Raw genomic sequence first — 45,807 nt, forward strand, 5'->3', positions numbered from 1 at the left:
AACCATAATCTTCTGCAATTTGACTAATTGTTACTAAGGACTTTGATTTCATAATCTTGTCGTAGTAATCAGCCTTTGGACGACTTTCTGCAACTTGTTGTGCCAGCATTAGCTTCTCAGCTCGTTCTTGCTTTACTTGTGTAGCAAGCTTAATAATCGTGTCTGGGTCAGCTAGGACTTCTTCAACTTTTGAATCGGTTAGGTATGCTCCGTGCTTCCTAATAGATGGAAGTACTTCATGAGTTACCCAACGTGTAAATTTTTTGGCTTCTTTTTTCCGGCTCGTACCAATGAATCGATATAATCCAGCCTCACTGATGATATTCGCTTCACCTTGACGCCCTAAGTTGAACTTAGCCCGTTCATCATCGTCCAAACTCTTTAATGAAACAGATACATTGGTGAGCCCAAGTGCATTTGATACATCAGCTGCTACAAACCAAATTTCATTATTAAGTTCAATAGTGCGTACATTCATTTGTTCAAAATTAAAAATTTTTACTTCATCCATTTTGTTATGCCTCCTAATAAATAATCCAGTTATCACCGGAATAACCTACATAATTAAAAATTTTATTTAATCGATTAAATGCAGCTCGGCCGTGTGTATTTCCATTAATCAATGCTGAAAACGCCTGATCAGAAATTCCTACATACTCAACTAGTCGTTTTCGTCCATCACTTGCTCGACCATATCCATTGCGTTTTAAAAAATTATTGAACTTATCAATGTTATCCAGCAATGTATCCTTTGCTTCTTCAGTTGCCATAAAATCACCACCTTTCTTAATGTAATTTTTGTTACAATTTAGTTTGTGAATGTCGCAACTTTACCCTACAAATTCTGAAAGGAGGTTTGCGATAATGGACAAAACTCAAAAGATTCATGATATGGCAATAGGGTTCGCAACAGCTTTATCAATAAATGAAATTAGAGAAAGCAAAGAGAAAGACCGACTCTACGATCCAAATGAAGGTGTTGCTAACTTTGCTGAAGCCTATGACCACGCTCTTGAATTTTATTCAAGTTCATATAAAGACTAATTTTTTAATTTAGTTTGACGTTGTCGTTCATCTAAATCATCACTTACAGCTTCTAATATTAAAAAAGCTTCTGAGTAATTGATTTCACTTGAACTCAACGTTTTTTTTATTTCATTAGATACACCATCTAATTTTTCATTTAGTCCATAACGGCGCCATTTATTCATCTGCTTATCTCCTAACTTAATGTAATTTTTCAGGTAATTGTTGCATTAAGATACACAACTAGTTATAATTTGGATATAAGTTGAAAAGAAATGCGAAGTGTTTTGCACCTCTACACTTAAAAGTCGGTTGGAGTGGATACCAAGCGGCTTTTTATTTTGTGCTCGTTATCGTCCTATATCCACAAATGGGGCGGCTAGGAGGTGCACTATTTTGCAAATCTTTTTCAACTTATTAGACGTATTGCAACAACTACTTACTAGTTTTATGTCTGCATTTATTGCCGTTATTGGTACTGCCTGTGGCGCTGGTTTAATTGCTGTTGTAAAGCGTTCCAAGAATCATAAACACTAATTATGGTTCTAAGGCTCTACTTTTGTAGGGCTTTTTATTTTGTTTCCAACAAATCAACTTCTGGTATATCTAGAAGCTGACTCAGCATTTTAGGTGCTACCGCTTTCGCAACTTCCTCACTATTGTCTGTGAGCTTGGCCCATGCACGAACTTCACGACTTCTTGCGTTTACACTACGTTGTCTGCTAATAGCTAACTTCTCACGGGTAAGTTGTTGATCAACTGTTTCAGGGATAAAAAACGAATGTTGTTCCTGTTCTTTGATGTAGGCTTCCATGGCGTTAAATTGTTTCATGTACTTATAGCGGAACATCGTATATCGTTTCCCTTTGAAGTATCCCATTAGCATCGTCCAGCCATCACGATTTAGAACATACATTCTGTACGATTGATGGTTTTGCTCATGGATATACGTACTTTCTTGGAACATTTCGAGGGTGGCCGACTTCTCGGCAGACCCCAAATCTTCAATAATGTTATCAATTGCTTCTAAGACATTCTTATGATTTTTGCCCGAAGCGATTGCGACCTGCAAAGATGTTGTTGTAACTTCTCCATTTTGAAGTTCAACTAATTGTGATGTATCAATTTGATTCATCTTCTAACTCCTAACTTAATGTAATTTTTCAGGTAATTGTTGCATTATTTTTACAATGATTGTAAAATATAGACATACTAAAGAGCACAAATAAACCCTGTTATATTAACGTTCCTCGCCAAAGTTACATTAAATATTACATGTTTTTTTGTTGCAACTATTACCTGATGAATTAATAATAACAACAGTTGTAAAAATAGTCAACAATAAATTACAATCATTGTTATTTTTGATTTGTCATTGAAAAGGAAAATGACAATGACATTGTTTGAAAGAACAAGAGAGACCGCTAAAGAACGCGGATACAATCTACAAACTACCGCTAAAAAAGCGGGGTTATCAGAGAACGCAATTTATAACTGGAAAACAAAAACACCTAGTCCAGTTTCAGTAAAAGCTGTAGCTAGCGTTTTAAATGTGTCCGTAGATTACCTATTAGGTGAAACAGACGAAAAAAATCCTCACTCCAATAAGAATGTGGAAAAGGAGAAAATTGATATATTTGAGGTGTCAGACGACGAACGAAATGAATTAATCTCAGCAAACGGACATTCTATATCTGATGAGGACTGGGATATTATTAAGGCCATTTTATCAAGATACCCACGTCAAAAGGACTAAATCTATGAACAATATTATTGATGATATTTTTAAACTAATTCATTCTTTAAATTGGGAAATAGAACAAGCCCCACTAAGTAGTCTTCCATCACTAGTTGACCCTATTCGTAAAGTTTTAATATACAACCCTGAAAGTATTACGATATTTCACTTAGTTGAAGAATACTACCACATTAAACTTGAACATTCTGGTCGTCTGCTTTGGACTGATAATGATGAGCGTAACCCGCATGAACATGAAGCTTGGAATGAAGCACTATCTTGGTTAAAAAGATACTGGGATATGAACGAAGGTGGCGACAACTATTTAAAGTTCATGGAGTATTTTGGTGTGCCCTACTCACTTGAAACAAGTGTCATAGAGGAGTTCTGCCCAGCAAATCAAAATATCAATTACGTTTAACATACTACGTGCAAACATGAACCACGTTAAAAGCTTGATTATAAAAGGAGTTAGGAAATCATGTCTAAAATAATCAAGGATGAAACGTTGCCTTATAAATTGGAAGACGCACAAAAAATTCTGAACAAGGCCGATATTACATTCAAAACATTTGCAAATAATCGGACACTTGGAGAAACATCCTTTCAATTAAAAGCTAAAGTTTCTTACAAGTTAAAAGCTGATAAGGATTCAACGATTGTAACGATTATTGGGAAAAACTCTGGAATTGGCCCAATACAAAAGAATGCTGTGCAAAAGCAAATAGATGCATTTGAAACTGCCCTACATAGTTCTGTAGATGATTTTGAAAAAGATAGAAAGCAATCAGTTGGTTCATCAAGCATTGCAGACGAATTAACTAAGTTATCTGGTTTAAAAGAATCTGGGATTCTCACAGAAGACGAATTCAACCAACAAAAAGCTAAGCTATTGAATAATTAAGACTGGGCTTGCTGAAAGGTCAGCAACCTCAATATTTAGTAGTTTAAATTGGCTCAGTAGATCTACGTAGCCAACAATAAAGGGTGTCGGTTTAATTGACATCCTAGCAAGACTTTCAAGATGACCTCGTGGTCCGTTAGGTCATCTAAAGGGTTTAGCTCAATTCTGCGCTAAACTAACTAATAGGTCTGCGCAATATTGCGCCACCCCCGCATAATAAGGGGGGGCGCAAATCACTACCTCCCTACCTTCTGACTTACTCAAATGGTCATACATAATTCGATGGGGGTCGATATTATGAAAGGCTTCAATTATGAGTATCAAGAAACAAGAAAACGGCACCTACCAAGTAAGAGTGCAATTCACTGACTCACTTGGCAGACGCCGTAATAAAAAGAAAACTGTTGCATCCCTAACCCTGGCAAAAAGAGCCGAGCGGGAAATATTAAACGAGGTTGATGCTGGCACATTCAACAAGGTTCAAAAGAAAATCACCATGAACGAATTAATAGATAAGTTCATGCTTGATTATAGCCGAGGTAAACGTGAAGTTACAATCATTAGGCACAAAATATTTATAGAAAATAGTGTGCTAACTGATGAATGGTTTGATAATGTTCAAGTTTCAAAAATAAGTAGACCAATCATTCAAGCATGGTTAGATTGGATAGCCTCAAAGCATTCTGCCTACAAGGCTGAGTCCGTATTTCTGAAAAAAATTTTAGATTTTGCTGTTTCCTATGATTTTATTGATGTTAATCCGTTTTCAAATGTTCGTTACCCCACTCCGATTGATAAACCAGACCGATCTTATAGAGTAGACTCATACGAATATGACGAACTCTTAGCCTTTATAGACGCCGTCAAATCAAAATATGAAGAGAACAGTCTTAAATATCGTAAATATGCATACCTTCGCCTACTTGCCTTTACAGGTATGAGAATGAGCGAAGCTAGAGCTTTGCTATGGTCGGATATAGAATTTACTGATACCGGTGCAAATATTAGTGTCACCAAGACTCTTAGTCGGCCAATTGAGTCCAAAGTTATCATTAACGAACCTAAGACTAAGGCTGGTAAAAGAATTGTGATAGTTGATAAAAAAACAGCTCAAACGCTTAAGCAATGGCATAACATTCAGCAACAAGCATTTATGAAGGCTGGTGTGCGCTCTGACATTGTTTTTACTAATAGACGATTAAATAACTATATAGCATCAAATCAGCCTAGAAAGTGGCTCTTAGCAGCTATCAAGGGTACTAATATTCCGCAGATAAACATTCACGGATTGAGGCACACTTATGTCACTCTAGCAGTCCAAGCTGGAATGGATATTAAGACATTACAGGCACAGGTCGGACACAACGACATAAACACAACTCTTAACGTCTATGCTACCGTCACAAAAGATATGCGAGCAAAGACAGCAGACATATTCACATCCCTAGTTAATTTCTAAAAGACGGGACTCACTTGGGACTCATTAAAATAATTCTGTATGACGCTCTGTGAGTTTCAATGAGTCCCTTAGTGAGTCCTTTTTGAACAAAACGAGTTATCCACAAGCTACAAACGTTGATATAAAGGCGTTTGTGTACATAAAAGATGTGTTCATTTGTAAAACGGACCTTTTAAAAATTTAATGTAAGCTGTCAAATATTAATTACTACGTGCCTGCCGCTTTTTGATTTGGCTGACCAAGGATTGTGGATTATCAACCCCTAAAATTAAATACTTATATTTTCCCTGTGCTAATTGAATTTGCAAGGGCTGTTCTTGCCCCTTAATGTTGAAATAAATACGGACACCTTTTTTCATAAACAAGCCCGTCAATTTTTTAAAGAATCTAAGTCCAGCTAACCGCCAAACCCAGCCTTTATTCATATCATCAAACCCAGTTTTGACTGCTTGTATATCCGCAAGCGGAATTATCATCTTACCTTGAAAACCTAGAATTTTATTGATACCCGTTGGCTCTATTTCAAGCTGCTTTGCAGTTACCGTCACAATATTACTAATCATCACACTACCTCCGCTTGGCTTGCTTATAAAATCTCAATATAACCTTAGTTTAGCACGAATTGTTTGCAAGCCTATGGCGAAAATTATTATTGAAATAGTATTTTTTATTTACAATTAGTGAAATTTGCTTATCGGATGCATTTTCTTAAATATCAAATGTTTATTAAAAATTAACCGACAAATATGATTAACATCTATCAAAATTCGAGTTATTCTATCGTATTTGTTTTAAAAAACCGATAACTTCTGCCCAAATTTTCTAACTAGTTTAACTCCAAAACCACTAAACCCCCGTTAATCGGATTTACGCCAATCAACGGGGGTTTAGCTCACATACGTTATTATTCAATTACTTAAGCTTTATTTGCTGAACCAAAGACATCAATGCGCTCTTCAATGGCTGCTTGAATTGCATCGACACCTGGCTTCAATAGCTTACGTGGATCATAATTCTTACCCTTCAAATCTTCATCAGAAAGGATATAAGCCCGCAAAGCATCATGGAAGGCCCACTGAGCTTCAGAATTAACATTGACCTTAGCGACACCCAAACGGATTGCCTCACGGATTTGGTCGTCTGGTACTCCAGAACCACCATGTAAGACGAAAGGCAACTTATGGTTAGTTGCATCACCTAATTCCTTTAGGTGGTCAAGTGACAAGCCCTGCCAGTTTTCAGGGTAACGACCGTGCACATTACCAATCCCAGCAGCCAAGAGGTCCACCCCTAAGTCAGCCATTTGCTTGGTTTGCTCAACGTCCGCAATTTCACCCATGCCGACGATACCATCTTCCTCACCACCGATTGAACCAATTTCCGCCTCTAAGGTTACATCATTCCAATGGGCTGCTGGTACTAGCTTTTGTGTCTTTGCCAAATTCTCAGCAAAATCAAGTGCTGAACCATCATACATAATTGAAGTAAAACCATCATGAATCGCACTTAATGCGGTATCAAAATCACCGTGGTCCAAATGCAAGGCAACGGGAACCGTAATCCCCATTGCTTCATCTAAATCCTTAACAAGGTTGGCTACAACCTTAGTACCACCCATATACTTAATTGCCCCAACTGAAGCAGCTAACATAATTGGTGCTTGCTTAGCTTGCGCAGCCCGTAAAATTGCCTGCGTCCATTCAAGGTTATTAATATTAAATGCACCCAAAGCATAGTGACCATCAACGGCCTTTTTTAACATCTCAGTTGGATTAACAATTGTCATTTTCTCTTATCCTCTTAATTTCGTTTATTTTTCCCAATCAGAAAGTTGCATCGTCGCCTCTTCGGCCCTTAATTTGTAATTGAAGCGTTCATTAACGGCAGCAACTGCTGTTTGCGCATCTAAGTCCTCAGAAGCAGCTAGATTAGCCACTAACTTCAAAAAGGCTGGCAAGTCGCGATCCCAAGTCAAACGCTCATCATAGCCGTATTGAATCCACACCGTTTTAAAATCGTCATCTTGCCATTCGGCTGCTCCATGATAAGGACGGTCATCAATTAAAATACCACCCTTCCCCCGAGCAACATCCTTAGTATGAGCCATGATAACTTTTTTATAAAAAGGACTAGCTGGTCCATTACCAAAGTGCTCGGTTAGCCAAGCTAACTTATCTGACCAAGCACTCTCATTATTCCAAGGTGCCGTCGTTAAAATATAGAGTTCGGCACTTTCTGCCAAAGTATTCACTGCTGCTACTGCACCCTTAATTGGTGCAAGCGAACGAAAAATGCCTGGAATTTGATCCGGCTTAGCTACTCCGAAATCCTTGGCTAATGCGCTGGCCCGATCCAAAACTGGTAAGGTATCAACCAGTGTATTATCCATATCTAAAAATACATTTAATTTCTTCGTCATTATATCCCTCACCCTTTAACATAGACCAATTTGAAAAGTCATAAACTAAAACGTTAAATCTGCATTCATTATGCCTTTTTAATCAGCCGGATTTAAAAATTAATTTCTAAAAATTAACTATATTCAGTATTCTACTGTAATCCACGAGCAAAATGTGCACAAAACACCTGCAAAAACGGTAACTTTCGAAACATATATATAATAATCACAAACTCTTTCACAACTATACCATTTAAAATGAAATAAGTTTTCATCCCGTAGATTTAACAAAAAAAGCAATCTGGCTGTTATACCAAATTACTTTACCTTAATTATTTGATTTAATTTTGCCACTTGCGATATGTCAGTGGGGTCATGCCCATTTCACGTTTAAAAATCCGGGCAAAATAGCGCGGGTCAGCAAAACCGGACTGAACTGCAATTTCACTAATCTTTAAGTTATGTTTATTTAACAATAAACCCTTAGCAAACTTAATTCGTGCTTGCAAAATATACTGCGTCGGCGCCATCCCTAAATAATCGTGAAAAAGGCGACGCAAATATTGTGGTGATATAAATAAGCTGTCTGATAGTTCCGAAATTTGAATGTCTTTTTCAATGTGTTCATTAATGTAAGCAATCACTGGTGTAATATAACGGTCGTAATCATCACCTGCTGATAACTTGGTTGTTACTTGCTGATAAAGGCCTAACTTAATAAAAAATTCATAGGCTAAATTTGAAATTTGGTAACTATCGCCCCGTCCTTCTTGGACCATGTAAAAAATTCGATTAATGATAACGGCTTGTCTACGCCCTTGTTCGACGTCCAAAAAGATTTGTGTCTGATCACCTAAATAATCAGCTAATTGATTTACAATCGGTCCATGAAAGGTTGCAAAATTTATCCGCCATTCTTGATCAAACGAGACCGACTGATAACGGTGCGGTACTCCTGGTGCAATTAGAATCGCCATACCGGGTCGTAACTCAAAGCGCTGTTCACCTACAAAAAATTCACCCACACCACTTTCGGTTTGCAACCAATGATAGTAAGGGAAACCTTTTTGGCGCGCAACTGAATCTTGATGCCAGTTTTTTCCCATATCTCGAGGCATAACTGGCAAATTTCCACTTTCAATATTGTAAAAGGCACCCATTCGCCCAGTGACCCCCTTTTTAATTATCTATTTCTAAATGGTAGCAAAATTTATCTATAAAATAAAGTAAGCGGTTAACTAAGCAATAAACCACAGCTATTTATATGACAAGCCAACTTAGCTTATTATCTTTTTGGCAAAATAAAAAGCAACCCAAACGGATTGCTTCTTATTTTGTTCTTAACGACGCTTCTCTGGGATACGAGCAGCCTTACCATGTAGGGCACGCAAGTAGTACAACTTAGCGCGACGAACACGACCGTAACGAACAACTTCAATCTTATCAACACGTGGTGAATGGATTGGGAATGTACGCTCAACACCAACACCGTTTGAAACCTTACGAACAGTGTAAGTAGCTTGGATTCCAGTTCCCTTACGCTTAATTACAACACCTTCGAATAGTTGCACACGTTCGCGTGAACCTTCGACGATCCGAGCATAAACGCGGACAGTATCACCGGCACGGAATTCAGGAATGTCCGTACGTAGTTGTGAGGCAGTTAGCTTTTCTAGCAAAGCATTTTGACGCATAATTAATCTCCTCTGGTAATCTTACACCAGCTGGCCAGCGGATTGCCTTTATATTTTGGGTTTTTAAACACCAGAGTTAAATTTACCATAATTCATAGTGTTAGACAAGAATTAAATTAACAGTAAACAATTATTTTTATTTAATTAATCAACGGACTCTTCTTCTTCAACTTCATGGAGTAACTCCCGCTCTTCCTTCGTGAAAGAATAGTCCTTCAACAGGTCAGGCCGGCGTAAGTAAGTCCGCCGTAGCGCCTCTTTTTTGCGCCAGCGCGCAATCTTACCATGATGACCGCTCATCAAAACCTCAGGCACGGGCATTCCTTGAAAATCAGCTGGTCGCGTATACTGTGGATACTCTAATAGCCCCGTTGAAAAGGAATCATCAACCGCTGACATATCATCCCCCAAGGCATCCTCTAACAGGCGTACGGTAGCGTCAATCACTACCATCGCTCCCAATTCACCCCCAGTCAAAACGAAGTCACCTAATGAGATTTCATCAGTAACCAGCGTTCGAATCCGTTCATCATAACCCTCATAATGACCAGCAATAAAGGTTAAATGTTCCTCTTGTGCTAATTCTTCGGCCATTGCTTGATTAAAGGTCTTACCAGCTGGGTCTAAAAGAATTACCCGGCCAAAATCACCTGCCTCAGCTTTAACATGGTCCATTGCTGAAAAGATTGGTTGTGGCGTTAATAACATCCCCTGACCACCACCGTAAACAACGTCATCGACATTATTATGCCGATCACTAGTAAATTGGCGAAAATCAACCACGTTAAAATCAACCAGGCCCCGTTCAATTGTTTTACCAATAATTGATTCGCGCATGGGGGCAAACATATTTGGGAAAATACTTAAGACATCTATTCGCATGCTATTCAAGCCCCTCTAGCAGGTTAATCTGCGCTGTCCCACTGTCTAAATCAATCGCCGTGACTACATCTGCAATGTAAGGCAAGTAGAGGTCATCCTTGCCAGCCCGCTTAACAACCCAGACATCATTGGCTGGTAACTCCAAGATTTCACTAACCTCACCAATTTTTTCATCAGTTGCGTTATCAATTACCTGTAAACCAATAATTTCGTGATAGTAGTACTCATTATCAGCCAAGTCACTTAGGGTCTCACCATCAACTAATAGGTCGCGTCCCTTATATTGCTCAACGAGATTAATGTTTTGTAAATCCTTAAATGACAATAAAATAAACTGCTTGTGAGCCCGCACCGTTTGAATCGTTACTTCAACTGGCACCTTACCATCAATTACCAAGGTCTGTCCCTTAACAAAACGCTCCTCTGGGAAGTCTGTCGTTGCAATTACCCGAACTTCACCCCGAATACCATGGGTGTTCACGATTGTACCAACTTTATATAAGGCCATTATTTCCTCCGCCTAAATCATTTTTATACTTTCAGTCTCTTCAATTATCCGAACATCAAAATTGTTTGTCAATGGTTTAATTAGTTAATTAATATAACGGAGAGTTATGTACAAAGATGGATTTTTTTGTTAAAGTAATTAAGGCCTTTTACAACGTAGTAGGTCTAGATTTTAAGAAGGGGCTGGGCGTCAAGCCTAGCAAAATCGGTGTTATCATGGAAATATCACATCAAGTAAACGTTGAGGAAAATTCGCAACCGGTCTTTTTTGACCTCTTTAAACCCGCTTGGTACGTTGAGCAAATGTCGGGTTGGACAACGGTTAGTTATATTTTACTAGCCTTTGGCATTGGCTTTTTACTTGCTCAGACCATTGCTGCACCCATTACACCAATCGCAATCTGGACGCTTCTAGCTGCTGTCCTTGGTTTTACGACCACACTGGCGATTACAAATGCCCGCCCATTAAACGGGGTTTTTGGTTTAATTTCAGCTATTATCTATATCGTTGTTGCGCTTGAAGCTAAAAATCCGGCTGATGCAATTTTGCAAGGAGTCTACATTATTTTGTTGGATATTCCCGTATTGGTTATGCCGGGTTGGGCTAAAAATGTAAATGCTCGGGTTCGTAAAATCTCAGAAGTTAACGAGCGTCAAGAACGCTTCTCAGCCCGCTTTTGGTATATTACTTTTACCCTCGTATTCATTTTAGCCTGGGTAGCGCTATACTTCTTTGAAATTAAGATTACCCATTCACCGCGGCCAATGATTGATTCAGGTACCGCCGCCATTGGAATTGTTGGTGCCCTCTTAACTACGCTCCGCTTTTCAGATAGCTACTATTTTTGGATTGCGCAAGGTTTGGCACAAGTTGTCCTCTGGGGAATTACCGCAGGTCAAGGCGATGCTTCACTGGTTCTATTCTTTACCTATATGATGTATCTTGCTAACGATGGGATTGCAATCTTTGCATCACCTTGGTTCAAACGTAATTTACGAGCATAATTAAAAACTTATCACAACTATATAGGGGCCTTTAATCGACAGCTTTTTGCTTACCGATTAAAGGCCCCTTTTCTAATGCCAGAACACGGATATGGCTGACATTAAAAAACCTGCTCCAGCAAAGGCCAAGAGCAGGCGATTATTAAGGTTATTGTAGCCGTAAATTCAAATTATAACTATAATGACCAGCCGTCAAAAGATACTCGGTTGCGACACTTGGGCTCCACGAATCGTCACCACCGATTCCCATATGGAAACCATCTAGGTTCAACCACATTCCCGCTTCTGCTTTCAACTCAGTCCGATGACGAGCCTGCCGTAATTGGGCTTGACTATAAGGGCTCAAATTAAAGTTAAAGGCCTGGCCGGTAACTTGTAAGTTACCATAATTCAGTGCATAAACTTGGGTCCGTAAACCACTATCACTAGGGAAAATATAAGGTGTATTAGCGCCACTGATTGGTAAGCGATACTGACCAAGGGTTGCAGTTCCCTGCCGGTCGGCGTAATTTTCATCTGGTCCTAAGCCCAGATAAGCAAAATCAGTACCAGTTGGCTTTAATTCAAGGCTTAAGCCAATCCGTGCCGGCGCTGGCAGATCCAAGCTCCGCCAAACGTCTACCTGCAAATCTACACGGCCATCGGCAGTAATGACAAAGTGTTTCTGTGAAAGAAAGGCTTCATCATAACTGACCTGGCTCGTAATCGTTACCGCTTGGTCGCTGGTGACCAAATCAAAGGCTAGTAACTTGCTCGTTAAATCATAATAGCCGGCTTGCTTCCAACGTTCATACCAAGCGTTTGGATCAATATGTTCAACCTCTGAAACCCCAATATCATTGTCCAGCGGTGCGCGACTAAATTGATCAGTTAACCCACTTAATAACTGCTCAACACCAGCTGCATTCTGCCAGTGAATGAGTTGACCATTTGTTTCATCAAATTTCAAGGTTTGACCGGCTACCTGAATGGCTAGCTCATGGTCAGCCCGTTCGATTATAAAATCACCTGGCTTAACCGGACTTGCTACAGCACCCAGTAATGGCCGGTTTAAAATAAATTGGTCATGTGCTAATTCAAAACCAACCGGTAGATTAGGTCGCGCCTCGGTTATGTTAACCCGCACATTTAATACCGTGAACTTACGCAAATCACGTGTAAATTCAGGTAACTCAAACCGTAAATCCGCTCCAGCTAACAAATCCAAGGTTTGGGTCTGTGTAAAGAGTACTTGCGCATCCGCTTGGGCTTGGTTGCTAAATTGAACTAATTCAAGCGTGATTGATTCATGGTCCGCTGTACGGAATAAATAATCATTATGCACAGTTAAGGCTTGGGCCCGCCCCAAAACATCCTTTTCTAAGTTGAAGATAAAGTATTGTTGCCAATATTTAACTTCGGCCAGTGCTGGTTTAGCTTTTCGATCTGGGAAAAGCAAGCCATCTAGTGAGAACTGCCGATCATTTGGTTGGTCACCAAAATCGCCACCATAGGCAAAATCACCGTCTTTAGCCAAGCCTTGGTCAACCCAGTCCCAGATAAAACCGCCCTGTAACTTGGGGAATTTATGGAAAGCCTGCCAATATTTATCAAAGCCGCCCAAAGAGTTTCCCATATCATGTGCATATTCACAAAGAATGATTGGTCGATTCTCATTTGGTAAGCTTTGTAGCGTAAATAATGAATTGGGTGCGGTTGGTGCTGAGTCAAACATCCGGGCATACATTGGTACCAGGATATCAGTTGCCGACATTATCAAACCACTACCTTCATATTGCACTGGTCGGGTTGGGTCAAAACTCTTCAACCAAGCATACATCGCTTGGTGATTACGCCCATAGCCAGATTCATTACCCAATGACCAGATAATAATTGAGGGATGATTACGGTCACGCAAAACCATCCGCGTTAGGCGCTCCATCATTTGTGGTAACCAGGCTGGGTCATCAGTTAGCCGATTAACTGGTGTCATACCATGCGTTTCAATATTCGCTTCGTCAACCAAGTAAATCCCATATTCATCACACAAATCATACCAACGTGGATCATTGGGATAGTGGCTTAAGCGAACGGCATTAAAATTATTAGCCTTTAATTGCTGAATATCAGATCGCATTGTTGCTTCATCAACCACATAACCATGGTCTGGTGTAAATTCATGCTTATTGACACCACGAATCAATACAGGCTTATCATTAATTTGCAATAAGCCATCTTGCACCTCAACGCGGCGAATTCCAACGCGCTTTTCTTCAACCTGAACAACCTCACCCGCCAAATTCTTTAGCGTTAAAATCACACGATATAAATGTGGAATTTCATCTGACCACAAAATTGGGTCTGCTAATGTAAATTTAGCTGTAAAACCCTTCTGCTGGTCTAATAAAACATCACCGTCATATAATGCTAATTCAAGTTGTGCCTGCTTCTCAGCGCCATTTACCTGACTATCAACCTTAATCTCAGCATGATCAAAGTCCGCATCAAGGTCGGTTACAATCTGATAATCAGTTAAATGTATGGCATTAAGGTGCAAAACTTCAACTGAGCGGAAAATCCCCGATAATCGCCACATATCTTGGTCTTCCAAATATGTGCCCTTTGACCAGCGGAATACAACCACCTTCAAAAGATTATCTGCTTTAGCCAGCGTTGAAATATCAAACTCAGCCGCTAAACGACTATCTTCGGAATACCCTAGATACTCACCGTTTAACCATGCATGAAAGGCTGAGCCAACGGCGCCAAAACTCAAATGAATGTTACCACTAGCTAACCAAGCTGGATCAAGCGTAAAAGTTTTACTATAAGCACCAATTGGTGTATCAACTGGCACCAATGGCGGGTTAACTGGAATCGGATAAGCCACATTAGTATAAATTGGGACATCGGTAGCATCTTGATGTTCCAATTGCCAGTTACTTGGTACTGGGATGGTTATACTTGCTTGTGGGCTAGCTAGCCATTCATCTGGTAACAAGCCTACATTACTGAAATGTTCAAATCCCCATTGACCATCTAAGGACTGCTTACCAGCAAAGTCCATAGGGGTATGCATTGGCAAACGATTGATTGATGTAACACCTAACGTTTCCCAATCCTTACGTGCCAAAATCTCCTTAAAGTTTTGCATGCTTCTTTCTCACTTCCGTTCTGTCACTTCTTCATCCGTAAGCGCTCTAACGACTCGACATGGTGTGCCAAAGGCCACTACATTCGCTGGAATATCTTTTGTTACAAGACTGCCGGCGCCAATTACTGAATTTTCACCAATTGTAATCCCAGGCAAAACAGTTACTCCCGCACCAAGCCAAACATTGTCACCGATATGAATTGGTAAGTTATATTGTAGGCCTTGGCGCCGTAAGCTTGCTGCCAAGGGATGAGTTCCAGTATCCAAAGTTACATTTGGACCAAACATTACATGATTGCCAACATAAATTTCGGTGTCATCAACTAAAGTCAAATTAAAGTTAGCAAAAACTGCCTGACCAAAATGGACAAACTTGCCACCCCAATTAGCATGCAATGGCGGTAAAATCGTCGAACCTGCACCAAATTCAGCAAACATACTTTGCAAGAGTGCCGTTTGCTCCACTGAATCAGTAGCTGACACTTGATTAAAACGTTCCAATAATCGGACTGCTTGATTTTGCACCTGCATAATCGCCGGATCATCCGGATGATATAGCGTTCCATCGACAATCTTTTTCATTAGTTCCACCTAACCCTTTTGATTAACAAAGGTAATAAAGCGTTCAAAGCCAGCCAAGCCGGTAGGATTATCCTTATAAACACCCGCATCCTCAAGGACCCGTTCAAAAACCGCTCCCACAGCAGCTTGCACTTTTGTATGCACGTTTGCTTCCGTAAAATCAGCCTCTTGCTTTAATTCATCCGCCCAGGCTTGATGACTTGGTGCAACATTTGCCGGTTGATCTAGCAAGTAAGCTTCAACCTCGGCAAGCTCCGTTTTTAGCCGTGCTGGCAAAACTGCCAAGCCCATAACCTCAATCAAGCCAATATTTTCCTTTTTAATGTGATGCAAGGGTGCATGGGGATGAAAAATTCCGTCTGGGTATTGTGCGGAAACATTATTATCTCGTAATACCAAATCAACTTCATAGCTCTTATCCTGATGTCGCACAATTGGGGTAATTGTGTGATGGTCAATGCCCTCAGCGTCACGACCCGTAATACTTAGTGCTTGGTCATCATATTTACGCCAAGCATTAAGGATTTTTGCGCTTGCTGCCACTAATTGCGCCTGATTTGTACTTTTTAAACGCAAAACAGACATTGGCCAAGCCAGAATGCCGGCTTCAATTTCTGGAAAACCAGTTAACACAACTTGCTTACGTAAACCGACCTTAGCCATTGGAAAATCATGTCGTCCAGCCTGAAAATGATCATGACTTAAAATTGAACCGCCTACAATTGGCAAATCGGCATTAGAGCCAATCATGTAGTGTGGAAATTGATCAACGAAATTCAAAAGTTTTACAAAGGTCTGCTCTGAGATTTCCATTGGCTTGTGCTTAACATTCATGACAATCGAATGCTCTGGATAATAAGCGTATGGTGAGTACTGAAGGCCATACGCTTCCCCATTCAATTCAAGCCTAACAATCCGATGGTTACTGCGGGCCGGTTGACTGCCACCACCATAAAGGCCCTCATTTTCTACGCAAAGGGCGCAGGCTGGATAACCACTATTTTTGATTAATTTAGCCGCTGCAATTGCTTTGGGGTCCTTTTCTGGCTTAGATAAATTAATTGTAATTTCTAAGTTACCGTACTTACTCGAATAGTCAAACGCAATATTTTTAGCAATCGCTTGGGTCTTCACCTGGTCAACCTCTTTGGCTAGGTTGAAGAAATACTGAGTTGCCATACTAGGTGCTTCTTGATATTTAGCCCAAAAGGTTTCGTTAAGTTGACTAGGCAATGGTGTGATAAAATTCATCAACGCAGCTTCAAAAAATTCATCGTCACCGTCTGCAATCTGGTTGTTTGCCTGCGCGGTCGCTAACAATACATCGCGCGCAACAAGCGAATCACGAATAACCGCTTGTAGCGCTTGCCAATCCCGCACGCCAACAAAATGGGCCAGTTGGTTTCGATAGTAGATTTGGTCTGCTGCTTTAATCACTGCATTTTTGATTGCAATTTGCACAAATGTTTCAATCGCTTCATAAATTGTCATGTATTTCTCTTCCTCAAAGCTTCTTTAGGTGTAATTGAATTGCCGCATAATTTTCAGCCGCTTTTGTCAGGCGGAGTCCAACGTTCATTAATACTTTACCACTATAAACCACACCATTCACTTGATACTCTTGGGTTGGCTTTAAGCCTCGCAACTTCAAATATAGATAAGGAGCATTCCCCAACATATCGTTTGCGACCACCGTAACCAAGCTCTCACTTTGATCTTTGGCGACAATCTGCCAAGCAGCGAAACGCCCACTAAATGGGTCTAGCAAACGATAGTAGTTTCCTTGATAAATTAAAGCTTGTTTGGCACGATAGCTTTTACTATAAAGTTGGGCTTCTTGCCGTTCTGCAGCTGATATCTGCGTTGTATCCAGTTCATAGCCAAATGAACCAGCCATGGCCACCAATGCCCGTGTCTTTAAGGGTGTAATCCGTCCATTATCATGATTTGGACTAGCTGAAACATGTGATCCCATGGTTGCAAGTGGATAGAAGAAACTGGTTCCATATTGAATCCGTAGTCGGTCGATAGGATCTGTGTTATCAGAGGTCCATATTTGTGGATAGTAGGCCAAAACACCTAGGTCAAATCTTGAGCCACCAGATGAACATCCCTCCCACAAAATTTCTGGGTAGCGTTTGGTCAATCGATCTAGTAAATCATATAATCCTAAGATATAGCGATGTTGTAATTCAGCTGGCCGTTGGTCAGTGTCTTGTGAATACCAGTCAGTAATTGGTCGATTCATATCCCACTTAACGTAAGTAATATTAGCTGAATCTAAAACTGTGCTAATTGCTTCAAAAAGGTAATCTCGTACCGCTACCTTCGTTAAATCCAAATTTAATTGGTTGCGTCCCATCACTGGTTGGCGGTTTGGATACTTAAAGACCCAATCGGGATGAGCTCGATATAAATCACTGTCCTCATTCGTCATCTCTGGTTCAATCCACAGTCCAAAACCCAAATCTAATTGATTTACCTTATCCGCTAAATCATGTAAGGACATCCCCAACTTAGCCTCATTAACCACCCAATCACCCAAAGCATGTTGGTCATCTGAGCGTGCCCCAAACCAACCATCATCTAAAACAAACGTTTCCGCCCCCATCTCCTTGGCACCCTTAGCAATTTCAAGAAGTTTTGCCCCATTAAAGTCAAAGTAAGTTGCTTCCCAATTATTAATCAAAATTGGTCGAGGACTATGCACATGCTGACTTGGGTTTAAGTTATTTAACACTAAATCATGGAAATTATTTGATAACTGCCCTAGTCCCCTTGCTGAATAACTCATCACGGCCTCTGGTGCGGTGAATCGTTTGCCAGCTTCTAGGACCCAACTAAAATTATCATCACCCAGCCCTAAAGTTACCCGTGTTTGATTAACCGTCGCCTGTTGCAGAGTCGCTGTGAAATTACCCGAATACACCAGATTAAATCCATAACTATCGCCAGTGGTTTCAGTTGCTGTTTGACTCGCAACGATGAAGCCAGGATTTTCACGGGAACTTGAATTACCATCATTTGATGCTAATTTAATCACATTATGGTGAATTGCTTGTCGTTCTAACTGGCGTTCATAAGCCCAACGGCCTGGAAAATGAATTAAATCATAGTTACCACTGATAAAGTCCAAAGCCAGCGACTGAATTCGTTCAATTTTAATCGGACTAGCCCCTTGATTTTCAACCACTACAGCCCGCGTCAAAATATCTTGTTGAGCAAAAATTCCATAATAGAGGGTTACTTGCACTGAGCTAGGTAAATCCACTAGGATAATCTTTAACGTTTCAACATCCTCATCTGCTTTGGCAAAAAAGCTAGGCAGCGCCTCCAGCTGATACTTTCCTTTTAACACCTCATAACCTTGATAGGTTAGATTCAAAACTTTACTACCATCGGCATGTTCAACCACCAAAGCTGGGCTTCGTAAATCACCAGTTCCATAAGTTGGAAACTCTTGTGGCAGAATGTCTAAAGAATATGGCGTCTCACTATGCTCACCATAAGGATATGGCGAAAAAGGCCGATTGGTATTCTCCAATAAGTAAGATAAATCAACCGCTTCAATTTGTTGCCCGTAATAGAGGTGCAAAAGATTACCATGCTTACCAACCTTCATTTGATAAGTTGTATTAGCCGTTTGCAAAGTAAACAGTTGGTTTTTTTCATCTATAATAATTGCCATTAGTTCCTCCAGCTTTTATAAGTTGTCTAAAAAAAATAAATGCGAGCGAGTTTATTCCTCGCTCGCATTTTTAATTTACTATTAGCCTAAACGCTTTTCCAAATCAGCAACAATTTCACGGTGACGTTGTTCCGTCAACTTAACCTTAGTTAAGAAGAGCACCAACGAGATTATGATCAAAATTGCTGGAATTGCATAAACATAGATTTTAAACATACCAACGTGGTAATTGGCACCAGCGATATACTTGGCACCAGTCATACCGGCAGAAATTGCAACGAATGAGTAAATACCATTTTGGAAGGCACCAGCAACCTTATCGAGCAAAGGCCGCATAGCTAAGGTAACAGACTCAGAACGTACGCCATTCTTCCACTGACCATATTCAACTGAATCAGTAATGGTCATCAAAACTGACAAGAAGACCAATTGATATGGGCAAGTCATAAAGATGACCCCTAAGATAACTGTAATTTCACTATTTCCAAAGAAGAATAGTAATAGTCCAATCAACATTGAAATGATAGCCCCAGTAAATACACGCCGACGACCAAAGCTTTGTGACAACTTAGGGAACAATGGAACTAGCAAAATTGAACCAATAAAGCCAATCCAACCAACTGCCGAGAACAACAGTTGATTACCCAAAACGAAGGTAAAGAGCAACGGTAGCGTTCCATTGACCGCCCCGTAAGCCAGGGCAAACAAGATATAAGCTAATGATAGCCACATCAATTGGTCATTAGTAACCAAAGCCTTAAAGACATCGACAAACTTTGTCTTTTCTGCCTTTTGGCGAAGTGAAGAATCTTGCTCCTTAGTACCAAAGGCGGCAATCAAGGCGGTTCCACCTTGAACAATCGCCACAATCACACCGAAGATAAACCAACCAGATGATCCTTCTGAATATGAACCGGTCATCATTGCTGTAAAGAAATAAACGATTGGGAAAACCAAGATTGAAGTTCCTTGGGCACCAATTGCTGAACCAAAACGAGCAAAAGTTCCCAACGTTTCACGTTCTTCATTTTTAGCCGACAAAGCGGGAATCATTGACCAAAGGGCAATGTCCTTAAACGAATAAAAAGCATCCAAAATAATAAATGAAATAATAAAGACAATTGTAAATAACGTTGTATTTGAACTAGTTGTCAGACCACCAAAGCCTGAGAACATTACCATGACCATAATTGATGACATAATACCACCAACGATCAACCAAGGTTTAAACTTACCATTCTTGGTTTGCGTATTATCAATAATACTTCCAATAATTGGATCAAAAACAATTTCAACCAAACGAATAACCAGCACTAATGATGTAACTAAGGCAATCATTTCATCCTTATGTGCACTACCCTGGAACATATTTGCCGCCAAGTAAACCGCAAAATATGAATTAATCGCTGCATAGTAAACATCATGTCCAAGCGCACCCAACATATAAGAGATCCGCTGTCCCATTAAATGATTCTCTCGCACGAGATTATCCTCCTAAAATTGAGCGTATTTGCAAAGCCTAATTCGCCCGGAATTTATATTAAATCTAAATGTAAGCGCTGTCAACAACTTCGTTTTTATTTATGTTTTTAATATATTATAAATACTTAAATACATTTAATTACTCGAACAAAGTGTTCACATCTTAACAAAAGACCATGATTTAATTTATCAACAAGTTGGCCTCTATTTATCACTTAGACTTTTATCGTTAATTCAAAAAAAGCAGCCTGCACATGCAAGCTGCTTTAATTAATTTTGGTTTTAAATCCATTCTAAAATACCCGGCAGTTTAATCCACCTATTAGTTTGTCTTTAGTGACTAGCAAAAGCTTGTAATAGAATTAAAATTGCCCAGAGAGCCAGTGAAAATAGAGCAGAACGGCTACGTTCCAATAAATAAGTTGATATTGCTGCGCCAAATACTAGCACTAAGCCTGCAAAATTTATCCACTGACTATTATTCACCCAAGATAAAAGAATTAAAATAATCCCCAATATGGATGTAAGGTTTGTTAATTGTTTTTGCCTACGTTTCATTTCTCACTCACTTCATCAATCTAAATTATGACCATGATACCACAAAGTAACCGAGGCGCGTTGGCCCATTTCAACTTCCCGATTCAGCCAAGCAATTGATTAAGTAAAACATTATCAGTCCGAACGGAAAGTTTGTCTAATAAATTTTTAAGCCTAAACTAATTCACGATACCGAAAACAGGTTTGTACATGGTCATTAATGATGCCAATTGCTTGTAAATAAGCATATATCGTTGTCGAGCCAATAAATTTCATACCACGTTTTTTCATATCCTTACTAATTTCGTCTGATAAAGCGTTACTAGCTGGCACGTCAGAAATATTAGCAATATGATGTTGCACAACCTGTCCAGCTGTAAAGGACCAGATATATTGATCAAAGGAACCAAATTCTGCTTGAATCTGCTGAACCTTTTGTGCGTTTACAATGGCAGCTCGAATTTTAAGACGGTTACGAATAATGCCACTATCTGCTAGCAAAGCTTGATACTTTTCTTCATCAAATGCAGCGACACGCTCAATAATTAAACCTTCATAGGCACGATAAAAATTATCACTTTTATTAAGAATGGTTGCCCAAGATAAACCAGCTTGATTCATATCTAAAATTAGTTTAGCGAATAATGCCTGGTCATCATGCAATGGTACACCCCATGATTCATCATGGTACCGCATCATTGCTGGGCTACTTTCTCCCCACTCACAACGTTCTACCATCTTAAAAGCTCCTTTATCACTATAGTTTTCAGTATTCTACCACTTTATCTGCTTACTTAGTACGGTCACTTTTACAAAAAATCAATTAAAATATAACAATCTTTTAAGCTTTGTCATCTAAAGTACCTAAGTTCCCAAATACGATTAAGATTAGTTTATAATAAAGATGTATTAATTTTTCAAGGTAGTTGCTAGCTATTAACAGGTAAAATTGTAAAAGTAATTATATTAGGTTATGTAATTTTATGAAAATTTTTAAATACATTGCGCGCATCGCACTACTGATTGCATTATTCGCTGGTCTTTTTGAGGCAAACAATTTATACATGCGAGCCCAAAATGATGAACTATTACTAGGCCTCTTGGTTGGTGGCCTGTCTGTCGGCTTGATTTCCTATAGTTGCTACTTTTTGTACAAAAAACATCTAAACAATCGTAAAAATAACTAAGCACGCTAAATGTGCTATGGAGGGCTAATCTTTATGAAAGCTAATCGACTTGTAAGTGCAATTGCCTATCTATCGGTCCTTATCGCACCGGTTTTGGTCGCCTTAATCATCTGGGTCATTGCTGATAAACCAGACGTTCGTGCCAATGCTAAAAAAGCATTTTGGATTCAAATCCCCCCCTTTCTTTTCATCATTTTGATTTTAATCCTAATTGGGGTAATTGGTTTAGCTACTAACAGTGCCCAAATCACCGGATTAACAACCTTAATCTTTTTTGCAATTTTTGCTTTAATTTCCGTAATCTTGTACATCTATAGTATTGTTTTAGGTATCAAACAACTATTAAACGCCGAATAACTTATAAAAAACACCCACTGGCTAAGTTAGCTAGTGGGTGTTTTTTGTATCTTATCCTTAAAAGCCCTCTATCCAAGAACTTTGATTTAACCTGTTGAACCAAGGTAATTCTCGGTGTACAAACTATTTCAAAAAATATTAAAAAACCATTAAGCAAATTGTTTAATGGTTTAATTAACGAAATTATTTTTTAAGCTTGTTGACCAGGCATGTTTGAGTATGGTTGAGCATGTAGCATCCAACTAACACCGTACTTATCAGTAAAGTGGCCCATTTTGCCACCCCAGAATTGGTCAGCCCATTCCATATCAATATTCACCAAACCGGCTGCGGTGATTGTTTGCCAGAAAGCATCCGCTTTTGCCAATTCAGCAGCATCTTCAGAATTTAAATCTAACAAAATTGATAGTGCATCATAATTAAGGGCTTCAACACCCTTAAAATTATCAGCAGCCATAATGGTCGTACCTAACACATCAAATTGACCATGCATCGTCATCTCAGCGGCCTGTGCTGGATCAACTCCAAACTGCTCTGCTTGAGCTTCACCAACTGGCATCCGTACAATGTTTGTGGCACCTAAAGCCTGCTCATAATAAGCCAAAGCTTCCTTGGTATTAGCCATCATCAAATATGGGTGTACTACTGTCATCTTCTGCTTCCTCTTTCTTAAAACAAGTAATATGCTCGTTGAGCGTCCTAATTTTACCGCAGAAAATGACCTGTGCCTAGCTAAATTCAATACAAAATCATATTTGCCAATCATCTAATGAATCAAGCATATAGGTTGCCTGCTCAGCAACGGGTAAACTGGCCATTTCACTAGGTTTAGTTACGCCAGTATATACCAATAAGGTATCCATACCAGCGTTCAACCCAGCTTTAATATCAGTATTATAGTTATCGCCAACCATAATTACTTCATCGGCGGTCTTACCTACCCGTGCTAAAGCAAGATTAATAATCGTTGTTGATGGCTTACCAATAATCACTGGCTGCTTTTGCACTGCTGTTGCAATAAAACTGACAAAAGCGCCCGCACCGGGTGTCATCCCCAATTCATTTGGCAAATTAGTATCAACATTGGTTGCAATAAAAACCGCCCCAGCTTGAATTGCAAAGGTTGCTTGCATCAATTTTTCATAATCAACTTGCCGATCTAATGCGACTACCACGGCGTCAGCTGGTGCTTTTTCAACCAAGGTAAAACCAGCGGTTGTCAGAGCTGATTTTAACCCGCTTTCGCCAATTACCAAAACGGTTGTGATATTTGCTTGGTCTTTTAGATAATCGGCCGTCGCCATTGCTGATGTATACACCTGTTCTGGTTCAGTTGGAATCGCATGATTTTCGGTCAAATTTTTTGCAACTTCACTAGCGGTCTTAGTCGAATTATTGGTTACAAAGCGGTAATCAATGCCGGCATTCTTTAAGCGTTCAATAAAACGTTTACCACTCGGATATTGTTGTCGCCCTTTATAAATCGTCCCATCAAGGTCAATAAAATACCCTTTATACTTACTCATGTTGCTTGATTTCTCCTGTTTTACGCTCACGTACCTGGAAACGACGGTGTCCATTACTTCCTTTGGTTTCCACCCGTTGCTTATGGTTCTTGTCATGCTTTGGTTTCGGATTTACAGGATGCTTCTTTTCCGCAACCGCTGCTGTTTTCGCTTGTAAGTTAGCGTTTTTCGATTTTTTTTGTCGATTATGCGTTTTTTTACTATGCTCACGATGATGGCTGACTTCCTCAAGCTCTTCAACCAAATGTGGCTCTAGGTTTTGTAAAACGAAGTAAGGTGCACCAAAATTAATTTCTTCAAACAAGTAATCCTGTAAGGTATTAATTTGCTGACTTCTGGGAACACCCTCAGTACCTGCGGCATAAAACCCGCGCAGACGTAATTGATTTGCAGCAATGTCCCCAACCAAGTAATCATACTTTTCAAGGAATGTGCTAAAACGGGTCGCCATCTTTTGACTGTCATAGGCGTCCCGGTAATTTTTTACCAGACGGTAAGCCCGGTCATTGATTTGAATCTCATCACCTTGCGCACTTTGCACAATTACATTGGCCGCTGCTCGTTCTAAAACTTGTGCCTCGGTCAATTCTTTCATTCGCTCACGATCCATTCAAACATGAACTCCTTTCATAAACTACAACTGGGGGAATTTTTGCGCTAAGTAGTCACCAAAGTCCTCACGGAAGACGGTGTCATAAAGCAACTCATTTTCACCCGCAATTTCTAAAGTGGGGAAATACGGAATAAACAAATAGTGATCCAACGACCCCACTTGATACTTAGCCTGTAAGTCTAAAGCTTCACCGTTTACTAACAACTCACCAGTTTTACTTTGTGTTAGGCCATCCCAGATAATCTCGCCCCAAGTATCACCACGAAAGCCCATTCCCCGGATTTTAGCTGCCCGCATAAACATTCGGTTCTTATTAACTTCGCGGTAAAGACGTAACAAATTTTCACCAGTTAAGGTGACCCGATTAGCATGTACTGCATGTGGTAATAACTGGTGTAAGTCAAAAGCATTCACTGGACCAGCCGGTAAATCATTTAAAAATAAACCGGTTGATAACATTGCAACCTTTGTATTTGTCTTTAACTCAAGCGCTTTAAGCCCTAAGTCGACTAACCGGTTAGCTGCATTTGAATCCTTAGCATAAGTAGTCGGTAATAACGCAATTTTTTGTTTTTGTAGTAACTTCTTACCGGTTTCATAAGCCTTTGCAATTTCAACATCATCAGTTGGTAAAGCAGGTAAGTCAGCCGTACTTTGCACACTAGCCTGCTTAGCAATAATTTTGCCTGCTTCAAGCGTCAATGAAATTTTGCCAACATGTTGTCCATATTTACCAGCTGCAGCTAAGAGCGAGTGATTACGTTCCTCACCTTCCGGCAGTAAGTGATGCGTATGAGCACCGATAATTAGATCAAGTTGACTAAAATTATCCGCTAAAAACCGATCAGTTGGTAACCCTAAGTGTGATAGTAAAATAATACAGTCAACTTTGGGCGTTAATTCAGCTAACAAGGGCTTTAAAGCTTCACTTGCCGCTTGGGGATCCCAGCCAAGAAGCGGAAAAGTCAAGATAAATGGTGCCGTAAAGGCAATTATACCTAGTTTGGTCTTTGCTTTAGTTTCGATAATCTGATATTGGCTGGCCCATTTTGGTGTCGTCGCAGTTTGCCGATCTTTAACGTTTGCCAATAAAACTTTAAAATTAGCGCGCTCATACATCTCATCCATGACAGCATGCGGAAAGCCCAGCATCTCATTATTTCCCACCGTCACCGCATCATAACCAACCTCATTTAGTAAATCAACATTAGCTTGACCCATTGTAGCTTCAGTTAATGGGTGAACCCGGTCCATGAAATCACCAATGTCAAAAGTTAAAACTGTATGATTTTCACGTACTAATTGTCGCTTCTGATTTTCTAGATACCGACGAATCTTAGGCCAATTTTCAAAATGCGAATGAAAATCATTAGTATGTAAAATTGTTATCTCTTCTGTCATTGCTAGCTCCTTTTCGCAAAATCATCATGCTTCGCTCTGATAATTGCTTCCAGCTCAGCTAAATTCAATGGACTGCCCCACTCTGGTCGTTCATTAGTAAATAAATAATCTAAATCCGCACTATCAACCCCAACATTGATATTCTCTGGAATATTAACCATAGAATGATGAATGTGACCATGTAAATTAATCGAATTTTTGGTCTGACCAAAGATTAGTGGGTAGTGGGTCAAAAAGAATTGATGTCCGTTAGCCTTTAAAATCAAACCAACATCATGAAAAACAAACTTATCTTTACCATTAGGTAACTTATAATTAAGTTTTGCCAAAAATTTCAAAAAATTACGCGTATCATGATTTCCCTTAACTAATTGAATCTGACCATGTAAGCTTTGTAAAATTTCCAAGACCATTTGATAACCGGTTGTCACTGGCTTGATCTTGTTTAAAAACGCGACATCTCCTAAATGGTAAACCACATCATCATCGGTAATTCGTGCATTCCAAGCAGCAATTATGCCTGCATGTAAATCAGCAATTGTATCATAGGGTCTTGGCGAAAAATTTTTACTTTGTAACAAGACTTCATGATAAAAATGTGTATCCGCTGTAAAATATTCCATACTACTCCCCCTACCTGTTTACAAATGCCCACTGGTTAAGGTTTTAAGCCATTGATAAAAATCATCAAAATTTGTTGGAAACTGATTAAGGCCCCAACTACGTTGCATTTCTACTACATCTTGATACTTGATCCGCAAACCCCATTCTTCATTGGTTTCAGCAACTACCCCTTGATAATTTGGTTGCCAATCACCAACTAGCTCAACCAAACGATTTGTTATGCCTTCCCATTGGAAGGCTACTGGTCGAACAAATTGCTTATATTTATCAAGGCCCGTTGCTAATTGATTTGAATCAAAGTTCACAGCTGGATCGGCTAAATCTAAAGGCGTCAAATGTTTTTGTCGATCAATTCCTAATATAAATGCGGTCTGTGCTGTTTTTTTACCATAGAAATAATCAAAACCGCTTATTAGATTACCGCGGTAAAATTCAAAATACTCGACTGTCATATTAACGCTCGATTACGATTAATTCAGTTGGAATTCCAGCAGTCAAGTTCTCACTGCCATCCGCTGTCAAAATGATGTCATCTTCAATTCGTACCCCACCAACATTAGCTAGGTAGATACCAGGCTCAATCGTCAATAGCATTCCCTCTGCTAAGATGTCTGCTTCACTAGACCGTGCTGAAATTACTGGGCCTTCATGAATATCAAGTCCGATTCCATGACCAGTTGCATGATTAAAGGCCTCACCATAACCAGCCTCCGTGATTACCTGCCGTGCTACGGCATCCAAATCCTTAGCCAACATACCTGGCTTAGCCGCCGCAATGGTTGCATCTAGGGCTTGCTTTGTAACCGTATAAATCTCCTTAGCTTCAGGTGCTAGTTCACCAAAAGCTAAAGTCCGGGTGATATCTGATGTATACCCATCAACATAATAACCAAAGTCAATTGTGACTAAATCGCCCTTTTCAATTACCTTATCTGTTGACGTACCATGTGGCAAGGCACTACGGTAACCAGATGCAACGATTGTATCAAAGGATGGCTTTTCGGCACCCTTGCTCTTAATGATTTGATCCAATAGATTTGCAACTTCCCGTTCAGTCATACCAACATGCAAGGCTGGCAATAACTCATTAAAGGCCGCCACTGAAACGTCTGCTGCTTTGCGTAACTTTGCAAGCTCAGCTGTTTCTTTAACTTCCCGAATCATCTCCAACAAAGCTGGGATTGGAGCAATATCTTCGCCATCAAAAGTTTCATCAATTACATCAAAATCACGATAGCTAATTGTATCTTCAAAGCCTAACCGGGCAATACCGAAGCGCTTAGCCGCAACCATCGCAACCCCAAAATAATCACGGGTAATTAATAGTTCAACCCCAGCTGGTAAATTATCACGGTAGGCTTCTTCATACCGTCCATCCGTGATCAATGCTGCTTTATCTGCACCAACTAAGACAACGCCATCGCCATTCCCGCCTTCAAAGCCGGTCAGGTATTTCATATTAGTGCCATCTGTTACTAATAAGCCATCAATCTCAAGCTTATCAAAAGTCTGCCTTACTAAATCTAAACGTGATGTCATATTATTTACCTCATTTTTCTTTACCTATGATTATAACAATTATTCCCCATAAAGACTTGCAAAGTTTAATCTAGCAACTAAAGCCTAACTTTAGATACCAAAAGTACCACCATGCACCTCAGTTACATTGGTTGTGACAATGAAGGCCGTTTCATCAATATCGTGAATCAGTCTTAATAGATGTGCGTAACTACTATTATCAACCATCACCATTAACATTTCACGGTTATTATCAGTATAACCACCTTGTACGTTGAATACCGTTAAGCTATGCGCCTCATTTAATAACATCGTCCGAATTTCTGGTAATTTATCATTACTCATAATTGTAACTTGATGTTTTAAATCGAGGCCTGTTTCAATATAACGCATAACCAAAGACGTAATTACCAAAGAAAACGCTGCTAGGAAGAAAGCATTTGTACCGGCAACCAATAAGTTAAATGCAGTCACAATTAAATCAATGGCCAATAGTGATTTAGCAGGATTAATCCGCCAATATTTCTTTAAAATCATTGGTGGTACCGTTGTACCACCACTCGATGCTTCAAACCGATACAAAATTGCAACTCCCGTCGCAAAGACCGCCCCGCCAATAATTACAGCTAAAACCGGGTCTTCAACTAACTTAAAACTGGGTGTAATAAAGAGCAGCAACGGTAGCATGAAACTACCAAAGATAATATTGCGCACAGTTCTACGATTCAAAAAAATTGCTGCAATAATAATCATGAAAATATTAATTACCAAAACAGTTAAGGCTCGACTAATGCCAAAAGTTGCGTCTAACAAAATTGCGATTCCAGTGGCTCCACCCGCTGCAACCTCAATTGGTGCGTAAAAAAAGTTAATGGCAATGGCAATTAATTCCAAAGCCACAATGATTGCTAATAGTTGAAACCAAAGTTGTTTGCTAAGTCTTTTTTTCATATTATCTCCCGCTAATTAGTAATTATCCTCTACTAAAACTTTATCATAGAGTCACCTAGCTACCTAATTTCAACTTTACAAGCTCTTATTTCAAAAAAAACAGTCTTGCTTTACTAGCCAGACTGTTTTTCACATTTTAATTTAATTACTTTTTATGCTGCATGTAGAAATAAATTGGTAGACCAAGTAAGGTCAAGCCCAGGCCAATCATTGCTAAGCTAAATTGACTAATCAAGGTCATGACAACGATGAAAACCCCACCAAGAATCGCAATTAACGGAATCCATGGGTACAAAGGCACCTTATATGGTCGCGCCAACTCAGGTTCCGTGTGACGTAGACGAATTACCGCAATAAAGACCAAGATGTAAAATAGCCAAATTACGAAAATTAGCATATCAGTTAATTGATCAAAACCACCTTGGAACATCAACAAAATTGATAGTGCCAATTGGAACAAACCAGCAATATATGGAATTTGGAAGCGATTTAACTTAACAAAGTACTTAGAGAAAGGCAAGCTGTTCTCCATTGCCATTGCATAAGGCAACCGCATACCAGTCATTGTGTAACCATTCAAAGTTCCATAGATTGAAACCAAAATTCCAATCGTAACCAGCTTACCACCAAGGTCACCGAAAATAATATTCGCTGCATCCATTGGTGTATTCTCATTACCAGCAATCGCATGGATTGGTAGCGTGTGTAGGAAAACAAAATTCACAAGCAAATAAATTACCATGATGCCAATCAACCCACCAGCGATTGCCCGTGGCAAGTCACGCGAAGGGTTCTTCATCTCACCAGCAATATTTCCAACGTGAATCCAGCCATCATAGGCATACATTGTTGCCAATAAACCAGCTCCCATAGCTGTAGCAAAGCCACCGGTACCAGCGCCAGCATGAACTGGTAAGATACTAACAGCAACCCCACCGGGCTGTAATAAACCAAAAATAATTATCAAAGCCAATGGAATCAGCTTACAAAACAAAGTGATTGCTTGGAACTGTCCAGCAACCTTTGACCCCAAAAAGTTAATCCCCGTAACTGACAATAAGGCAATTACGCCGACTGGTACAACTGCATTCATCCCCAAATGGAACAGATTAACTACCTGCGTACCAAAGATAATCCCTTTAGCCGCAATACTAGCCGGGAAATAGATAATTACCTGCGCCCAACCTAGCAAATAACTTGGTAATTTACCATAAGCCCGCTCGATGTAGACTAGCATTCCACCTGTTTCGGGTAATGCTGCCGCTAACTCAGCCCCAGTCAAGCCAGCCGCAATACTGATTAAACCACCAAAAAGCCAAGCGAACATTGCCATACTTGTTGACCCAGTTCCCTGAGCCACCGCTGATGCTTTAAAGAATACACCAGCCCCGATTACTGTTCCCATCACCGTTGAAATTGCGGGAATCAAGGTCATCGTCCGCTTTAATTGATTAGGATTTTTTCCTACTTCTTCACTCATAACCTTACCTTTTATTCAAAATTTTTATATTATTGTATGCTTTAATTTAGGCATATCAATTGCTCACAAATCTACACAAAAGATAATTTTAGCATTTTTTTTAATTAGGTGCAAAAGGCACTCCAACAAACTCAGGTTACATGCTCAATTAAAAATAATTTATTAAATAAAAAAGTCGATTAAACTACTTAATAGTTTAATCGACTTAATTAGTCATTGTAAGTAACTACATTACTTAGCAATAATCTCTTTGTACTCGTCGCGTGAAACGACTGATACTTGACGGCGGTCACGGCCCAAACGACCGAACTTTACCACACCATCAGTCAAAGCGTACAATGTATCATCGTTTCCACGGCCAACATTTACACCAGGGTAAATATGTGTTCCGCGTTGACGGTAAATGATTGATCCAGCCTTAATATCTTGTCCATCAGCACGCTTTGTACCAAGACGACGACCTGCTGAGTCACGACCGTTAGATGATGAACCACCACCCTTGTGGTGTGAAAGCATCGTCAAGTTAGTCAAATTCAATTGCATGATTTTATCCTCCTATTCCGATGTCTTAGGCAATCGTGTCAATGACAACCTTTGTATATGGTTGACGGTGACCTTGCTTAGCATGTGAGTGCTTCTTTGGCTTGTACTTGAAAGTAACAACCTTCTTTTCCTTACCATGCTTCTCAACAGTTCCTGAAACTGAAGCACCGTCAACGAATGGTGTACCGATCTTGCCGTCAACAAAGACAACCTTATCGAAAACAACCTTTTCGCCTTCAGCAGCATCCAACTTCTCAACGTAAATAGCTTCACCAGCAGCAACCTTGTATTGCTTACCACCAGTCTCAATGATTGCATATTCTGCCATGAGTCTGTAGACCTCCTAAATATTATATAAAACTTAGACTCACCGTGTCCGCGTAGCTATCACTAGCTAACTTAATACAGGCAACGGGTGGTTGCAGTTTGTGAAAATCCACAAACACAACTCGATAATTATAACCTTTCTCTCAACTAATTTCAACTGCTAACACGAATATTTTTTTTACAAATCACCTAAGCTCAACCTTACATTTATCTATATTAATTCAGCCAAAACCATTCATTTTGTAGCAATCGTCCCCTCTCTAAGCCGGATAATGTTAAAATATATGTATAAATTCACCCATGTCCTACAGACAATTTGCTAAAGTGAGGAGCTTAAAAATGAATGATGATATTTTAGTTGTAACTTCGGAAAATATTGCTGGTTATAAAGTTACTAAAACGCTTGGTGAAGTTTTTGGTTTAACAAGTCGCTCACGTAATTTAGGTTCTGATATTGGACAAGGTCTAAAATCGCTTGTCGGTGGCGAAGTTAAAGGCTACACAAAATTGCAACAATCTGCTCGTGATGAAGCCTTAGCGCGACTTCGTGATGAAGCACGTAATAAGGGTGCTAATGCTGTCATTATGTTCCGCTTTGATACAACTTCCACCCAAGTTGGTGATTCAGTTACCGCATATGGTACAGCTGTTTACATCGAAGCCCTTTAAAATCTTAGCTGTTGGTCGTACTCAGGCCAACAGCCTTTTTATTAGGTTACCTTTTCATGCTGCTAGTTCCTCTACTCTGATTGTAGAAACACTAAATTCTACAAAATTAAATATATACAAGCATTTAGATCCGCCTAAAGCTTAAACAGAAACAAAATAAAAACCCCGTAAAGCCTTTATACAAGGTCTTCACGAGGATAATCAAATGTACCTGGTGGGACTCGAACCCACAACCGCTCGGGTAGAAACCGAGTGCACTATCCAGTTGTGCTACAGGTACAAGGTTGTGATTACAAAACCACATCCTATTTTACTGTTTTATTTTAAGTTTGGCAAATTAATTATGCACTTATTCAGCTGTTACTAACATTTGGCGAATTGTTTGATCAAGTTCTTCACTAGTTAAATGTAACTCAACTAAGCCCAACTTCAAAAATGACCGCCAAGCATGAGCAAAATCGCTTTGGCGTTTTTGATGATAACTATTCCACAACATCGTTTTAATTCCAACAAACTGATGGGCTAAATTTCTTTGTGGGAAATGCGCGAACTTCGCCAAATCAGCATCTTCCAAGACCATTAAATGTGTCCATTGCTGTTTATGGCTAATCATCAAAAAAGATAACAAGGCCGTTGCATATAAGTCGATTATTGCTGGTTGGGTCATTTGGTTTAAGGCCGAATGCTCATTGTTTAAATTAATTGTCTTGCTAGCTAAAATCAACTCACTTAAAGCAACATCCAGATTTAAGTAATCATTTAGTAGTAAGTCTTTTGGGCCAATTGGTCGCTCCCACTGTCCACTAGCTTGCCGAAAAGCTGGGCGGACAGCTCGCAAATATTCAACAAAATCTAACTTCATCCTTCTTTTATTCCTCGGGGTTGTAAAATTTGAACTTCAACTTCCGGTCGAATTGGTGTTATCGGGTCAGCAATCAGGCTAGCCGTCTGATTACCAAAAATCAAGCCATCGCTCTTAATTGCAATATATTGTCGCTCAACTAGGTACCAAGCACCAATAAAATCATAATCCAAAAGCACGTCCAACCATGACACAGCATCTTTACCATCGACTACTTGGAATTGCCAGCGTTGTCCACCAGCAACGGTTGGGTCCGGTACATAAAAAATACGAATCTCGACATTATTATCCAAGACCATCCCCGCACCGTCTTTGATTCCTTGCAAAAAGAAGTTACTTTCAGCAGATAAAATAAAGAGTCGGTCTAACATACCAGCTGGCATATCCAATTGCACCAAAGGATACAAGAAAGTATCCTGGGTTTCTAGAATATTATAGTCAACCGTATAGTCAAATTCTCGTTCTAGATAGCGAGCAAATTGGGTCAATAACTCTGTAAAAACGCGGATTTTTGCCGCCGTCGTTTGTTTACGATAGCGCGCCACTAACAAATCAGTTAGTGCATCGGCATTGAAAAGCAACCGTTTAGCACTAGGCTGCCAATAAAACAGCCGTAGGCCACTGTTAACTTCAACAAAGTAGGCACCATCGACATTTTGTTGATTGGCTACAACGAATTGGAAAGCCGCTGGCAAATTAATTTCGGCCGGAATCAACGTTAATTCTTCCCGGTCCTCTGGTGTAAAAATTTCATAGCTATTCAGGCCAGCAAATGACATTAACCGATCTAAAGCAATCATATACATATCAGCTGATGAATATTGCCGTGGAACTTTTACCCATTCGTTAGTTAAAGGCCCCTTGCTAAGCTCTTGTAATAAAGGATGAATTCGCTCAGCCGCTTTAGTCTGCGCTAATTCACGTAAATCATCCGTCATTTTCACCGTCTGCTTAATATCGTCAGTTAATAGGTCAGTATAAGCAACTACCCGTTCTTCCAATAACTTAGACATATTACACCTCCGTAACTGGCGCGCTTACAGCCGACGTTGTTTTACCAACGAGAGCAGTTAAGTAGTCTTCATATAATGTGCCTAAAGCTGCTTTGAAGTTTGCAAAATCACCAAATTCATCGTTAATTGCTTTTTGCTCATAAATTAAAATTGTATCCGCTTTAGAGTAATTCAAAATTTGTGCATTATTCTTCTCAATTAATTCCGGGGCTTCAAGAGCTTTAGCATCTGCCGCATCTAATTGACTTAATTGCTCTTCAATTTGGCGACGTTCATCTGAATTACCCCGGCCACCAAATAGGCCAGCCCGTTGCTCATCAATCGTATTCAATTGACTCATAAGTTGTAGGCGCTTTGCATCCCGCTGCGGTTGTTCATTAATAACCGCTTGAAGCGCTGCATTTGCTTGGGTCGTTTCTTCGATAATACGTGTATGATACCTTTCATCATGTGCACTAAGGGCAACGGCTTGAACCAACATTTCAAACTCATGATCATCAAAAATAAAACTGATTGTTAAAGGATCTAGTAAGCCGAAATAACGTCGATCCCACCAATTACCAAAGTATAATTGGAAAACACCAGTCTTAGCTTCCTCGTAGAAGAAGAATGGAAAACGTTGGGCTAAGTATTGCACTAACTGCTTACCCAAATGGTGGCTTAATTCATCCTGTAAGTCGTCAACCAGGTGGGCTAGTTCGCGATTCGAATCAGCCTGCCGTACTTTACGCATAGTTTCGTTATAACGCTTACTATCAAGTAACTCATAGACTAAACGATCATCATTATCATTAATTGCTGCTTGAATTTGGCTTAGATAAGTAAGCTTACTTTGAATTTTACTGCCCAATACCTTTTCACCATCAGGCAATTCTGTTGTCAAATATGGTGTTTTATCCATGGTCTGTCCCCTTAATCTTGTCTATCCTTATTCTATATCGCCAACTAGGATTAGCAAATAACTTTGTTTAATTCAATGGCGAGCATTATTTTTACTTAAGATTCACAAAAAAAACGCTAGAATTTTCAACCCTAAGGTTAAAGATAGCTAACGTTTATCATCTTTTTATTTAGTACTGCTCTAAGTAGGTATCTAGCTCCCACTGAGAAACTTCTCGCCGATATGCTTGATACTCAAGATGCTTTGCGTCAACAAAGGTCCGCAATAAAGCATTACCCAGGGCATCCTTAATCACCACATCACTTTCAAGGGCATCAATTGCGTCTAGCAGGGTATCTGGCAAATCAGTAATTCCCGCCCGTTTACGTTCACTTTCATCCATAAGGTAGATATTTTGATCAACCGCATGATTTGGGGTCATCTCATGTTTAATACCATCTAGGCCAGCTGCTAAAACGGCTGCAAAGGCCAAATAAGGATTAGCAGTTGGGTCAACCGAACGTAGCTCTAACCGAGTTGAATTACCGCGAGCAGCTGGCACGCGAATCATTGGAGAACGATTTGACCCAGACCAGGCAACGTAGACAGGTGCCTCAAAACCTGGCGTTAGTCGCTTATAAGAATTGACGGTTGGGTTGGTAATCGCTGTAAAGTTTGCCCCGTGCGCTAACAAGCCACCCATAAACGAGTAAGCTGCCGCTGAAAGTTGCATCTCATCATCAACATCGTAAAATGCATTTCCTTCTTTGGTGAAGAGTGACATATTCATATGCATACCGTTTCCATTAATCCCTGAAATTGGCTTAGGCAAGAAAGTTGCATAAAGACCATGCTCACGAGCAATTGTCTTCACGATTAACTTGAAAGTCTGGATATTATCGGCCGCCTCAAGGGCGCTAGCATATTTAAAATCAACTTCGTGTTGACCCGGCGCTACTTCATGGTGCGCTGCCTCAACTTCAAAGCCCATCCGTTCCATTTCTAGGACAATTTGGCGCCGTGTATTCTCACCCATGTCCAATGGTGCTAAGTCAAAGTAACTTCCCTTATCATTCAACTTTGTAGTTGGATTACCATCCTCATCAAGCTTAAACAAGAAAAATTCAGGCTCAGTTCCGATATTAAAAGCTTCAAAACCAGTCGCATTCATCTCTTTAAGAACACGCTTCAAGTTTCCGCGTGGATCACCAGCAAATGGCTTGCGCTCAGCAGTATAAATATCAGCAATTAGTCGTGCAACTTTTCCGCCACGCTCATCCGTTGCCCAAGGGAAAATCATAAATGTATTCAAATCTGGATATAGGTACATATCTGATTCTTCAATTCGCACAAAGCCTTCAATTGAAGAGCCATCAAACATCAAGTTGTTTGCAAGCACCTTTTCTAGTTGTGAAACTGGTACTTCGACATTTTTGATTGTGCCAAATACGTCTGAGAACTGCAAACGTAAAAATTCAACGTTTTCTTCTTTAATCAACGCGCGAATATCGTCTTTACTGTATACCTTATGTGCCATTAGAACTCCTTTAGCTATTAAACTCTACTGCCTAAATGAATTATGATTATTAAATCGCCCGATTCGCATTAGCTCGTCAGCAAAAGCCCGTCGCATTGCGGCATCGCCATTTTGTCGTTCGGTTGCAGCTTTCTTTTGGTCCATCTCATGAATATCAGCAATTGAATATCCAAGGTCCAGATAGTCCGCAATTTCAAAGAGCCGATCAACATCTTTTAGCGAATACCGTCGTTGTTTACCATTACCCCTTTGCGGAGTAATTAACTTTTGCTGATCATAATAACGAATTTGTCGATCTGACAAACCGGTCAGCTCACGTACAACGCCAATTGGTAATACTGCCATTTCACGCCGTAATTCCCTTTCAACCATACGCTGCGACCTCCTTACAGTTATAATAGCTTAAATTACATGCATCGTCAGAACTAATGTCATGTTTTCTTACACGAATCTTGCTAATTCATCAATAATTTGGTCTAATTCGCTTGGGTGTTCAACCAAATCATACCAGTGGATATCCGTAAATTGATTATTAAACCAAGTTAATTGTCGTTTGGCATAACGCCGTGATGCTAATTTTAATTGCTCACTAGCTTGCGCTAAGCTACTCTCCCCACGTAAATATGGGAATAATTCTTTATAGCCAATCGCCATTTTCGCTGTGCTGCTAGCCGGTAATTTTTCAACCAATTGTGCTTCCGCCAATAAACCGTTTTCTAGCATCAAATCAACCCGCTGATTAATTCGGTCATATAATTTTTGCCGGCCAGTATTTAAACCAATAATAAAGGCATTATATTGACGTTTTGCTACTGGTTGTAACGCAGAAAATGCCTGACCACTATGTTGTGAAATTAATAAAGCTCGGACTAATCGTCGAATTTGACCTGGTAGGATTCGTGCTTCACTAACTGGATCAACAGTAGCTAAGACCGCCCGAATACCGCTTTCACCTTCTTGCTGGACTTTTTTTGTCCACGTTGCAACCTCTGCTTCAGGTAAATCAATATCCAAATTTGCCAGTGGCCGGTCGCCCAAAAGTGCTTGAATATAAAATCCAGTTCCACCCACAATAATTGGCAATTTATTTTTGGCGGTAATTTCTTTAATTGCGGTTTGCGCTAAGGTTACAAATTTAGCTGCCGAAAAAGTTTCAGTTGGATCTGCGATGTCAATCAGATGATGCGGTGCAATGCTTTGTTCAGCACTAGTTGCTTTAGCAGTACCGACTGACAAGCCACGATAAATTTGCATTGAATCGCCTGAAATAATTTCACCATTATATTTTTGCGCTAATTCAAGCGATAGTGCAGTTTTGCCAACCGCAGTTGGCCCAAGAATTACAATAATTTTAGGCAGTTCATTTTTTTCAAGCATATCAACCTCATATTCAATAATTATTTTATTTTTCATCACAAATTCGATATATTAAAATTCCCTAAATATGATAAACTTATCTTAACAACATATTAAGGGAGGGACTTCACTATGAAGAAGTTCGGTTTGGGTATTTTAACAGGTATTGCTGGTACAGTTGCAACTGTTGCAACAGCTGCTTTTACATTTCACAAAGTAGCAATTAAGCCAATCGAAGAAGAAGAGGCCAAGTTTGAAGCTACCAGCCGAAACAGCGCCCGTAAAGCCGCTCAATCACATGGAGTGCGCTATTAATCATTATTTTAGCTATTAAATAGAGCCTTCGCAATGATTTGCAGGTTATTACAAAAAGCGCCTATTGGTGATGTTTATTCATCACTAATAGGCGCTTTTATTAATTTATGGCTTTGTCTTACCAGTCCAGTTGATAAACCCACCCTTTAGGGTATAAACATCTGTGTAACCGGCTTTGTGTAGTTGCCGTAAAACACCGGCCAATTGTAGCCCACGTTCATCATAAAGAAAAAGGGGCTTATCTTTACGCAAAGCATCTAAAGAACTTTTAATCAAACCAGCTTGAATGTTGCGCGCACCCATAATGTGTTTAGTGCTAAATGCACTTGGCTCGCGTAAATCAATAATTTGCTGATTTGTCATCTTTGCATCAAAATTGATTGCCTCTAGTTGCGTTGAATAACGACTCACTGTTGAACGATTATAATATAGCATTCCTAGTGTATAAAGTGCCCAGACTGCAACAATAATTATTAATGTGGTAATAAGCATAAAATTTGTTCCCTTCACTTAGTCAAGTTACTTTACCAATTTAATCTTACTTTGCCCAGCGAAACCGCTATCTTTTTTAGATTTCTTAAAAAAGTGACCGCCTTGTTGATACAAAAAAATAAGGTAACCCTTTCATTCTTAACCGAATAAAGTTGGTTACCTTATCTATTTGCTTTATTGGTAAATAAATTGAATCCCTGATGGATTTGCAATTACTCGGTTAGATACACCAGAATTACCAGCATAGTTCATCTCAGAAATAGTAATTGAACCATCTGAGTTAACTGAATCAACGACAGCCACGTGGCCATAGCCAGAAGCCCCATCAAGTCCAGGTGCAAACACAGCTACTGTTCCAGCAGCAGGTGTCCAACTAACACTATGTCCTGCAGCTTGGGCTGAAGCCCCCCATGCAGAAGCATTACCCCAGTTGTTACCAACCCAGCTAAGTGCACTCTTAACATAGTAAGTACATTGACCAGCTGGATATGAGTTATAACCTGAGTTAGCACTCGTAGTAGTATTTGTGCTTGGTGCTGCAACAGTAGTGTTTGTGTCAGCAGTTGTTGCGGTATTTACTTGATAAGTAGGTGCATTTTGTGCTGGTGCGCTTGATTGGGCAGCGGCATCAACACTAGCAGCTGCTGCCTGTGAAGCAGCAATTGATGCAGCGGCTTCTGATGCAGCGGCAGCAGATGACACAGCGGCCTCAGAGGCAGCAATTGAAGCTGCAACAGCTTCTGACTGTGCGATTGCTGCTGATTGAGCAGCGGCTTCTGATGCAGCTTCTGATGCGGCAATGTCAGCAGCCGTTGCTTCTGATGAAGCAACAACCTCAGGCGCCTCACTAACTGCTGTAGGTGCAGCAACTGTATTTTGATTTGCCGTTAGATTTAGCCCTGCCCCAGCAATAATCAAATCAGCATTGTTTAACCCATTAAGTTGTGCAATTTGTGCTACAGTCATACCAGTAGCTTGTGCAATTACAGAAACAGTATCCCCACTATTGATTGTGTAAGTGCCCCCTGCATTTGCAAGTGTTTGTTGTACTTGTGACACTGTATTTGCCTGCCAAGTACTTGTAGAATCGGCGGAAGCATCAGTAGTCTGCATCATGGGAATTGCTGCAGCTGCTGCCATAACTGTTGCAGCGACCAACCCTTTATTTGTATTTTTTGCTAGAAATGTATCTTTATTCATTTTTTTAATATTCCCATCAATAATTTATATTTTTCTTTAAAGCATTAAGCAAAATTTATTATACGATATTTTCATGACAAGTTCTTTACAAAATTTTAACAATAAAAGTGTTGCTTTTTCAAAAAAAATAAGAATAACCGCATATTCCCCACTGATTGGTAATATGCGGTTATTCTTATTTTTCACTAAATTTCCAAATATTAGCAATTTTCAATTGATTTAATAAGTCATCCAATGGCAATCCACTGGCCAAAACATATCCGGCCTGCGGTCCAGTAGACGAATCTATTCCAAACATACTAATACGCCATTCAGGTTTAATTTGCCAATGCCGATATAAAGCAGTCAACTGCTCATGCGTAAAAGGCATTAATACAACTGGTGCAATTGGCTTAACTTCAACTAATGCTTGACCAGTTAGCGCCCGTAAATGTTGCTCTGGAACTGAGATATTGGTGGCCAATTCATATAATTTCATCGTTTCCGTAATTCCTGCCGCTAAGTCACGCACATAAAGGAATCCACTATCACTATATAAAAATGAAACGGAATAAGCACCAACATAGGCAAGTGCATCACCTAAACGGCGTGCAATTGTTTGAACTTCAGTCTGAAAGTCACTAGTTAGCTTATCCAAGGTCCATGCCCTTCTAAGACCATATTCATCGAGTTCAGTTTGCCGAATTGGGTAAAAAACATAGTCACCGTTTTGCCCTCTCACCGCAGTGATTGCAAATTCTCGTACATTTTCTAACCAAGTCTGGACAATTAGCGTGCTACCATCAATTAAGCTTGCAACATTTCCCAAATCCCACTCGCCGTGTAAAACAACTGTTTTTTCATGATGTTGATGTTTAAAAATTGGCTTGATTACCACTGGAAAGCCCAACTTTTTGGCCGCTGTTTCAACCTCATCTAAAGTTGAAACCATCGTATAGGGTAAGATGTTCATTGATTGACTTTCAAATAACGCCCGCGACATTGCATGATCATCTGTCAAATCCAGCATCTCTTTGCCTTGAGGCAATTTTTCAACTGCTAACTCATCAATCAACTGACTTGGTAACCATGCTGAGGCATATGTCACCATGTTAGAAATCGCCGAAAATTCGGCATTTACCTGCTGCCAATTGTCAGCTTGGATCACAAATTTATAGTCAGCGTAATTAAGGATTGGTGCTTTGGCATTTACGGAAAGTGCGGCAGTCTGATACCCCATCTTCTGTGCAGCAAGGATTAAGTCACTACTTGCCATATTTTCCCCATAGATTCCAATTGTTGCGCCGGGTAGTATTGGTTCCTGCATATTCACAATCCTTTCTACTTATTTATATCGTACTTATATAGTTGATACTTCTTTATTATAGCAATTACTTTTTGAGCATAGTCGGGATCTGTTGCATAACCACCAGTATAGAGCGCTTTTGCTGCGTCTTCATAATTAGTCGCATTGATTACTCCTTGATAGCGTTGTGGATTATCAGTTGTGCCTAAAACCAATAATTTCGCATGTGATTCCATTGATTCTTGCCAAGAATCATATCGACGGAAGCTGCCATCAATAGTAATCCAATGGTCATCAGTATATTCGGATGTTTTCAAGGTAACTGCTGGTTGTCCTGCAGCAGCCTTAACACCAAAGAAATTATAATAGGTCGATGATAATGTCGAGTGCCCCCAATTTGATTCTAACGCTGCTTGCGCAATTGAAATTGAAGCTCGTACCCCATAAACTTTTTCTAGCTTTTGAGCTTCTGGTCGAATTCGATTAATAAATTCCGCCTTAGTTAATTTATCAAAGGGCTCATTTGCTAATTCAATTGCCGCTTCTCGCTTAACTTCTTGTTGTAAATTGTTTACGTACATAACCAAAGCAAAAAGTAATAATAAGGCAAGCAATACTCGTCCCCAAAGGACTTTACCGCGTCGAACAAATAAATTTACCGGTCGTAATTTGTAAAGATATTTACCCTTTATTCGTTTTTTTCGGCGCTTAGCCATTACCACACCTCCAAAATCTAAAGCTCTTCCATTTTAGCACGTTCAATTTAAATATTGATATTAACATTTATAAATTAAAAGTATCTCAATGAGTACTTGTATTTTTATTTTCTATCAATAATAATGAAAGAATATCAACTAACGGAGGGGGAAAAGTTATGTCCCATACAATCTTAGCGCTCAGTAAGCTAAACTCAGCTGAACGAGATTCATTATATCAACAAGGGTTTAAAATCCTCGATCCAGAAGCACTTACGAGTGCCGACTATGCAAATATTGAAATCATCTATGGTTGGGATGCTAAAATAGGACCCGCTATTCTAGCAACACCCAATAACCAATTAAAGTGGATACAATCATTTTCAGCCGGAGTAGATTACTTCCCCTTAGCTAAGCTTAAGGAAGCAAAGATTACCTTAACAAATGCCAGTGGTCTAAAAGCGCACCCAATCGCTCAAACAATTTTAGGTTACATCCTTCATTTTGCCCGTGGCCTAAACTATTATGTTAATCAGCATAACTGGCAAACAGATTTAGATCAGTATACAATTGCTGAACTACCAACTGTAATCTTTGGCACCGGGCAAATTGGTCGAGAACTTGCTCGCCAGCTTAAAGCGCTTGGCGGTACTGTCTATGGTATTAATTCAACCGGTCACCCAGTCACTAACTTTGATCGAACTTTTAGCCTAGATGACTATAAGGAAGCTCTTGAGCTTTCAAAAGTTATTATCAATGTTTTACCAGCTACTGATAAAACTCACCACTTCTTTAATGAAGCCTTTTTCAAAGCTGCAGCAGGTAGCTTTCTTTACGTTAATGCCGGCCGTGGTGTAACTACTGATAGTCAGGCACTAATCGCGGCAATTGATAAGAATCTGATTCAATATGCAGCTTTAGATGTCACAGAAGAAGAACCACTTAATCAGAATTCTGATCTATGGCGACACCCAAACATCCTTCTAACTCAACATACCAGCTGGGTTGAACATGCAGGACAGGGGCCAGCTAGCAATCTATTTAGTATTTTTAGCCAAAATATACCCGCATTCTTAAATAATCAAACATTACCTGTAAATGTGGTTGATTTAAATCGCGGCTATTAAAACTTAATTACTTTCTAAGGCAGCCAAATATTGGTTGCCTTTTTTAATAATCAAAATAAGGCCGTACTTGCTCTTTTAGGCTAACATCCTTTGAAAATTCAGCCGCTGCATATGCCAACATCAATGCTTTTTGTTTCTGAACGTGCTGCTTTAGCTCTTTAGCACATTTAGCCTTTAAAATTTGAATATCAACCATCAAATGGTAGGTATCATTTTGAGCTAAACGTTCGATAGCTTTCTCTAACTCCTTGTCAGCCGCCTCATATCTTTTAAAATTATATTGTAATTGTGCTAACCGAAAATGAATTGTTGCCACTATTTCCCGGCTAGCATCACGTTGCTTTTTTGGTAAATGATTACACTTCCTTGTAGCTTCTTTAAGAAAGTGCTCTGCCCTATCCTCATGCCCTAATTTAAAATATAAACAAGCCATCTCTGCTTGAATTTCTACCAATAGCAATATGCTATTAGGTAATAGATAAGTCTTAGCTAATTGTAGTGCTTCGATTGCCTCGTTATCTCTGCGAAAGGCCATTTGCATCCTAGCACAAAGCAAATGATACTCAGCGACCGCAGCTGGTAATAATGCGTTACGCATACGCTGATTTGATAAAATAGTTGCCGCTTTATGCCATTGCCGTTTATTTAAAGCTTCACGAACCGCTTTTAATGGCTTAAGCTCCGTATAATTGCCATGAGTTACATCGGTAATCGAAATTTGTAGTCGCTCACATATTTTAAGTAGGATTGTCATACTCGTTATGTGATTCGTACTTTCTAAACGTGAGATTAATGACTGGTGACAAATCTCATCTGCTACCATCCGTTGCGATAAGCCGAGCTTAATTCGCTGCCCTTTTATAAATTTACCATCTACAATCAAAATACTATACCTCCTCTTTAAAAATCAGTTTAGCATTTGTGATTTTATAAACAAGTCACAGCCTTAACATTTTAAAGCCGTCCATATTATCGTAATAAGACCGTCAACATAAAAAAGGAGCACAGTCAATCTGTGCTCCTACTTAAATTTAAATTTAGCCATAAAAAAAGAGCTTTCGCTCAAAGTACGGGGACAGAGGGATTCGAACCCTCGCGCCAGTTTCCCGACCTACACCCTTAGCAGGGGCGCCTCTTCAGCCTCTTGAGTATGTCCCCATGTCAAAGATTTCTCTTCAACTATAGGACTGAGAGGACTCGAACCTCCGACCTCACCGTTATCAGCGGTGCGCTCTAACCAGCTGAGCTACAATCCTATAACAAGCGAATGACGGGAATCGAACCCGCATTCCCAGCTTGGAAGGCTGGAGCACTAGCCATTGTACTACATTCGCATTTTATTAAATTATATGGCGATTGCCAATGGCGCGGGACGGAATCGAACCGCCGACACATGCAGCTTCAATGCATTGCTCTACCGACTGAGCTACCGAGCCATAAACGGTCACAACGGGGTTCGAACCCGTGATCTCCTGCGTGACAGGCAGGCGTCCTAACCAACTAGACCATGCGACCAATCAATTGCGGGTGTAGGATTTGAACCTACGACCTTCGGGTTATGGGCCCGACGAGCTACCAGACTGCTCCAACCCGCGATAATAAAAAGGAGATAGAGGGATTCGAACCCCCGCGCCGGTTTCCCGACCTGACGGTTTTCAAGACCGTTCCCTTCAGCCAGACTTGGGTATATCTCCATGAAGTATCAAGTCCAATGGACCTTGTTGGACTCGAACCAACGACCGGACGGTTATGAGCCGTCTGCTCTAACCAACTGAGCTAAAGGTCCTGAGTCAAATCGCGGCGGGGGGAATCGAACCCTCGACCTCTCGGGTATGAACCGAACGCTCTAGCCAGCTGAGCTACACCGCGAAAAAATACTCCAAAGACGTTAAACGTCAATCGGGACGACAGGATTCGAACCTGCGACCCCCTGGTCCCAAACCAGGTGCTCTACCAAGCTGAGCTACGTCCCGAACAATTTAACTATGTGTAATTGTATTTCTACGCTTACAATGCACCTAGCAGGATTCGAACCTGCAACCTTCTGATTCGTAGTCAGACACTCTATCCAGTTGCGCTATAGGTGCAGTAAAAATGCTGGCTACCGGGATCGAACCGGTACGATGTCTCCATCGCAGGATTTTAAGTCCTGTGCGTCTGCCTATTCCGCCAAGCCAGCAAAGCGAACGACGGGAATCGAACCCGCGACCCCTACCATGGCAAGGTAGTGTTCTACCGCTGAACTACGTTCGCATGATGCCGACTAAAGGATTCGAACCTTCGACCCCCGCTTTACAAGAGCGATGCTCTACCAACTGAGCTAAGTCGGCGACATGTTTATATATACTGGATTGGCAAGCAGACACATGCCATGGGTTGTCAGGGGCTCGAACCCTGGACCAGCGGATTAAAAGTCCGATGCTCTACCAACTGAGCTAACAACCCGATGGACGTTACAGGGATCGAACCTGTGACCCCCTGCTTGTAAGGCAGGTGCTCTCCCAGCTGAGCTAAACGTCCAAGATATGCATCGCGATGTCCTATCCTCGCAGGAGGCGATCCTCCAACTACTTTTGGCGCTACTGAGCTTAACTTCTGTGTTCGGTATGGGAACAGGTGTATCCTCAGTGCCATCATCACGACACGTGCTATTAAATTAGCATTACGAGATTAATTATCTCAAAACTGAATCCATTTGTCAAGTTTTTAAACCGATATTACACTGCACTTCAACTTGGTTAAGTCCTCGAACCATTAGTACTAGTCCGCTCCATGCGTCGCCGCACTTCCACTTCTAGCCTATCTACCTCATCA

Annotated in this window: 52 protein-coding genes, 17 tRNA genes, 1 rRNA gene and 1 other annotated feature; of the genes, 12 read left to right on the forward strand and 58 right to left on the reverse strand. The window is 40.1% G+C overall.

Annotation, left to right across the window (positions count from 1 at the left end; translation table 11 throughout):
- Both TT13_RS08800 and TT13_RS08805 read right to left on the reverse strand, forming a co-directional pair.
- On the reverse strand, positions 1–511 hold a 511-nt coding region (locus TT13_RS08800; protein ID WP_027699642.1), incomplete at its 3' end, for a BRO-N domain-containing protein.
- 13 nt (positions 512–524) lie between these two features.
- Positions 525–770: a hypothetical protein gene (locus TT13_RS08805; RefSeq protein WP_052348609.1), complete on the reverse strand. Its 246-nt coding sequence runs from the start codon at positions 768–770 to the stop codon at positions 525–527.
- A gap of 94 nt (positions 771–864) precedes the next feature.
- On the opposite strand from TT13_RS08805, the gene TT13_RS08810 reads away from it, so the two are divergent.
- A complete protein-coding gene (locus TT13_RS08810; RefSeq protein ID WP_027699643.1) occupies positions 865–1,044 on the forward strand; it encodes a hypothetical protein in 180 nt (59 codons plus the stop codon).
- Here TT13_RS08810 and TT13_RS11335 read toward each other — a convergent pair.
- A complete protein-coding gene (locus TT13_RS11335; protein ID WP_190279653.1) occupies positions 1,041–1,211 on the reverse strand; it encodes a hypothetical protein in 171 nt (56 codons plus the stop codon). The genes TT13_RS08810 and TT13_RS11335 overlap by 4 nt on opposite strands.
- Positions 1,212–1,422: 211 nt before the next feature.
- Between TT13_RS11335 and TT13_RS11340 the strand changes: the two genes are divergently transcribed.
- Positions 1,423–1,563 carry a hypothetical protein gene (locus tag TT13_RS11340; protein WP_190279654.1) on the forward strand — a complete coding sequence of 47 codons (141 nt, stop codon included), beginning with the start codon at positions 1,423–1,425 and terminating at the stop codon, positions 1,561–1,563.
- Positions 1,564–1,597: 34 nt separating this feature from the next.
- Here the strand turns inward: TT13_RS11340 and TT13_RS08815 are convergent, their stop codons facing one another.
- Positions 1,598–2,161 carry a Rha family transcriptional regulator gene (locus TT13_RS08815; RefSeq protein ID WP_052348610.1) on the reverse strand — a complete coding sequence of 188 codons (564 nt, stop codon included), beginning with the start codon at positions 2,159–2,161 and terminating at the stop codon, positions 1,598–1,600.
- A gap of 258 nt (positions 2,162–2,419) precedes the next feature.
- Between TT13_RS08815 and TT13_RS08820 the strand changes: the two genes are divergently transcribed.
- The 4 genes from TT13_RS08820 to TT13_RS08835 all read left to right on the forward strand — a co-directional run bounded on the left by TT13_RS08820 (position 2,420) and on the right by TT13_RS08835 (position 5,127).
- The gene (locus TT13_RS08820) at positions 2,420–2,782 is read left to right on the forward strand and encodes a helix-turn-helix domain-containing protein (RefSeq protein ID WP_027699644.1); all 363 of its coding nucleotides are present in this window, start codon (positions 2,420–2,422) and stop codon (positions 2,780–2,782) included.
- 4 nt (positions 2,783–2,786) lie between these two features.
- Positions 2,787–3,185 carry a hypothetical protein gene (locus tag TT13_RS08825; RefSeq protein WP_027699645.1) on the forward strand — a complete coding sequence of 133 codons (399 nt, stop codon included), beginning with the start codon at positions 2,787–2,789 and terminating at the stop codon, positions 3,183–3,185.
- Positions 3,186–3,245: 60 nt separating this feature from the next.
- Positions 3,246–3,668, forward strand: a complete 423-nt coding sequence (locus TT13_RS08830; protein WP_052348611.1) for an SHOCT domain-containing protein — start codon at positions 3,246–3,248, stop codon at positions 3,666–3,668.
- Positions 3,669–3,981: 313 nt separating this feature from the next.
- A complete protein-coding gene (locus TT13_RS08835; protein WP_052348612.1) occupies positions 3,982–5,127 on the forward strand; it encodes a tyrosine-type recombinase/integrase in 1,146 nt (381 codons plus the stop codon).
- 200 nt (positions 5,128–5,327) lie between these two features.
- On the opposite strand, the gene TT13_RS08840 is transcribed toward TT13_RS08835, so the two are convergent.
- From TT13_RS08840 to rimM, 7 genes are all read right to left on the reverse strand, one after another.
- Positions 5,328–5,690, reverse strand: coding sequence for a PH domain-containing protein (locus TT13_RS08840; protein ID WP_027699646.1), 363 nt, complete (start codon positions 5,688–5,690; stop codon positions 5,328–5,330).
- 353 nt (positions 5,691–6,043) lie between these two features.
- Complete coding sequence (gene fba, locus TT13_RS08845) at positions 6,044–6,913, reverse strand: class II fructose-1,6-bisphosphate aldolase (protein ID WP_027699647.1); 870 nt, start codon at positions 6,911–6,913, stop codon at positions 6,044–6,046.
- Positions 6,914–6,937: 24 nt separating this feature from the next.
- On the reverse strand, positions 6,938–7,546 hold the full coding sequence (locus TT13_RS08850) for a 5' nucleotidase, NT5C type (RefSeq protein ID WP_027699648.1): 609 nt from the start codon (positions 7,544–7,546) through the stop codon (positions 6,938–6,940).
- 320 nt (positions 7,547–7,866) lie between these two features.
- Entirely contained in the window at positions 7,867–8,685 is an 819-nt protein-coding gene (locus tag TT13_RS08855) for an AraC family transcriptional regulator (RefSeq protein WP_027699649.1), read from the reverse strand.
- A 180-nt stretch (positions 8,686–8,865) separates the two neighbouring features.
- Positions 8,866–9,219 carry a 50S ribosomal protein L19 gene (gene rplS, locus TT13_RS08860; protein WP_027699650.1) on the reverse strand — a complete coding sequence of 118 codons (354 nt, stop codon included), beginning with the start codon at positions 9,217–9,219 and terminating at the stop codon, positions 8,866–8,868.
- A gap of 144 nt (positions 9,220–9,363) precedes the next feature.
- The gene (trmD, locus tag TT13_RS08865) at positions 9,364–10,101 is read right to left on the reverse strand and encodes a tRNA (guanosine(37)-N1)-methyltransferase TrmD (RefSeq protein ID WP_027699651.1); all 738 of its coding nucleotides are present in this window, start codon (positions 10,099–10,101) and stop codon (positions 9,364–9,366) included.
- A 1-nt stretch (position 10,102) separates the two neighbouring features.
- The gene (gene rimM / locus TT13_RS08870; RefSeq protein WP_027699652.1) at positions 10,103–10,609 is read right to left on the reverse strand and encodes a ribosome maturation factor RimM; all 507 of its coding nucleotides are present in this window, start codon (positions 10,607–10,609) and stop codon (positions 10,103–10,105) included.
- A 215-nt stretch (positions 10,610–10,824) separates the two neighbouring features.
- On the opposite strand from rimM, the gene pnuC reads away from it, so the two are divergent.
- Positions 10,825–11,613, forward strand: coding sequence for a nicotinamide riboside transporter PnuC (pnuC, locus tag TT13_RS08875; protein WP_045477095.1), 789 nt, complete (start codon positions 10,825–10,827; stop codon positions 11,611–11,613).
- Between the two features lie 148 nt (positions 11,614–11,761).
- Here pnuC and TT13_RS08880 read toward each other — a convergent pair whose 3' ends face one another.
- From TT13_RS08880 to TT13_RS08910, 7 genes are all read right to left on the reverse strand, one after another.
- Positions 11,762–14,746: a beta-galactosidase gene (locus tag TT13_RS08880; protein ID WP_027699654.1), complete on the reverse strand. Its 2,985-nt coding sequence runs from the start codon at positions 14,744–14,746 to the stop codon at positions 11,762–11,764.
- 9 nt (positions 14,747–14,755) lie between these two features.
- Positions 14,756–15,328 (reverse strand): sugar O-acetyltransferase, encoded by a 573-nt coding sequence (locus tag TT13_RS08885; protein WP_045477076.1) that lies wholly within the window; start codon positions 15,326–15,328, stop codon positions 14,756–14,758.
- Between the two features lie 9 nt (positions 15,329–15,337).
- Positions 15,338–16,819: a UDP-glucose--hexose-1-phosphate uridylyltransferase gene (gene galT, locus TT13_RS08890; RefSeq protein WP_027699656.1), complete on the reverse strand. Its 1,482-nt coding sequence runs from the start codon at positions 16,817–16,819 to the stop codon at positions 15,338–15,340.
- A 13-nt stretch (positions 16,820–16,832) separates the two neighbouring features.
- Positions 16,833–19,016 carry an alpha-galactosidase gene (locus tag TT13_RS08895; protein ID WP_027699657.1) on the reverse strand — a complete coding sequence of 728 codons (2,184 nt, stop codon included), beginning with the start codon at positions 19,014–19,016 and terminating at the stop codon, positions 16,833–16,835.
- An 81-nt stretch (positions 19,017–19,097) separates the two neighbouring features.
- Positions 19,098–20,480 carry a glycoside-pentoside-hexuronide (GPH):cation symporter gene (locus TT13_RS08900; RefSeq protein ID WP_027699658.1) on the reverse strand — a complete coding sequence of 461 codons (1,383 nt, stop codon included), beginning with the start codon at positions 20,478–20,480 and terminating at the stop codon, positions 19,098–19,100.
- A 351-nt stretch (positions 20,481–20,831) separates the two neighbouring features.
- The gene (locus tag TT13_RS08905; protein ID WP_027699659.1) at positions 20,832–21,056 is read right to left on the reverse strand and encodes a hypothetical protein; all 225 of its coding nucleotides are present in this window, start codon (positions 21,054–21,056) and stop codon (positions 20,832–20,834) included.
- Positions 21,057–21,209: 153 nt separating this feature from the next.
- Entirely contained in the window at positions 21,210–21,773 is a 564-nt protein-coding gene (locus tag TT13_RS08910; protein ID WP_027699660.1) for a DNA-3-methyladenine glycosylase I, read from the reverse strand.
- Between the two features lie 245 nt (positions 21,774–22,018).
- On the opposite strand from TT13_RS08910, the gene TT13_RS11345 reads away from it, so the two are divergent.
- Both TT13_RS11345 and TT13_RS08915 read left to right on the forward strand, forming a co-directional pair.
- A complete protein-coding gene (locus tag TT13_RS11345; RefSeq protein WP_190279655.1) occupies positions 22,019–22,222 on the forward strand; it encodes a hypothetical protein in 204 nt (67 codons plus the stop codon).
- A gap of 33 nt (positions 22,223–22,255) precedes the next feature.
- A complete protein-coding gene (locus TT13_RS08915; RefSeq protein ID WP_027699661.1) occupies positions 22,256–22,579 on the forward strand; it encodes a magnetosome magnetite crystal formation protein family in 324 nt (107 codons plus the stop codon).
- A 190-nt stretch (positions 22,580–22,769) separates the two neighbouring features.
- Here TT13_RS08915 and TT13_RS08920 read toward each other — a convergent pair whose 3' ends face one another.
- From TT13_RS08920 to rplU, 11 genes are all read right to left on the reverse strand, one after another.
- Positions 22,770–23,231, reverse strand: a complete 462-nt coding sequence (locus tag TT13_RS08920) for a VOC family protein (protein WP_027699662.1) — start codon at positions 23,229–23,231, stop codon at positions 22,770–22,772.
- 97 nt (positions 23,232–23,328) lie between these two features.
- Positions 23,329–24,105, reverse strand: coding sequence for a TIGR01457 family HAD-type hydrolase (locus TT13_RS08925; protein WP_027699663.1), 777 nt, complete (start codon positions 24,103–24,105; stop codon positions 23,329–23,331).
- Positions 24,098–24,715 carry a YutD family protein gene (locus TT13_RS08930; RefSeq protein ID WP_027699664.1) on the reverse strand — a complete coding sequence of 206 codons (618 nt, stop codon included), beginning with the start codon at positions 24,713–24,715 and terminating at the stop codon, positions 24,098–24,100. Before TT13_RS08930 ends, TT13_RS08925 begins: the two co-directional genes overlap by 8 nt.
- A gap of 24 nt (positions 24,716–24,739) precedes the next feature.
- Entirely contained in the window at positions 24,740–26,119 is a 1,380-nt protein-coding gene (locus TT13_RS08935; protein ID WP_027699665.1) for a bifunctional metallophosphatase/5'-nucleotidase, read from the reverse strand.
- Positions 26,120–26,121: 2 nt separating this feature from the next.
- Positions 26,122–26,742, reverse strand: coding sequence for a metallophosphoesterase family protein (locus tag TT13_RS08940; RefSeq protein WP_027699666.1), 621 nt, complete (start codon positions 26,740–26,742; stop codon positions 26,122–26,124).
- Between the two features lie 18 nt (positions 26,743–26,760).
- Positions 26,761–27,195 carry a hypothetical protein gene (locus TT13_RS08945; RefSeq protein ID WP_027699667.1) on the reverse strand — a complete coding sequence of 145 codons (435 nt, stop codon included), beginning with the start codon at positions 27,193–27,195 and terminating at the stop codon, positions 26,761–26,763.
- A gap of 1 nt (position 27,196) precedes the next feature.
- A complete protein-coding gene (locus TT13_RS08950; protein ID WP_027699668.1) occupies positions 27,197–28,282 on the reverse strand; it encodes a M24 family metallopeptidase in 1,086 nt (361 codons plus the stop codon).
- 90 nt (positions 28,283–28,372) lie between these two features.
- Entirely contained in the window at positions 28,373–29,212 is an 840-nt protein-coding gene (locus TT13_RS08955; RefSeq protein WP_027699669.1) for a YitT family protein, read from the reverse strand.
- A gap of 145 nt (positions 29,213–29,357) precedes the next feature.
- Positions 29,358–30,692: an APC family permease gene (locus TT13_RS08960; RefSeq protein ID WP_027699670.1), complete on the reverse strand. Its 1,335-nt coding sequence runs from the start codon at positions 30,690–30,692 to the stop codon at positions 29,358–29,360.
- A gap of 231 nt (positions 30,693–30,923) precedes the next feature.
- On the reverse strand, positions 30,924–31,235 hold the full coding sequence (gene rpmA / locus TT13_RS08965) for a 50S ribosomal protein L27 (protein ID WP_027699671.1): 312 nt from the start codon (positions 31,233–31,235) through the stop codon (positions 30,924–30,926).
- A gap of 25 nt (positions 31,236–31,260) precedes the next feature.
- Complete coding sequence (gene rplU, locus TT13_RS08970) at positions 31,261–31,563, reverse strand: 50S ribosomal protein L21 (protein WP_027699672.1); 303 nt, start codon at positions 31,561–31,563, stop codon at positions 31,261–31,263.
- Between the two features lie 25 nt (positions 31,564–31,588).
- Positions 31,589–31,666: a sequence feature (ribosomal protein L21 leader region), on the reverse strand.
- Positions 31,667–31,901: 235 nt separating this feature from the next.
- On the opposite strand from rplU, the gene TT13_RS08975 reads away from it, so the two are divergent.
- The gene (locus TT13_RS08975) at positions 31,902–32,231 is read left to right on the forward strand and encodes a heavy metal-binding domain-containing protein (protein WP_145912372.1); all 330 of its coding nucleotides are present in this window, start codon (positions 31,902–31,904) and stop codon (positions 32,229–32,231) included.
- A 206-nt stretch (positions 32,232–32,437) separates the two neighbouring features.
- Here TT13_RS08975 and TT13_RS08980 read toward each other — a convergent pair.
- The 7 genes from TT13_RS08980 to miaA form a co-directional block, all read right to left on the reverse strand.
- Positions 32,438–32,511 (reverse strand) — tRNA-Arg (locus tag TT13_RS08980).
- 69 nt (positions 32,512–32,580) lie between these two features.
- Positions 32,581–33,093, reverse strand: coding sequence for a hypothetical protein (locus tag TT13_RS08985; RefSeq protein WP_027699674.1), 513 nt, complete (start codon positions 33,091–33,093; stop codon positions 32,581–32,583).
- Positions 33,090–34,106 (reverse strand): hypothetical protein, encoded by a 1,017-nt coding sequence (locus TT13_RS08990; protein ID WP_027699675.1) that lies wholly within the window; start codon positions 34,104–34,106, stop codon positions 33,090–33,092. The genes TT13_RS08985 and TT13_RS08990 overlap by 4 nt, the downstream gene beginning before the upstream one ends.
- A 1-nt stretch (position 34,107) precedes the next feature.
- Positions 34,108–35,007, reverse strand: coding sequence for a hypothetical protein (locus tag TT13_RS08995; protein WP_045477082.1), 900 nt, complete (start codon positions 35,005–35,007; stop codon positions 34,108–34,110).
- A 169-nt stretch (positions 35,008–35,176) separates the two neighbouring features.
- Positions 35,177–36,523, reverse strand: coding sequence for a type I glutamate--ammonia ligase (gene glnA, locus TT13_RS09000; RefSeq protein WP_027699677.1), 1,347 nt, complete (start codon positions 36,521–36,523; stop codon positions 35,177–35,179).
- Between the two features lie 24 nt (positions 36,524–36,547).
- The gene (locus TT13_RS09005) at positions 36,548–36,895 is read right to left on the reverse strand and encodes a MerR family transcriptional regulator (protein WP_027699678.1); all 348 of its coding nucleotides are present in this window, start codon (positions 36,893–36,895) and stop codon (positions 36,548–36,550) included.
- A gap of 69 nt (positions 36,896–36,964) precedes the next feature.
- Entirely contained in the window at positions 36,965–37,882 is a 918-nt protein-coding gene (gene miaA, locus TT13_RS09010) for a tRNA (adenosine(37)-N6)-dimethylallyltransferase MiaA (RefSeq protein WP_027699679.1), read from the reverse strand.
- A 129-nt stretch (positions 37,883–38,011) separates the two neighbouring features.
- Between miaA and TT13_RS09015 the strand changes: the two genes are divergently transcribed.
- A complete protein-coding gene (locus tag TT13_RS09015) occupies positions 38,012–38,194 on the forward strand; it encodes a DUF3042 family protein (protein WP_027699680.1) in 183 nt (60 codons plus the stop codon).
- A gap of 105 nt (positions 38,195–38,299) precedes the next feature.
- Here TT13_RS09015 and TT13_RS09020 read toward each other — a convergent pair whose 3' ends face one another.
- The 4 genes from TT13_RS09020 to TT13_RS09035 form a co-directional block, all read right to left on the reverse strand.
- The gene (locus TT13_RS09020; protein WP_045477084.1) at positions 38,300–38,686 is read right to left on the reverse strand and encodes a rhodanese-like domain-containing protein; all 387 of its coding nucleotides are present in this window, start codon (positions 38,684–38,686) and stop codon (positions 38,300–38,302) included.
- 174 nt (positions 38,687–38,860) lie between these two features.
- Positions 38,861–39,886, reverse strand: a complete 1,026-nt coding sequence (locus tag TT13_RS09025; protein WP_052348613.1) for a COG3942 and LysM peptidoglycan-binding domain-containing protein — start codon at positions 39,884–39,886, stop codon at positions 38,861–38,863.
- A gap of 175 nt (positions 39,887–40,061) precedes the next feature.
- Positions 40,062–41,192: an ATP-grasp domain-containing protein gene (locus TT13_RS09030; RefSeq protein ID WP_027699683.1), complete on the reverse strand. Its 1,131-nt coding sequence runs from the start codon at positions 41,190–41,192 to the stop codon at positions 40,062–40,064.
- 14 nt (positions 41,193–41,206) lie between these two features.
- Positions 41,207–41,887 carry a glycoside hydrolase family 73 protein gene (locus TT13_RS09035; RefSeq protein WP_045477085.1) on the reverse strand — a complete coding sequence of 227 codons (681 nt, stop codon included), beginning with the start codon at positions 41,885–41,887 and terminating at the stop codon, positions 41,207–41,209.
- A 158-nt stretch (positions 41,888–42,045) separates the two neighbouring features.
- On the opposite strand from TT13_RS09035, the gene TT13_RS09040 reads away from it, so the two are divergent.
- Positions 42,046–42,993, forward strand: coding sequence for an NAD(P)-dependent oxidoreductase (locus TT13_RS09040; protein WP_027699685.1), 948 nt, complete (start codon positions 42,046–42,048; stop codon positions 42,991–42,993).
- Positions 42,994–43,036: 43 nt separating this feature from the next.
- Here TT13_RS09040 and TT13_RS09045 read toward each other — a convergent pair whose 3' ends face one another.
- The 18 genes from TT13_RS09045 to rrf all read right to left on the reverse strand — a co-directional run bounded on the left by TT13_RS09045 (position 43,037) and on the right by rrf (position 45,637).
- Complete coding sequence (locus TT13_RS09045; RefSeq protein ID WP_027699686.1) at positions 43,037–43,876, reverse strand: helix-turn-helix domain-containing protein; 840 nt, start codon at positions 43,874–43,876, stop codon at positions 43,037–43,039.
- A 187-nt stretch (positions 43,877–44,063) separates the two neighbouring features.
- Positions 44,064–44,151 (reverse strand) — tRNA-Ser (locus TT13_RS09050).
- 24 nt (positions 44,152–44,175) lie between these two features.
- Positions 44,176–44,249, reverse strand: a tRNA-Ile gene (locus TT13_RS09055).
- A 6-nt stretch (positions 44,250–44,255) separates the two neighbouring features.
- Positions 44,256–44,327: transfer RNA gene (locus TT13_RS09060), tRNA-Gly, on the reverse strand.
- A gap of 29 nt (positions 44,328–44,356) precedes the next feature.
- A tRNA-Phe gene (locus TT13_RS09065) sits at positions 44,357–44,429 on the reverse strand.
- 5 nt (positions 44,430–44,434) lie between these two features.
- A tRNA-Asp gene (locus tag TT13_RS09070) sits at positions 44,435–44,508 on the reverse strand.
- A gap of 6 nt (positions 44,509–44,514) precedes the next feature.
- Positions 44,515–44,588: transfer RNA gene (locus TT13_RS09075), tRNA-Met, on the reverse strand.
- A gap of 9 nt (positions 44,589–44,597) precedes the next feature.
- Positions 44,598–44,687, reverse strand: a tRNA-Ser gene (locus TT13_RS09080).
- A gap of 18 nt (positions 44,688–44,705) precedes the next feature.
- Positions 44,706–44,779 (reverse strand) — tRNA-Ile (locus TT13_RS09085).
- A 9-nt stretch (positions 44,780–44,788) separates the two neighbouring features.
- Positions 44,789–44,862: transfer RNA gene (locus TT13_RS09090), tRNA-Met, on the reverse strand.
- Between the two features lie 30 nt (positions 44,863–44,892).
- A tRNA-Pro gene (locus tag TT13_RS09095) sits at positions 44,893–44,966 on the reverse strand.
- A 40-nt stretch (positions 44,967–45,006) separates the two neighbouring features.
- Positions 45,007–45,080, reverse strand: a tRNA-Arg gene (locus tag TT13_RS09100).
- Between the two features lie 8 nt (positions 45,081–45,088).
- Positions 45,089–45,172 (reverse strand) — tRNA-Leu (locus tag TT13_RS09105).
- 2 nt (positions 45,173–45,174) lie between these two features.
- Positions 45,175–45,246: transfer RNA gene (locus TT13_RS09110), tRNA-Gly, on the reverse strand.
- A gap of 4 nt (positions 45,247–45,250) precedes the next feature.
- Positions 45,251–45,323: transfer RNA gene (locus TT13_RS09115), tRNA-Thr, on the reverse strand.
- Between the two features lie 42 nt (positions 45,324–45,365).
- Positions 45,366–45,438, reverse strand: a tRNA-Lys gene (locus TT13_RS09120).
- A 2-nt stretch (positions 45,439–45,440) separates the two neighbouring features.
- Positions 45,441–45,513, reverse strand: a tRNA-Val gene (locus tag TT13_RS09125).
- 7 nt (positions 45,514–45,520) lie between these two features.
- Positions 45,521–45,637 (reverse strand): 5S ribosomal RNA (gene rrf, locus TT13_RS09130).
- Between the last annotated feature and the right edge of the window lie 170 nt (positions 45,638–45,807).

Origin of the sequence: Weissella oryzae SG25 (assembly GCF_000691805.2) — a bacterium.
In the GTDB taxonomy this organism is placed as follows: domain Bacteria; phylum Bacillota; class Bacilli; order Lactobacillales; family Lactobacillaceae; genus Weissella; species Weissella oryzae.

Bases quoted from the DNA above. Each gene is read 5' to 3' on its own strand.
- TT13_RS08945 (WP_027699667.1), bottom strand. From the start codon at position 27,195: ATGACAGTCGAGTATTTTGAATTTTACCGCGGTAATCTAATAAGCGGT.
- TT13_RS08985 (WP_027699674.1), bottom strand. From the start codon at position 33,093: ATGAAGTTAGATTTTGTTGAATATTTGCGAGCTGTCCGCCCAGCTTTT.
- TT13_RS08910 (WP_027699660.1), bottom strand. From the start codon at position 21,773: ATGGTAGAACGTTGTGAGTGGGGAGAAAGTAGCCCAGCAATGATGCGG.
- rplU (WP_027699672.1), bottom strand. From the start codon at position 31,563: ATGGCAGAATATGCAATCATTGAGACTGGTGGTAAGCAATACAAGGTT.
- pnuC (WP_045477095.1), top strand. From the start codon at position 10,825: ATGGAAATATCACATCAAGTAAACGTTGAGGAAAATTCGCAACCGGTC.
- TT13_RS08960 (WP_027699670.1), bottom strand. From the start codon at position 30,692: ATGAGTGAAGAAGTAGGAAAAAATCCTAATCAATTAAAGCGGACGATG.
- TT13_RS08900 (WP_027699658.1), bottom strand. From the start codon at position 20,480: ATGGGACAGCGGATCTCTTATATGTTGGGTGCGCTTGGACATGATGTT.
- TT13_RS09040 (WP_027699685.1), top strand. From the start codon at position 42,046: ATGTCCCATACAATCTTAGCGCTCAGTAAGCTAAACTCAGCTGAACGA.
- TT13_RS08935 (WP_027699665.1), bottom strand. From the start codon at position 26,119: ATGACAGAAGAGATAACAATTTTACATACTAATGATTTTCATTCGCAT.
- TT13_RS08810 (WP_027699643.1), top strand. From the start codon at position 865: ATGGACAAAACTCAAAAGATTCATGATATGGCAATAGGGTTCGCAACA.
- fba (WP_027699647.1), bottom strand. From the start codon at position 6,913: ATGACAATTGTTAATCCAACTGAGATGTTAAAAAAGGCCGTTGATGGT.
- rpmA (WP_027699671.1), bottom strand. From the start codon at position 31,235: ATGCAATTGAATTTGACTAACTTGACGATGCTTTCACACCACAAGGGT.
- TT13_RS09030 (WP_027699683.1), bottom strand. From the start codon at position 41,192: ATGCAGGAACCAATACTACCCGGCGCAACAATTGGAATCTATGGGGAA.
- TT13_RS08830 (WP_052348611.1), top strand. From the start codon at position 3,246: ATGTCTAAAATAATCAAGGATGAAACGTTGCCTTATAAATTGGAAGAC.
- TT13_RS08825 (WP_027699645.1), top strand. From the start codon at position 2,787: ATGAACAATATTATTGATGATATTTTTAAACTAATTCATTCTTTAAAT.
- TT13_RS08920 (WP_027699662.1), bottom strand. From the start codon at position 23,231: ATGACAGTAGTACACCCATATTTGATGATGGCTAATACCAAGGAAGCT.
- TT13_RS11335 (WP_190279653.1), bottom strand. From the start codon at position 1,211: ATGAATAAATGGCGCCGTTATGGACTAAATGAAAAATTAGATGGTGTA.
- TT13_RS08915 (WP_027699661.1), top strand. From the start codon at position 22,256: ATGAAAGCTAATCGACTTGTAAGTGCAATTGCCTATCTATCGGTCCTT.
- TT13_RS08850 (WP_027699648.1), bottom strand. From the start codon at position 7,546: ATGACGAAGAAATTAAATGTATTTTTAGATATGGATAATACACTGGTT.
- galT (WP_027699656.1), bottom strand. From the start codon at position 16,819: ATGACAATTTATGAAGCGATTGAAACATTTGTGCAAATTGCAATCAAA.
- TT13_RS08940 (WP_027699666.1), bottom strand. From the start codon at position 26,742: ATGGAATATTTTACAGCGGATACACATTTTTATCATGAAGTCTTGTTA.
- TT13_RS09025 (WP_052348613.1), bottom strand. From the start codon at position 39,886: ATGAATAAAGATACATTTCTAGCAAAAAATACAAATAAAGGGTTGGTC.
- TT13_RS09005 (WP_027699678.1), bottom strand. From the start codon at position 36,895: ATGGTTGAAAGGGAATTACGGCGTGAAATGGCAGTATTACCAATTGGC.
- rimM (WP_027699652.1), bottom strand. From the start codon at position 10,609: ATGGCCTTATATAAAGTTGGTACAATCGTGAACACCCATGGTATTCGG.
- TT13_RS08855 (WP_027699649.1), bottom strand. From the start codon at position 8,685: ATGGGTGCCTTTTACAATATTGAAAGTGGAAATTTGCCAGTTATGCCT.
- TT13_RS09035 (WP_045477085.1), bottom strand. From the start codon at position 41,887: ATGGCTAAGCGCCGAAAAAAACGAATAAAGGGTAAATATCTTTACAAA.
- TT13_RS08895 (WP_027699657.1), bottom strand. From the start codon at position 19,016: ATGGCAATTATTATAGATGAAAAAAACCAACTGTTTACTTTGCAAACG.
- TT13_RS08950 (WP_027699668.1), bottom strand. From the start codon at position 28,282: ATGACATCACGTTTAGATTTAGTAAGGCAGACTTTTGATAAGCTTGAG.
- trmD (WP_027699651.1), bottom strand. From the start codon at position 10,101: ATGCGAATAGATGTCTTAAGTATTTTCCCAAATATGTTTGCCCCCATG.
- TT13_RS08815 (WP_052348610.1), bottom strand. From the start codon at position 2,161: ATGAATCAAATTGATACATCACAATTAGTTGAACTTCAAAATGGAGAA.
- TT13_RS11345 (WP_190279655.1), top strand. From the start codon at position 22,019: ATGAAAATTTTTAAATACATTGCGCGCATCGCACTACTGATTGCATTA.
- TT13_RS08930 (WP_027699664.1), bottom strand. From the start codon at position 24,715: ATGGATCGTGAGCGAATGAAAGAATTGACCGAGGCACAAGTTTTAGAA.
- TT13_RS09020 (WP_045477084.1), bottom strand. From the start codon at position 38,686: ATGCTTATTACCACATTAATAATTATTGTTGCAGTCTGGGCACTTTAT.
- TT13_RS08905 (WP_027699659.1), bottom strand. From the start codon at position 21,056: ATGAAACGTAGGCAAAAACAATTAACAAACCTTACATCCATATTGGGG.
- TT13_RS08995 (WP_045477082.1), bottom strand. From the start codon at position 35,007: ATGGATAAAACACCATATTTGACAACAGAATTGCCTGATGGTGAAAAG.
- rplS (WP_027699650.1), bottom strand. From the start codon at position 9,219: ATGCGTCAAAATGCTTTGCTAGAAAAGCTAACTGCCTCACAACTACGT.
- TT13_RS08990 (WP_027699675.1), bottom strand. From the start codon at position 34,106: ATGTCTAAGTTATTGGAAGAACGGGTAGTTGCTTATACTGACCTATTA.
- TT13_RS08840 (WP_027699646.1), bottom strand. From the start codon at position 5,690: ATGATTAGTAATATTGTGACGGTAACTGCAAAGCAGCTTGAAATAGAG.
- TT13_RS08835 (WP_052348612.1), top strand. From the start codon at position 3,982: ATGAGTATCAAGAAACAAGAAAACGGCACCTACCAAGTAAGAGTGCAA.
- glnA (WP_027699677.1), bottom strand. From the start codon at position 36,523: ATGGCACATAAGGTATACAGTAAAGACGATATTCGCGCGTTGATTAAA.
- TT13_RS08885 (WP_045477076.1), bottom strand. From the start codon at position 15,328: ATGAAAAAGATTGTCGATGGAACGCTATATCATCCGGATGATCCGGCG.
- TT13_RS08880 (WP_027699654.1), bottom strand. From the start codon at position 14,746: ATGCAAAACTTTAAGGAGATTTTGGCACGTAAGGATTGGGAAACGTTA.
- TT13_RS09015 (WP_027699680.1), top strand. From the start codon at position 38,012: ATGAAGAAGTTCGGTTTGGGTATTTTAACAGGTATTGCTGGTACAGTT.
- TT13_RS08955 (WP_027699669.1), bottom strand. From the start codon at position 29,212: ATGAAAAAAAGACTTAGCAAACAACTTTGGTTTCAACTATTAGCAATC.
- TT13_RS08975 (WP_145912372.1), top strand. From the start codon at position 31,902: ATGAATGATGATATTTTAGTTGTAACTTCGGAAAATATTGCTGGTTAT.
- TT13_RS08925 (WP_027699663.1), bottom strand. From the start codon at position 24,105: ATGAGTAAGTATAAAGGGTATTTTATTGACCTTGATGGGACGATTTAT.
- TT13_RS08820 (WP_027699644.1), top strand. From the start codon at position 2,420: ATGACATTGTTTGAAAGAACAAGAGAGACCGCTAAAGAACGCGGATAC.
- TT13_RS08805 (WP_052348609.1), bottom strand. From the start codon at position 770: ATGGCAACTGAAGAAGCAAAGGATACATTGCTGGATAACATTGATAAG.